This is a genomic window from Euzebya sp., assembly GCF_964222135.1.
GTDB lineage: Bacteria > Actinomycetota > Nitriliruptoria > Euzebyales > Euzebyaceae > Euzebya.
Genome location: NZ_CAXQBR010000075.1, coordinates 1 through 54,871, shown reverse-complemented (window position 1 = coordinate 54,871; position 54,871 = coordinate 1). Strand labels below are relative to the sequence as shown.

Annotated in this window: 55 protein-coding genes, 2 tRNA genes and 3 pseudogenes (1 of these 60 cut by a window edge); 37 read left to right on the top strand and 23 right to left on the bottom strand. The window is 73.7% G+C overall.

From position 1 onward, the window contains the following. Positions 1 to 378: pseudogene (locus ACEQ2X_RS16720) on the top strand (lysoplasmalogenase); its annotated part reaches 288 nt to the left of the window's first position; the annotation flags it as partial. A gap of 31 nt (positions 379 to 409) precedes the next feature. On the opposite strand, the gene ACEQ2X_RS16715 reads toward ACEQ2X_RS16720, so the two are convergent. Further along, positions 410 to 482: transfer RNA gene (locus ACEQ2X_RS16715), tRNA-Thr, on the bottom strand. A gap of 110 nt (positions 483 to 592) precedes the next feature. Here ACEQ2X_RS16715 and ACEQ2X_RS16710 point away from each other — a divergent pair. Both ACEQ2X_RS16710 and ACEQ2X_RS16705 read left to right on the top strand, forming a co-directional pair. Then, positions 593 to 871, top strand: a complete 279-nt coding sequence (locus tag ACEQ2X_RS16710; protein ID WP_370326968.1) for a DUF3263 domain-containing protein — start codon at positions 593 to 595, stop codon at positions 869 to 871. Positions 872 to 881: 10 nt separating this feature from the next. Further along, positions 882 to 1,496 (top strand): LytR C-terminal domain-containing protein, encoded by a 615-nt coding sequence (locus tag ACEQ2X_RS16705; protein WP_370326967.1) that lies wholly within the window; start codon positions 882 to 884, stop codon positions 1,494 to 1,496. Here the strand turns inward: ACEQ2X_RS16705 and ACEQ2X_RS16700 are convergent. Beyond that, entirely contained in the window at positions 1,493 to 2,359 is an 867-nt protein-coding gene (locus ACEQ2X_RS16700) for an HAD family phosphatase (RefSeq protein WP_370326966.1), read from the bottom strand. The two genes, ACEQ2X_RS16705 and ACEQ2X_RS16700, sit on opposite strands and share 4 nt — an antisense overlap. A gap of 125 nt (positions 2,360 to 2,484) precedes the next feature. Between ACEQ2X_RS16700 and ACEQ2X_RS16695 the strand changes: the two genes are divergently transcribed. The 4 genes from ACEQ2X_RS16695 to ACEQ2X_RS16680 all read left to right on the top strand — a co-directional run bounded on the left by ACEQ2X_RS16695 (position 2,485) and on the right by ACEQ2X_RS16680 (position 8,116). Continuing rightward, positions 2,485 to 3,735: an adenosylhomocysteinase gene (locus ACEQ2X_RS16695; RefSeq protein ID WP_370326965.1), complete on the top strand. Its 1,251-nt coding sequence runs from the start codon at positions 2,485 to 2,487 to the stop codon at positions 3,733 to 3,735. A 40-nt stretch (positions 3,736 to 3,775) separates the two neighbouring features. Next, positions 3,776 to 5,179, top strand: a complete 1,404-nt coding sequence (locus tag ACEQ2X_RS16690; RefSeq protein WP_370326964.1) for an AAA family ATPase — start codon at positions 3,776 to 3,778, stop codon at positions 5,177 to 5,179. A 10-nt stretch (positions 5,180 to 5,189) separates the two neighbouring features. Beyond that, entirely contained in the window at positions 5,190 to 6,167 is a 978-nt protein-coding gene (locus ACEQ2X_RS16685) for a hypothetical protein (RefSeq protein WP_370326963.1), read from the top strand. A 68-nt stretch (positions 6,168 to 6,235) separates the two neighbouring features. Continuing rightward, positions 6,236 to 8,116, top strand: coding sequence for a substrate-binding domain-containing protein (locus tag ACEQ2X_RS16680; RefSeq protein ID WP_370326962.1), 1,881 nt, complete (start codon positions 6,236 to 6,238; stop codon positions 8,114 to 8,116). 96 nt (positions 8,117 to 8,212) lie between these two features. Here the strand turns inward: ACEQ2X_RS16680 and ACEQ2X_RS16675 are convergent, their stop codons facing one another. From ACEQ2X_RS16675 to ACEQ2X_RS16665, 3 genes are read right to left on the bottom strand one after another with little or no spacing between them, the layout of a single operon-like run. Further along, complete coding sequence (locus tag ACEQ2X_RS16675) at positions 8,213 to 8,629, bottom strand: hypothetical protein (protein WP_370326961.1); 417 nt, start codon at positions 8,627 to 8,629, stop codon at positions 8,213 to 8,215. Between the two features lie 2 nt (positions 8,630 to 8,631). Next, positions 8,632 to 9,186, bottom strand: a complete 555-nt coding sequence (locus ACEQ2X_RS16670) for a PRC-barrel domain-containing protein (RefSeq protein ID WP_370326960.1) — start codon at positions 9,184 to 9,186, stop codon at positions 8,632 to 8,634. Beyond that, positions 9,183 to 9,329: a hypothetical protein gene (locus ACEQ2X_RS16665; RefSeq protein ID WP_370326959.1), complete on the bottom strand. Its 147-nt coding sequence runs from the start codon at positions 9,327 to 9,329 to the stop codon at positions 9,183 to 9,185. The genes ACEQ2X_RS16670 and ACEQ2X_RS16665 overlap by 4 nt, the downstream gene beginning before the upstream one ends. A gap of 109 nt (positions 9,330 to 9,438) precedes the next feature. On the opposite strand from ACEQ2X_RS16665, the gene ACEQ2X_RS16660 reads away from it, so the two are divergent. The 7 genes and pseudogenes from ACEQ2X_RS16660 to ACEQ2X_RS16630 all read left to right on the top strand — a co-directional run bounded on the left by ACEQ2X_RS16660 (position 9,439) and on the right by ACEQ2X_RS16630 (position 14,618). Then, positions 9,439 to 9,606: a hypothetical protein gene (locus ACEQ2X_RS16660; RefSeq protein ID WP_370326958.1), complete on the top strand. Its 168-nt coding sequence runs from the start codon at positions 9,439 to 9,441 to the stop codon at positions 9,604 to 9,606. Further along, positions 9,603 to 9,916 (top strand): annotated as a pseudogene (locus tag ACEQ2X_RS16655) (organic hydroperoxide resistance protein). Before ACEQ2X_RS16660 ends, ACEQ2X_RS16655 begins: the two are co-directional and overlap by 4 nt. Further along, positions 9,913 to 10,341 carry a hypothetical protein gene (locus ACEQ2X_RS16650; RefSeq protein WP_370326957.1) on the top strand — a complete coding sequence of 143 codons (429 nt, stop codon included), beginning with the start codon at positions 9,913 to 9,915 and terminating at the stop codon, positions 10,339 to 10,341. Before ACEQ2X_RS16655 ends, ACEQ2X_RS16650 begins: the two are co-directional and overlap by 4 nt. Positions 10,342 to 10,474: 133 nt before the next feature. Continuing rightward, a complete protein-coding gene (locus ACEQ2X_RS16645; RefSeq protein WP_370326956.1) occupies positions 10,475 to 11,245 on the top strand; it encodes a hypothetical protein in 771 nt (256 codons plus the stop codon). Then, the gene (locus ACEQ2X_RS16640) at positions 11,242 to 12,042 is read left to right on the top strand and encodes a PspA/IM30 family protein (RefSeq protein WP_370326955.1); all 801 of its coding nucleotides are present in this window, start codon (positions 11,242 to 11,244) and stop codon (positions 12,040 to 12,042) included. The genes ACEQ2X_RS16645 and ACEQ2X_RS16640 overlap by 4 nt, the downstream gene beginning before the upstream one ends. A gap of 226 nt (positions 12,043 to 12,268) precedes the next feature. Beyond that, a complete protein-coding gene (locus ACEQ2X_RS16635; protein WP_370326954.1) occupies positions 12,269 to 14,032 on the top strand; it encodes a cell wall-binding repeat-containing protein in 1,764 nt (587 codons plus the stop codon). 88 nt (positions 14,033 to 14,120) lie between these two features. Then, positions 14,121 to 14,618, top strand: a complete 498-nt coding sequence (locus ACEQ2X_RS16630; protein ID WP_370326953.1) for a Dps family protein — start codon at positions 14,121 to 14,123, stop codon at positions 14,616 to 14,618. 126 nt (positions 14,619 to 14,744) lie between these two features. Here the strand turns inward: ACEQ2X_RS16630 and ACEQ2X_RS16625 are convergent, their stop codons facing one another. Beyond that, positions 14,745 to 15,248 carry a MaoC family dehydratase gene (locus tag ACEQ2X_RS16625; RefSeq protein WP_370326952.1) on the bottom strand — a complete coding sequence of 168 codons (504 nt, stop codon included), beginning with the start codon at positions 15,246 to 15,248 and terminating at the stop codon, positions 14,745 to 14,747. A gap of 76 nt (positions 15,249 to 15,324) precedes the next feature. Beyond that, entirely contained in the window at positions 15,325 to 15,960 is a 636-nt protein-coding gene (locus ACEQ2X_RS16620; RefSeq protein WP_370326951.1) for a maleylpyruvate isomerase family mycothiol-dependent enzyme, read from the bottom strand. 119 nt (positions 15,961 to 16,079) lie between these two features. Here ACEQ2X_RS16620 and ACEQ2X_RS16615 point away from each other — a divergent pair, with 119 nt between their 5' ends. Then, entirely contained in the window at positions 16,080 to 17,711 is a 1,632-nt protein-coding gene (locus ACEQ2X_RS16615; protein WP_370326950.1) for an acyl-CoA dehydrogenase family protein, read from the top strand. Positions 17,712 to 17,813: 102 nt separating this feature from the next. Continuing rightward, on the top strand, positions 17,814 to 19,679 hold the full coding sequence (gene dxs / locus ACEQ2X_RS16610; protein ID WP_370326949.1) for a 1-deoxy-D-xylulose-5-phosphate synthase: 1,866 nt from the start codon (positions 17,814 to 17,816) through the stop codon (positions 19,677 to 19,679). Positions 19,680 to 20,035: 356 nt separating this feature from the next. Here the strand turns inward: dxs and ACEQ2X_RS16605 are convergent, their stop codons facing one another. Next, entirely contained in the window at positions 20,036 to 20,794 is a 759-nt protein-coding gene (locus tag ACEQ2X_RS16605; protein ID WP_370326948.1) for a nitrilase-related carbon-nitrogen hydrolase, read from the bottom strand. A gap of 3 nt (positions 20,795 to 20,797) precedes the next feature. Next, positions 20,798 to 22,012, bottom strand: a complete 1,215-nt coding sequence (locus ACEQ2X_RS16600) for an aminotransferase class I/II-fold pyridoxal phosphate-dependent enzyme (protein WP_370326947.1) — start codon at positions 22,010 to 22,012, stop codon at positions 20,798 to 20,800. A 58-nt stretch (positions 22,013 to 22,070) separates the two neighbouring features. On the opposite strand from ACEQ2X_RS16600, the gene ACEQ2X_RS16595 reads away from it, so the two are divergent. Beyond that, entirely contained in the window at positions 22,071 to 24,554 is a 2,484-nt protein-coding gene (locus tag ACEQ2X_RS16595; protein ID WP_370326946.1) for a cell wall-binding repeat-containing protein, read from the top strand. A 13-nt stretch (positions 24,555 to 24,567) separates the two neighbouring features. Here ACEQ2X_RS16595 and ACEQ2X_RS16590 read toward each other — a convergent pair whose 3' ends face one another. Both ACEQ2X_RS16590 and ilvD read right to left on the bottom strand, forming a co-directional pair. After that, positions 24,568 to 25,449, bottom strand: coding sequence for a CoA ester lyase (locus ACEQ2X_RS16590; protein WP_370327020.1), 882 nt, complete (start codon positions 25,447 to 25,449; stop codon positions 24,568 to 24,570). A 173-nt stretch (positions 25,450 to 25,622) separates the two neighbouring features. Next, positions 25,623 to 27,293 carry a dihydroxy-acid dehydratase gene (ilvD, locus tag ACEQ2X_RS16585; RefSeq protein WP_370326945.1) on the bottom strand — a complete coding sequence of 557 codons (1,671 nt, stop codon included), beginning with the start codon at positions 27,291 to 27,293 and terminating at the stop codon, positions 25,623 to 25,625. A gap of 99 nt (positions 27,294 to 27,392) precedes the next feature. Between ilvD and ACEQ2X_RS16580 the strand changes: the two genes are divergently transcribed. The 3 genes from ACEQ2X_RS16580 to ACEQ2X_RS16570 all read left to right on the top strand — a co-directional run bounded on the left by ACEQ2X_RS16580 (position 27,393) and on the right by ACEQ2X_RS16570 (position 29,298). Next, positions 27,393 to 27,953 carry a hypothetical protein gene (locus ACEQ2X_RS16580; RefSeq protein ID WP_370326944.1) on the top strand — a complete coding sequence of 187 codons (561 nt, stop codon included), beginning with the start codon at positions 27,393 to 27,395 and terminating at the stop codon, positions 27,951 to 27,953. 67 nt (positions 27,954 to 28,020) lie between these two features. Next, a complete protein-coding gene (locus tag ACEQ2X_RS16575; RefSeq protein ID WP_370326943.1) occupies positions 28,021 to 28,617 on the top strand; it encodes a TetR/AcrR family transcriptional regulator in 597 nt (198 codons plus the stop codon). A gap of 3 nt (positions 28,618 to 28,620) precedes the next feature. Further along, positions 28,621 to 29,298 (top strand): MOSC domain-containing protein, encoded by a 678-nt coding sequence (locus ACEQ2X_RS16570; RefSeq protein ID WP_370326942.1) that lies wholly within the window; start codon positions 28,621 to 28,623, stop codon positions 29,296 to 29,298. Positions 29,299 to 29,306: 8 nt separating this feature from the next. On the opposite strand, the gene ACEQ2X_RS16565 is transcribed toward ACEQ2X_RS16570, so the two are convergent. Together ACEQ2X_RS16565 and add are read right to left on the bottom strand one after the other, a co-directional pair. Next, positions 29,307 to 30,329 (bottom strand): LLM class F420-dependent oxidoreductase, encoded by a 1,023-nt coding sequence (locus ACEQ2X_RS16565; RefSeq protein WP_370326941.1) that lies wholly within the window; start codon positions 30,327 to 30,329, stop codon positions 29,307 to 29,309. Between the two features lie 64 nt (positions 30,330 to 30,393). Beyond that, positions 30,394 to 31,350 carry an adenosine deaminase gene (add, locus tag ACEQ2X_RS16560; RefSeq protein WP_370326940.1) on the bottom strand — a complete coding sequence of 319 codons (957 nt, stop codon included), beginning with the start codon at positions 31,348 to 31,350 and terminating at the stop codon, positions 30,394 to 30,396. 88 nt (positions 31,351 to 31,438) lie between these two features. On the opposite strand from add, the gene ACEQ2X_RS16555 reads away from it, so the two are divergent. From ACEQ2X_RS16555 to ACEQ2X_RS16540, 4 genes are all read left to right on the top strand, one after another. Continuing rightward, positions 31,439 to 31,564 (top strand): hypothetical protein, encoded by a 126-nt coding sequence (locus tag ACEQ2X_RS16555; protein WP_372530571.1) that lies wholly within the window; start codon positions 31,439 to 31,441, stop codon positions 31,562 to 31,564. A 54-nt stretch (positions 31,565 to 31,618) separates the two neighbouring features. Then, on the top strand, positions 31,619 to 31,753 hold the full coding sequence (locus ACEQ2X_RS16550; protein ID WP_370326938.1) for a hypothetical protein: 135 nt from the start codon (positions 31,619 to 31,621) through the stop codon (positions 31,751 to 31,753). A gap of 10 nt (positions 31,754 to 31,763) precedes the next feature. After that, positions 31,764 to 32,519: a CDP-alcohol phosphatidyltransferase family protein gene (locus ACEQ2X_RS16545; protein WP_370326937.1), complete on the top strand. Its 756-nt coding sequence runs from the start codon at positions 31,764 to 31,766 to the stop codon at positions 32,517 to 32,519. A gap of 97 nt (positions 32,520 to 32,616) precedes the next feature. Next, positions 32,617 to 34,317, top strand: a complete 1,701-nt coding sequence (locus ACEQ2X_RS16540; RefSeq protein ID WP_370326936.1) for a cell wall-binding repeat-containing protein — start codon at positions 32,617 to 32,619, stop codon at positions 34,315 to 34,317. On the opposite strand, the gene ACEQ2X_RS16535 is transcribed toward ACEQ2X_RS16540, so the two are convergent. Genes ACEQ2X_RS16535 through ACEQ2X_RS16515 form a run of 5 tightly spaced genes read right to left on the bottom strand, consistent with a single transcriptional unit; the run spans position 34,304 to position 40,121 of the window. Next, positions 34,304 to 35,785: a phytoene desaturase family protein gene (locus ACEQ2X_RS16535; protein ID WP_370326935.1), complete on the bottom strand. Its 1,482-nt coding sequence runs from the start codon at positions 35,783 to 35,785 to the stop codon at positions 34,304 to 34,306. The two genes, ACEQ2X_RS16540 and ACEQ2X_RS16535, sit on opposite strands and share 14 nt — an antisense overlap. Beyond that, complete coding sequence (locus ACEQ2X_RS16530; protein ID WP_370326934.1) at positions 35,785 to 36,912, bottom strand: glycosyltransferase family 2 protein; 1,128 nt, start codon at positions 36,910 to 36,912, stop codon at positions 35,785 to 35,787. Before ACEQ2X_RS16530 ends, ACEQ2X_RS16535 begins: the two co-directional genes overlap by 1 nt. Positions 36,913 to 36,932: 20 nt before the next feature. Beyond that, positions 36,933 to 37,772, bottom strand: coding sequence for a carotenoid biosynthesis protein (locus tag ACEQ2X_RS16525; protein WP_370326933.1), 840 nt, complete (start codon positions 37,770 to 37,772; stop codon positions 36,933 to 36,935). After that, positions 37,769 to 39,397, bottom strand: coding sequence for a phytoene desaturase family protein (locus ACEQ2X_RS16520; protein WP_370326932.1), 1,629 nt, complete (start codon positions 39,395 to 39,397; stop codon positions 37,769 to 37,771). Before ACEQ2X_RS16520 ends, ACEQ2X_RS16525 begins: the two co-directional genes overlap by 4 nt. After that, positions 39,390 to 40,121 (bottom strand): monooxygenase, encoded by a 732-nt coding sequence (locus ACEQ2X_RS16515; RefSeq protein ID WP_370326931.1) that lies wholly within the window; start codon positions 40,119 to 40,121, stop codon positions 39,390 to 39,392. The genes ACEQ2X_RS16520 and ACEQ2X_RS16515 overlap by 8 nt, the downstream gene beginning before the upstream one ends. Before the next feature lie 126 nt (positions 40,122 to 40,247). Between ACEQ2X_RS16515 and ACEQ2X_RS16510 the strand changes: the two genes are divergently transcribed. The 5 genes from ACEQ2X_RS16510 (at position 40,248) to ACEQ2X_RS16490 (ending at position 46,342) form a co-directional block, all read left to right on the top strand. After that, positions 40,248 to 41,468 (top strand): sensor histidine kinase, encoded by a 1,221-nt coding sequence (locus ACEQ2X_RS16510; RefSeq protein ID WP_370326930.1) that lies wholly within the window; start codon positions 40,248 to 40,250, stop codon positions 41,466 to 41,468. Further along, entirely contained in the window at positions 41,465 to 42,124 is a 660-nt protein-coding gene (locus tag ACEQ2X_RS16505; RefSeq protein ID WP_370326929.1) for a response regulator, read from the top strand. Before ACEQ2X_RS16510 ends, ACEQ2X_RS16505 begins: the two co-directional genes overlap by 4 nt. A 124-nt stretch (positions 42,125 to 42,248) precedes the next feature. After that, a complete protein-coding gene (locus ACEQ2X_RS16500) occupies positions 42,249 to 43,007 on the top strand; it encodes an ABC transporter ATP-binding protein (RefSeq protein ID WP_370326928.1) in 759 nt (252 codons plus the stop codon). Positions 43,008 to 43,011: 4 nt separating this feature from the next. Continuing rightward, entirely contained in the window at positions 43,012 to 45,531 is a 2,520-nt protein-coding gene (locus ACEQ2X_RS16495; RefSeq protein ID WP_370326927.1) for an ABC transporter permease, read from the top strand. Between the two features lie 31 nt (positions 45,532 to 45,562). Then, positions 45,563 to 46,342 (top strand): crotonase/enoyl-CoA hydratase family protein, encoded by a 780-nt coding sequence (locus tag ACEQ2X_RS16490; protein WP_370326926.1) that lies wholly within the window; start codon positions 45,563 to 45,565, stop codon positions 46,340 to 46,342. Here ACEQ2X_RS16490 and ACEQ2X_RS16485 read toward each other — a convergent pair. The 4 genes from ACEQ2X_RS16485 to ACEQ2X_RS16470 form a co-directional block, all read right to left on the bottom strand. Continuing rightward, positions 46,339 to 47,247: a ribokinase gene (locus ACEQ2X_RS16485; protein ID WP_370326925.1), complete on the bottom strand. Its 909-nt coding sequence runs from the start codon at positions 47,245 to 47,247 to the stop codon at positions 46,339 to 46,341. The two genes, ACEQ2X_RS16490 and ACEQ2X_RS16485, sit on opposite strands and share 4 nt — an antisense overlap. A 66-nt stretch (positions 47,248 to 47,313) precedes the next feature. After that, on the bottom strand, positions 47,314 to 48,513 hold the full coding sequence (locus ACEQ2X_RS16480) for an ABC transporter ATP-binding protein (protein ID WP_370326924.1): 1,200 nt from the start codon (positions 48,511 to 48,513) through the stop codon (positions 47,314 to 47,316). A 128-nt stretch (positions 48,514 to 48,641) separates the two neighbouring features. Then, the gene (locus ACEQ2X_RS16475; protein ID WP_370326923.1) at positions 48,642 to 48,917 is read right to left on the bottom strand and encodes a MoaD/ThiS family protein; all 276 of its coding nucleotides are present in this window, start codon (positions 48,915 to 48,917) and stop codon (positions 48,642 to 48,644) included. A 2-nt stretch (positions 48,918 to 48,919) separates the two neighbouring features. Beyond that, a complete protein-coding gene (locus ACEQ2X_RS16470) occupies positions 48,920 to 49,942 on the bottom strand; it encodes an exo-alpha-sialidase (protein WP_370326922.1) in 1,023 nt (340 codons plus the stop codon). Positions 49,943 to 50,141: 199 nt separating this feature from the next. On the opposite strand from ACEQ2X_RS16470, the gene ACEQ2X_RS16465 reads away from it, so the two are divergent. After that, positions 50,142 to 50,214: transfer RNA gene (locus ACEQ2X_RS16465), tRNA-Arg, on the top strand. A 249-nt stretch (positions 50,215 to 50,463) separates the two neighbouring features. Next, positions 50,464 to 51,507, top strand: a complete 1,044-nt coding sequence (gene xerC, locus ACEQ2X_RS16460) for a tyrosine recombinase XerC (RefSeq protein WP_370326921.1) — start codon at positions 50,464 to 50,466, stop codon at positions 51,505 to 51,507. Here the strand turns inward: xerC and ACEQ2X_RS16455 are convergent. Next, positions 51,461 to 51,778: a helix-turn-helix domain-containing protein gene (locus ACEQ2X_RS16455; protein ID WP_370326920.1), complete on the bottom strand. Its 318-nt coding sequence runs from the start codon at positions 51,776 to 51,778 to the stop codon at positions 51,461 to 51,463. The genes xerC and ACEQ2X_RS16455 overlap by 47 nt on opposite strands. Before the next feature lie 80 nt (positions 51,779 to 51,858). On the opposite strand from ACEQ2X_RS16455, the gene ACEQ2X_RS16450 reads away from it, so the two are divergent. The 6 genes and pseudogenes from ACEQ2X_RS16450 to ACEQ2X_RS16425 all read left to right on the top strand — a co-directional run. After that, complete coding sequence (locus ACEQ2X_RS16450; protein WP_370326919.1) at positions 51,859 to 52,332, top strand: hypothetical protein; 474 nt, start codon at positions 51,859 to 51,861, stop codon at positions 52,330 to 52,332. A gap of 79 nt (positions 52,333 to 52,411) precedes the next feature. Further along, positions 52,412 to 52,858, top strand: a complete 447-nt coding sequence (locus ACEQ2X_RS16445; protein ID WP_370326918.1) for a hypothetical protein — start codon at positions 52,412 to 52,414, stop codon at positions 52,856 to 52,858. Between the two features lie 125 nt (positions 52,859 to 52,983). Continuing rightward, on the top strand, positions 52,984 to 54,081 hold the full coding sequence (locus ACEQ2X_RS16440; RefSeq protein ID WP_370326917.1) for a hypothetical protein: 1,098 nt from the start codon (positions 52,984 to 52,986) through the stop codon (positions 54,079 to 54,081). A 42-nt stretch (positions 54,082 to 54,123) separates the two neighbouring features. Then, a complete protein-coding gene (locus ACEQ2X_RS16435) occupies positions 54,124 to 54,303 on the top strand; it encodes a hypothetical protein (RefSeq protein WP_370326916.1) in 180 nt (59 codons plus the stop codon). 133 nt (positions 54,304 to 54,436) lie between these two features. Continuing rightward, positions 54,437 to 54,658: a ribbon-helix-helix protein, CopG family gene (locus tag ACEQ2X_RS16430; RefSeq protein WP_370326915.1), complete on the top strand. Its 222-nt coding sequence runs from the start codon at positions 54,437 to 54,439 to the stop codon at positions 54,656 to 54,658. Continuing rightward, positions 54,649 to 54,871: pseudogene (locus tag ACEQ2X_RS16425) on the top strand (VapC toxin family PIN domain ribonuclease); the annotation flags it as partial. The gene ACEQ2X_RS16430 and the pseudogene ACEQ2X_RS16425, both read left to right, overlap by 10 nt.

Here is a 54,871-nt window from a genome sequence, read left to right as displayed (position 1 = left end):
GGCGCCCACGTCGGCTACGTCGCGGCCTTCCGGTCCGTCCGCGACCCCGCGGCGTCCTGGCGGGAGCCCGGGCCCGTGGCCGCGGCCGGCACCTGGGTCCTGCTCGCGCCGGCGCTGGCCGCCGCGGCCGGTCGGGACGACCCCGAGCTGCGCCTGCCCGTGGCCGGCTACGCGGGGATCATCTGCACGATGGTGGCCGCCTCGACGGTCCTCGACCGCCACCTGCCCCGGCGGACCCGCGGCGAGATCGTCGCGGGCACCGCCCTGTTCCTGCTCAGCGACTCCCTCATCGGGGTGCAGCGGTTCCTGCGCCGCGCCCCCTCCCCGCTCCTCGAGGGCGCCGTCATGGCGACCTACACCGCAGGCCAGTGGTGCATCGCCGACGGGCTCCGGAGGGTCGCGGACGCGGAGCCGGGACGGGGAATCGAACCCCGGACATTCGCTTTACAAGAGCGACGCTCTGCCAACTGAGCTATCCCGGCGGGTGGCCGTCAGGGTAGCGGCGGGCCGCCCCCGGCGTGCGGCGGTTCCGCGGCCCGGGCGGGGGTGGTGCGTACGATCGCGCCGTCCACCCCCGAGGAGCTGAGGTGCTGTGCCCAGGCGAGAGCTGAGCGACCGCGACCGCGCGGTGCTCGACTTCGAGCGCGACTGGACCGCCCACCAGGGCGGCAAGCTCGCGGCGATCGCCGCGACCTTCGGGTTCTCGCCCACCCGCTACTACCAGGTCCTCGCCGAGTTGGTGGACTCACCCGCCGCCGAGCGCCACGACCCCCTGCTGGTCCGCCGCCTCCGCCGTCGCCGCCGCGCCCGCCACGCGCGGACGACCGCACCCGGACTGACGGACCACCGTGGCCGCGGGCAGACGAAGTAGGGTCACGGCGATGGACTCCTACGAGCAGGACGACTACGGGCCGGCGCCGACGCAGTCGTCGATCGCCGCGCCCCTCATCCGCGCCCTGCTGTTCGCCGCGCTGGCGTTCCTCATCTACTGGATCGTCTTCGGCAGCATGGGCGACGGCGAGGAGGTGACGGCCCTCGACGGCACCGAGACGCCGCAGGACACCACCCCGCTGGTGACCGGGAGCGAGATCCCCCTCGAGACCCTGCCCACCGGCCCGGTCACGGAGGCGCCGGGCCTTCCCGGCGGCACCGAGGGGCCGTCCGCCGCCCCGGCCGGGACCGAGACACCCGGCGCCGCGGGCGGCCAGGTCGGTGCGGGCACGTCGGTGCAGGTGATCGCCGGGGCGAACACCACCGCGGAGCAGTTCGACGCGGCCGTGCAAGCGCTCACCGAGCTCGGCTACGACGTGACCGAGTCCGGCGTCTCGCCGAACCCCTACCCCCAGACCACCGTGTTCCCGAGCCCCGGTCAGGACGCCGCCGCCCAGGCGCTGGTCTCCGCCGACGAGCGCTTCACCACGGTGGGGGAGAACCCCGGCACCCTGACCGAGCAGATCCAGATCCACGTCCTCGTGGGCGAGGACTGGCCCAGCTAGCCACGGCTCCGCAGGTCGGGACGGAGCCGGCGGGCGGCCAGGACCGCGTCGATCGCGTCGGCCACGCCGTCGCCGTTCCGCCCGGGGACGCGCACGCAGCCGGCCCCCTCCTCCCCGTGGCCGTTCGCCACGATGACGTAGGTCCCCACCTCGCCCGCCATCGTCAGGTCCTCGACGGAGTCGCCGACCGCCAGCGCCTGGTCGCGGGTCAGTCGGCGCTCGGCGAGGTCCTCGGCCAGCGCCGCCGCCTTCCCCGTCCCCCGCGCGACGAGGTGGTAGGCGTGCACGTCCGCGCGGCCCTCCCAGCCGCCCGCGCGCCCGTTGTCGAGCACGTGTGCCCAGCCCAGGCCCGCGGCCTCGAGCGCCGCGTCCGCCGCGGCGACGTCGATCCGGCCGTGCAGCAGGTGCCCGCCCTCGCGGCCGGCGTCCCAGGGCTCGAACGGACGGATGTCCCCGTCGAACGCCGCGAGCAGGACGTCGAGCGCCCCCGCGACGCGCAGCGCCTCCCGCGGGGTGTCGGCCAGGTCCCGGGGGCACCCGCCCCAGCGGTGGTGCTGGGCGCCGCCGCGGATGACCACCGTGCCCACCTCCGCGATCGCCCCGTCCAGCCCGAGCAGCCGCGCGTCGTGGCGCAGGTCCGCCGCCCGGCGGCCGCTGACGGCGACGACCGCGATCCCCTCCTCCGCCGCGGCCACCAGCGCGCCCGCCGCCCGCAGGCTCGGCCGGCCGTCCGCGTCGCGCAGCACCGACCCGCCGCGCCCGAGGAGGGTGCCGTCGAGGTCGGTGTAGACCACCTCCACGGGCGGGAGGGCGACCAGGTGGTCGATCAGCGGGTCGACGGCGTCGGAGGCGAGCTCGGGCATGGGGACGAGCGTCGCACACGCGTCCGCACACGTCGGGGCCCGCCCGCACCCGGACCTGCGCGCTGTCGTCGGTGTCCGGCACACTGCCGGTCGCCCGCCCCGACCGCCACCTGACTGGAGCTCCCGTGTCCGACGCCGCCGACCGATCCCGCATCGCCGACCTCGGCCTGGCGCCCGGGGGGCGGCGGGCGATCGAGTGGGCGCGGCGGCACTCACCCGTGGTGGACACCTACCTGCGCGAGCGCCTCGCCGACGGGGCGCTGGACGGCCGTCGGGTCGCGCTGGTGGTCCACCTGGAGGCGAAGACGGCGCTGCTCGCCACGGTCCTCGCGGACGCCGGTGCCGAGGTCGTCGTCGCCGGGTCAAACCCGCTGTCGACCAAGGACGAGGTCGCCGCGGCCCTGGTCGACCGGGGGATCGAGGTCCACTCGACCCGGGCGAGCGGCTACGCGGTGTGGGAGGAGGACCTGCTGGCCGTGGCGGACTCCCGCCCCGAGCTCGTGATCGACGACGGGGCCGAGCTGACCACCCGCATGGCCCGCCACCGCCCGGAGGCCTACGCGGGCCTGGTCGGGGTCACCGAGCAGACGACCACCGGCGTGGCGCGGCTGCGGGCCCTGGCCGACGCCGGTCGGCTCCCGTTCCCGGCGATGGCGGCCAACGACGCGGCCTGCAAGCACCTCTTCGACAACCGCTACGGGACGGGCCAGTCGACGGTGCAGGCGATCATGGGCCTCACCAACATGCTGGTCGCCGGCATGACCGTCGCCGTCGTCGGCTACGGCTGGGTCGGCAGGGGTCTGGCCACCTACCTCCGGGCGCTCGGCGCGACCCCGGTGGTGGTCGAGATCGACCCGGTGAAGGCCCTCGAGGCGTTCATGGACGGCCACAGCGTCGCCACCGCCGTCGAGGCGCTGCCGACCGCCGACCTGGTCATCACCGCCACCGGCGGGCTGCGGGCGATCGGGGCCCGCCACCTCGACCTGCTCGCCGACGGGGTGATCCTCGCCAACGCCGGCCACCACGACCTCGAGGTCGACGTCGAGGCCCTGGCCGGCGCGGCGGTCGAGGTGGTCGAGGTCCGCGAGGGCATCGAGCGCTACGAGCTCCCCGACGGCCGCGGGGTGCACGTCCTCGCCGGCGGGGCGCTGGTGAACATCGCCGGCGGACTGGGCCACCCGATCGAGATCATGGACCTGTCCTTCGCCGTCCAGGGCGTGGGCTGCCACGAGCTCGCACGCGGCGGCTACGAGCCGGGGGTGCACGTGATCTCGCCGGCACTGGACCGCGAGATCGCCGCCGCGAAGCTCGCGGCGCACGGCCTGTCGGTCGACGAGCTGTCCGCGGACCAGCGGGACGTGCCGCACGGGCTGTGACCCCTCACCTCCCCGGCGCGTGGTGCAGACTGGGGCCGCTGTGACCGACACCCTGCGCGCCCCCGTCCGTGAGTTCGTCGCCGGCGTCTCCCCCGCCCTCGAGGAGCTCGGCTCGAAGGACCCCCAGGCCGACGTGGTCGCGGAGGCCTACGAGATCGTCGGCGCCATGATCGACGCCGACGGGGCGCACTCGGACACCGAGCTGTGGGCCCTGATCGGTGCGTTCAGCGGGTTGATGGACACCCACATCCACCACGCCACCCCTGCGGCGCTTCGCGGAATGGGGATGATGGCCGGCAAGCGGGTCTTCATCGACAAGCCGTCGCTGATGTTCGACACGCTGGTCGCAGCGGACCGGGCCAAGCAGACCAACCACGCCTGGACCTACTACGTCCACGCCCTCCGCCTGGCCCACCACGTCGTGGCCCTCGACAGCGTCACCCAGCACGTCGAGCTGCAGGCCATCGAGCGGTTCCGCCGCACCCTCCTCACCGCGATCACGTCCGCCGGGCTGCCCCGCGGCCCGAGGGCGCAGGGACCGCCGCCGAACCCCACCCTCGCCGCGCAGGAGGCGACGGCCGACGCCGACGCCGACGCCGAGGCGGCGCTCGAGGAGCTGCCGCCGCCACGGCCGCTCGAGGAGCTCCTCGCCGAGCTCGACGAGCTGGTCGGCCTCGACCCGGTCAAGTCCGAGGTGCGCCTGGTCACCAACCTGATCCAGGTCCAGAAGCTGCGGGCGGAGAAGGGTCTGAAGGTCTCGGACTCGAGCCGCCACCTGGTCTTCACCGGCAACCCGGGCACCGGGAAGACGACCGTCGCCCGGCTGATCGCCCAGATCTACCGCACCCTCGAGGTCGTGCCGCGCGGGCACCTGGTCGAGACCGACCGCTCGGGTCTGGTCGCGGGCTTCGTCGGGCAGACGGCGACGAACGTGGTCAAGGTCTTCGACGCGGCCCGCGGCGGGGTGCTGCTGATCGACGAGGCCTACTCGCTCGTGCGCGGTGGCGAGAAGGACTTCGGTCGCGAGGCGATCGACGCGATCGTCAAGCTGGTCGAGGACCGCCGGGACGACACGGTCGTGATCATGGCCGGCTACCCCGACGAGATGGTCCAGCTGATGGACTCGAACCCCGGGCTGCGGTCGCGGTTCCCCCAGACGATCCACTTCCCCGACTACACCACCGACGAGCTGGTCGCGATCGCCGACCTGATCGCCGACGGCAACGAGTACCACTTCGACGACGACGCCCGGGCGCGCCTGGCCGAGCTGATCGACGACGTGCCCCGCGACCGGGGCTTCGGCAACGGCCGGCTGGCCCGCAACGTCTTCGAGGCGGCCGTGGCCCGCCACGCCAGCCGGGTGGTCACCCTCGACCAGCCCACCGCGGAGGTCCTGCAGACCCTCACCACCGAGGACCTGCCCGACCGGATCGCGACGTCATGAGGGTCGGCACGTGAGCGCGGTCAAGACGATCCTGGCGCTGGTCCTCGCCGTCGGGCTGGTGGGCGGGGCCCTGTACGTCCGGAGCGAGTTCATCGAGTCCGACGAGCCGGTCGCCGCACCCTCGACGGGTCCCACGGCCGCGACCGGCAGCGGGGGAGGGGAGGGGGACGCCGAGCTCGCGGTCGCGTGCGACGAGGTCCTCGGCCAGGCCTGCCCGGCGGGGTCGGACGCGCTGGACCTCGCCGAGCTGCTCGACGCCTTCACGACCGCCCCGGTCACCTACGACGCCCTGGTGGCGCCGCTCGCCGTCGTCGAGATGATCGAGCAGTCCCAGCGGAGCCGCGCCACCTTCGGTGAGGACCGCGACGTGCTCGCGACCTCGCCGCTGGTCCTGGTGACCGCCGTCGCCCGCGACGAGCTGGTCGCCGACGCCTGCGGAGCCGAGATCACCTGGGCCTGCGCGGCCGAGCTGCTCCGCACCGGGGACCTCCGCGGCGGGTTCGCGAGCTTCGACGGCAGCACCGAGGCGCTCACCGGCCTGGGAGCGCTGGCCGGCGGGTTGTTCGGCGGGTCCGCGTACAGCCTCGCGGACCTGCAGGGGACGGCGTACGTCAGCTGGGTCGACGGGGTGCTGGGCCAGTCGGTGCGCACCGGTGACCCCGTCAGCCAGCTGATCCTCACCGGCGGGGCGCAGAACGACACCGCGGTCGCGCTCGAGGCCACCGCGCTGCCGGCCGTGCGCGGCTCGACCCGCGACAACGCGAACCTGGCCTGGCCGACCCCGGTCGCCCACCTGCCCGTGGTGGCCGTCGGGGTCGACGGGGCTGACGTCGGGGATCTCGGCGAGCGCACCGCGCAGGCCCTCCTCGACGCCGGGTGGCGCGGGCCGGACGGCGCGCCGGTGGCGGACGGCCCGCCCGCCCCGCCGGATGACGACGGGCTGCCGAGCGGCGGCACCCTCTTCGCGCTCCGCGAACGGCTGCCCTGACCCGGCTGGGCCGGGCTGCACTACCCTGTCGCCGAGAGGTCGGATCGGCTGAGGGGTTCGGTGTGGTTGTGGCTCGGTGGCGTGCGCTCGGGGTGCGGGTGGTGCTGGCGCTGGTGGTCGCGGCGTGCACGCCCAGCGCCGACGGCGGGGGGGAGACCCTCGACGGCGGTGACGGTCGAGGGGAGGGGGACCTGACCCAGGGCGGTCTGGCGCAGGCGGACCCCGGGGGGTGCACCACGGTCGACATGGCGGTGTCGAGTGAGAAGATCGACCTGCTCACGGACCTGGCGAACGAGTTCAACGGCTCCGACGAGTCCCAGGACGTCGAGGCGATCGGCGGCGGGTGCATCTTCGTCCGGCCCCAGACCAAGGCGTCGGGCCTGGCGGCCGACCTGCTCGCGACCGGTTGGGACACCGACCTCGAGGGGCCCCTGCCGGTGATCTGGTCGCCGGCCTCCGCCGCGTGGGGGCAGGTGCTGAACCAGCGCCTGATCGACGCCGGCGAGACGCCGTACGTCCCGGAGGACTACGCGCCGTTCATGCTGAGCCCGCTGGTCATCGCCATGCCGCAGCCGATGGCCGAGGCGCTCGGGCACCCCGACGAGCCGATCGGGTGGAACACGATCCTCGAGCTGTCCCGCGACCCGCAGGGCTGGGCGGCCTACGGCCACCCCGAGTGGGGGCCGTTCCGGCTGGGGAAGACGAACCCCAACTTCTCCACCTCCGGCCTGTCGGCGCTGATCGCCCAGTACTACGCGCTGGTCGACAAGACCCAGGACCTCACCGGTGAGGACATCTCGCGGGCCGACGTGCTGGAGGGCGCGGCCAGCATCGAGTCCGCCGTCGTCCACTACGGGGACACGACGCTGACGTTCCTCAACAACTGGTACCGCAACGACCAGCGCGGGACGGCGCTGACCTACGCCTCGGCGGTGGCCGTCGAGGAGGTCAGCCTGATCAACTACAACCGCGGCAACCCCGACGGCGTGCTCGAGCCGGGGGAGGAGGTCGTCGAGCCGCGGACGCCGCTGGTCGCCATCTACCCCGAGGAGGGGACGCTGTTCAGCGACAACCCGTTCTTCATCCTCTCCGACGCCGAGTGGGTCTCTGACGAGCAGGCCGCGGCGGCGCAGATCTTCACCGACTTCGTCCAGCAGCCCGAGAACCAGGAGCGCGTCCTCGAGTTCGGGTTCCGCCCCGGGAACATCGAGGTGCCGATCGCCGACCCGGTGGTGCCGGAGAACGGCGTCGACCCGGCGCAGCCGACCACCACGCTCTCCACGCCCGACTCCGACGTGATGGTGGACCTGATCGCCCAGTGGTCGGAGACCCGCAAGCCGGCGCAGGTGCTGCTGGTCCTCGACGTCTCGGGGTCGATGGCGGACTTCGCGGCGTCGGGCAGCCGGGAGACCAAGCTCGACCTGGCGATCTCGGCGGCCACCACCGCCCTCGATGAGTTCATCGACGCCGACGTGGTGGGTCTGCGGATCTTCTCCACGGACCTGGGTGTCGACCCCGACACGGGGGAGCCGCTCGACCACCTCGACCTGGTCCCCCTCGCGCCGATCGGGCAGAACGAGCAGGCGCTGCGGGATGCCCTCAGCGGGTTGCTGCCGGTGGCGGGCACCCCGCTGTACACCGTCACCCAGGACAGCTTCACCGACATGGCCGAGCAGTTCGACCCGGACAAGATCAACGCCATCGTCCTGTTGAGCGACGGCCAGAACGACGACCCCCGCAACGACGACCGCGCGGCGATGCTCGAGGTGCTGTCCCAGGCCCAGGGCGAGAACGCGACGCAGATCCGCATCTTCCCGATCCGCTACGGCCAGGACGCCGACACGAGCGACCTCGAGCTGATCGCCGAGGCCACCGACGCCGTCGTCTACGACTCCTCCGACCCCCGCTCCATCGACCAGGTCTTCACCGCCGTCATCTCCACCTTCTAGCCGGTGAGCGGGGCGAAGCCCTTCGCTCACCGGAACGGGGATGAGCGCGGCGAAGCCGCACGACGCCCTGCACCCCGGCGCAGCCGGGGAGGGCCGTCAGGCCCTGGAGATGACGACCGCGTAGGAGCCGATGCCGAGGAGGGTCCGGTCGAAGGTCTGGTCGCCGGCGACGACCTGGATGACCCGCCCGTCGTCGTCGATGACCAGGTCGCTGACCGTCCCGTGCTCGCGACCGCCGTCGTCGAGCAGTCGCGCGCCGTAGGCGTCGGCGTCGGTCGGCGCGTCGACGTCCTGCTCGATGACCGTCGCGGCGCGTGGCAGCGTCACCGCGTCCGGGCCGATGCCGATGATCTCGGAGAAGGCGACCACGCCGCTGACGGCGCCCTTGACCTCGAGGGCGATGACCGACGGGCCGCTCGGGTCGATCCTGACGCCGCGGACCCGGCCGATCGTCTCGGCGGTCGCGGTGTCGACGACCTTCCGCTTGCGGAGGGACTTCAGGCTGGTGGCCACGATCAGGCCCCTCTCAGGCGCTCGCGGAACGTGTCGACCGACGCCCCGAAGCCCGACAGGTCGCGTGCCAGGAACTCCATCGCCTCGTCGGGCACGACCAGGCGACCGCCTGTGACCGACAGGGTGTCGGGCAGCGGGATGAACCGTGGTTCGCCGCCGTCAGACGGTTCGACCTCGTAGCCCACGACGTCGAGCACCTCCGGCTCGAGGCGCAGGACGGCGTCGGTCACGGTGCCGACGACGGTGCCCGAGCGGGTGAGGACCTCGTCGCCCACCACGTCACCGTCGACGGGGTCGCGGCCCTCCCGCGTCAGCGCCTCGACGTCGGCGACGATGATCGCGTCCGGTCCGAAGCCGTGGACGCCGGCCCAGGGCAGCCACTCCGCCATCGGCCCGCTGAACAGCCCCCGCCCGGCGAGGGTGAACCCGCGGACGTTGCCGGTGCGGTCGAACAGGACGTCGCGGACCTGCGCCACCGCGTCACCGCCCAGGGTCACGACCGGCATGCCGGTGACGTCCATCGCGTGGATCAGGAGGGCATCGCGCGCGGCGGTCACGTCGCCTCACCGTCGCCAGGCGCCTGCGGGTTCGCGACGACCTTCAGCCCGCCCCGCCGGCGTCGCCGCTGGACCCACAGCACGGCGAGGACCAGCACCAGGACCGCCACGACGACGAGGATCGCGATCGTGGTCACGTCCATCTCCGACCCTCCTCAGGTGTGTGGTGCCGCGCGAGCGATGTGGGTCGACCCTGCCCGGATGGCCACCCCGACGAACCTCGGGCGGGTGTCGCAGGACACCATCTAGATCGTGCACAACATGGTTGTGCGCGCCGACGCACCCGGCGTCCACCGGACGCTCGCGTCCCAGCTCGACACGACGCTCACCCCCGATGAGGCCATGACCCTCCACGCGCTCGCGCGGCGGCTCTCGGGTCTGTCCGCCCCCGACCCCACCACCGAGGAGCACCCCACGTGAAGACCCTGTACACCGCTGAGGCCATCGCCACCGGAGGCGGGCGCGACGGCCACGCCGCGACCCCGGACGGCCGCATCGACCTCGACCTCGCCGTCCCCCAGGCCATGGGCGGCTCCGGTGACGGCGCCAACCCCGAGCAGCTGTTCGCCGCCGGGGACGGTTCGGCCTCGAGGTCGCACTGCACGTCGCGATCCCCCGCCTGGACCGGGAGACGGCCCAGGAGCTGGCCGACCGCGCCCACGAGGTCTGCCCGTACTCGAACGCGATCCACGGGAACGTCGACGTCGTGATCGACGTGGTGGAGGCGTGAGCGCGCGCACAGGCCTCGTGCGGACCCTCGGGCGCCTGGCCCTCGGCGGTGCGCTGCTGGTGGCCGGCACCGGTCACCTGATCGTGGCGCGCGAGGAGTTCCAGGCGCAGGTGCCGTCGTGGATCCCCGTCGACGCCGACGCGGTCGTCGTCGGCTCCGGCGTCGTCGAGCTGGCCCTCGGCACGGCGCTGCTGGCGGCCCCGCGACGTCGCCGGTCGCTGGTCGGCTGGGTCGTGGCGGGGTTCTTCGTGGCGATCTTCCCGGGCAACGTGTCCCAGTACGTGGAGGGCGTCGACGCGTTCGGACTCGAATCCGACCGGGCCAGGCTCGTCCGGCTCTTCTTCCAGCCGGTGCTGGTCGCGTGGGCCCTGTGGTCCACCGGCGCGTGGCGCGACCGCCGCGACGCCACGCGGCACGCGGACTGACCCCGCCGGTCCTCCTCTGATCGTACGGGTCGTCAGGGTCGGCGGCGGCGCGGGGGCCTGGCCATCCCCTAGTGGCAGCGGAGGGTCCCACGGCCCTCGCTGCACCTCCCGGAGCCCGGTAGTCTCCCGGCGGATGACAGCCATCGAGGACCGGTCGTTCCGCGACCGCTTCTTCACCCCGAGGGTCGCGCGGACGATCGCCGCGCCGTCCTCGATCCTGCTGCTCGGCGGCGCTGCCGCCGCCGGGATCCTGGCGGGGGGTCCTCTGGTCGGTGCGGTCCTCGGCCTCGGGGCCTACGCCGCACGCGTCCTCACGGCCGTGCCCCGACGGGGGCGCGCGGATGCCGTCGACCCGATGGCGCTGCGCTCGCCGTGGCGCGACTACGTGCACGAGACCCAGATCGCCGAGAAGCGGTACGCCCAGGTCCTGCGCGGCGCCCAGCCCGGCCCGCTGCGGGATCGCCTCGAGGGGATCGGGGCGCGGATCACCGACGGCGTCCGGGAGGCGTGGCGGATCGCCCAGCGCGGCCAGGCCCTCGAGGACGGCCTGCACCAGCTCGAACCGGCGGAGGCCGAGCGGGCCCTGCCCGCCGCGCAGGCCGAGGCGCAGCGCAACCCGAGCGAGGCGAACCGCCGGCGCGTCGAGGCGCTGCAGGCCCAGGTGGCGACCGCGCGACGCCTCCGGGACGTCACCCAGGACGCCGCGGAGCGGCTGCGCCTCCTCGATGCCCGCCTCGACGAGGCCGTGGCGCGGGCGGTCGAGCTGTCCCTCTCCGGCGACAGCGGCCAGCTGTCGGGCCTGGGATCCCACGTGGACAGCGTGGTCAACGAGATGGAGGCGCTGAGACAGGCGCTGGAAGAGACCGGCGGTGGAACCGCCCAGATGGGAGTGACCGAGCAATGATCAAGCTGATCCGCCGAGCGTGGAACTACCTGGTGGCGCTGCTCACCGGTCGGTTCAACGAGCGCGCCGACCCGAAGGTCCAGCTGGAGCAGGCGATCATGGAGGCCCAGGAGCAGCACCGGCAGCTCAAGGAGAACGCGGCCAACGTCATCGCCAACCAGAAGCAGACCGACATGCGCCTGAACCGGGCGATGGAGGAGATGGAGAAGATCTCCCGCTCCGCCCGCCAGGCCGTGCTGATGGCCGAGGACGCCACCAAGAAGGGCGACGCGAAGAAGGCGGGGGAGTACACCTCCGCCGCGGAGTCCTTCGCCAACCGCCTCATCGCCGTCGAGCACGAGGTCGAGGAGCTGAAGGCGCTGTCGCTGCAGCAGGCGCAGTCCGCCGACCAGGCGAAGGCCGCGGTGCAGCAGAACTCGACGGCCCTGCAGAAGAAGCTGGCCGAGCGCCAGAAGCTGCTGAGCCAGCTGGACCAGGCGAAGATGCAGGAGCAGATGAACGCCGCGATGGCGTCGCTGTCCGAGACCGTCGGACAGGAGACCCCCTCCTTCGACGAGGTGCGGGAGAAGATCGAGGCCCGCTACGCCAAGGCCAAGGGCGCCCAGGAGCTCCAGGGCGAGTCGGTCGAGGGGCGGATGCTCGAGATCGAGCAGGCGGCCCTCAACACCGAGGCCCAGGCCCGGCTGTCCCAGATCCGCTCCGAGCTCGGGCTCGACGGCGGGCCGGCCGAGGCGCCCGCGGAGGCCGCGCCGACCACCGAGACGGCGACCGGGACCGACGCCGGCCAGGCCACCTGACCAGGGGGCCAGGTAACCAGGCGCACAAATCCGCTCCCGCGGTCGCGCGGTGGTCGCGGGACGCAGTACGATCACCTTCCGGCGGCCCGCCGTGCTATCCCCCCCGGCACGGCGGGCCGCTGGTCATCTGGGGGGCCTCGCGGCAGCGGCGGCAGCCGTTACGGCCTCCGACCTGTCAAGGTGACCAGTTGCCCGCCGATCTGGATGACGGACACTCCCGACCCAGATGGATCCCATGCGCCGCCGCTTCCCCCTGCGCCGAACCCTGCCCGTGCTGCTCGTCCTGTCGATGGCCCTCGTGTCGTCGACGGTCCTGGCCACCTCGCCGGTGGTCGCCACGGACGGCATCCCCGACCACGGCGAGGCACCGCTCGACGACCACGGCCACCCGCACGCCCCGCACGGGGACGGGGACTCGTCGTCATACGCCTACGAGGGGGACACCCGCGTCGTCGACCTGACGTTCCCGCTCCCCGAGGGGCAGTACCAACGACCCCTGTACGACAGCTACTACGACGGGCGGTCCGGCGGACGGACGCACCGCGCGATCGACGTCATGGCGGACAAGATGACCCCCGCGCACGCGGTCGTCGGCGGCACGATCTGCTACCTGAAGACCCAGGAGCACGCGTCGGCGGGCTGGTACTTCCGGCTCTGCGGGGACGACGGCCTCAGCTACTTCTACATCCACATGAACGACGACACCCCGGGCACCGATGACGGGATGGGCGGCATGGAGAACGCCTTCGCCCCCGGGATCGAGGAGGGCGCGCGGGTCGAGCGCGGCGACCTCCTCGGATGGGTCGGAGACTCCGGCAACGCCGAGTCGAGCGGGTCGCACCTCCACTTCGAGATCGTCGAGGACACCGACGCCGACATCCGGATCAACCCCTACCCGTCGTTCGAGGCCGCCGAGGCCCGCGGCGACTTCCCCGAGGCCCCGTCGCCGATGCCCGCCCCGACCGGGGGCGACGACCAGGACGACGACGACCAGGGCGACGCCGGCGATGACGACGGAGATGACGACGACGCGCCGGGTGACCGCGGGCCGATCGGGTTCACCCGGCTGGCGGGCGACACCCGCGTCGCGACGGCCGTCGCGATGTCCCGGGCTGCACGCAGCGCCGCCTCGACCGTGGTGGTGGTCCCCGCCGGCAGCTACGTCGAGGCCCTGGTCTCCGCCCCCCTCGCCGGGTTCCTCGACGCTCCCGTCCTGCTCACCGGCAGCACCGGGCTCGATGACGACGTCAGCGACGAGATCCGTCGGCTCGGGGCGCGCAACGCCTACCTCGTCGGCTCGCCGTCGGACCTGCCCGGATCGGTCGAGGACGACCTGCGCGACGCCGGCGTGCGGAACATCGGCCGTCTGACCGGGCAGGACCGGTACGCGCTCAGCGTCGCGGTGGCCGAGGACATCCTGACCTACGGGTCGGCCTCGCCCTACGACGACGTGATCCTCGCCCTCGGCGACGCCGATGCCGGCGACCGCGCGTGGCCGGATGCGCTCTCCGCGAGCGCGCTGGCGGCGAACGCCGTCACGCCCGTGCTGCTGGTGGAGTCCGACCGGCTGCCCGACCCGGTGGCGGACTTCCTGACCACCCATCGGCCGGACGGGGTCACCGTGGTCGGCGGGACCGCCGCGATCAGCGCGCACGTCGCCGAGGAGGCCGCCGCCCTCGCCGGTGGCACGGCCACCCGGCTGGCTGGCGCCACCCGGTACGAGACCAGCGTGGCGATCGCCGACGCGGCGGTCGACCGCGGCCTCGACGCGGCCGAGGTGTGGGTCGCGACCGGCCTCGACTACCCCGACGCCCTCGCCGCGGGGCCGGCGGCAGCCGCCTCCGGATCGCCGCTCGTGCTCGTCGACGGCCGCACCCCCGGCGGTGCGCCGGCCAGCGAGCAGTGGCTGCGCGGGAACGCCGGCCAGCTGCTGGTGGTGGGCGGCGAGCACGCCGTCGCCGACGCGGTCGCCTCGTCCCTCGCCGGCTGACCGGGCGCGTCGGGTTTCCGGGCGGACCTGCGGGGCAAGGACTGGGGCAACCCTCCCGCCCCCGACATGCCCGAGGAGCTGAACGGATATGACCGCCTGGTCCGTACCCGGCCTGGACGACAGCGCCGCCGAGAAGGTCCGCACCCAGCTGCAGGAGCGCCTGGTCGCCCTGATCGACCTCCAGCTGACCCTGAAGCACATCCACTGGAACGTCGTCGGCCCGAACTTCATCGGCGTCCACGAGATGCTGGACCCGCACGTCGAGGCCGTCCGCGAGATGACCGACGCCACCGCAGAGCGCATCGCGACGCTCGGCGGCGAGCCGGTCGGCACGCCCGGCTACGTCGCCACGACCCGTGACTGGGACGAGTACGACCTGAAGCGCGCCAGCGTCGACTCCCACCTCAAGAAGCTCGACGAGGTCTACAACGGCCTGATCGCCGACCACCGCGAGGTGATGCGCGAGTTCGAGGAGCTCGACCTCGTCACCCACGACATGATGGTCGAGCAGACCGAGCAGCTCGAGATGTTCCAGTGGTTCGTCCGCGCCCACCTCGAGAACGCCGCGGGCGAGCTGAAGAAGTAGCACCAGCCCCCACCAACGGGCGCAGCCAGTCCCCCGGCTGACGTCCACTCCCTCACCACGGAGGGCCGCCATCCCGCCGGCGGCCCTCCGTGCTGTTCCCAGGGGATCCGTCCCCCGGGGAGCGTGCTACCCCTCGTCGACCTTCGGCTCCGGCCGCCCCGGGAACGTCTCGGGCCCGTCGCCGCGCTTCGGGATCAGCACCTTGCGGGTGAACTCGCAGACGATCGTCCCGTCCTGGGTGTAGCCGATCGTGCGGACCTTCACGATGCCGCGGTCCGGCTTCGACTTCGACTCGCGGACCTCGAGCACCTCGGTCTCCGAGTAGATCGTGTCGCCGTGGAAGGTGGGGTTGGCGTGCTTCAGCGACTCGATCTCGAGGTTCGCGATCGCGCGACCCGAGACGTCCGGGACGCTCTGGCCGAGCACGATGGAGTACACGAGGTTGCCCACGACCATCGCCTTGCCGTGCGGCGTGGCCGCCGCCGCGTAGTTGTCGTCGGAGTGCAGCGGGTGCTGGTTCTGGGTGATGGCGCAGAAGAGGATGTCCTCGGCCTGGGTGATCGTCTTGCCGGGCCAGTGCTTGTACACGTCACCGACCTGGAACTCCTCGAGGTACCGACCGAACTGCATGCGTGGCCTCCTTGGCTCGTGCGGGATCGGGCCGGAGGCTACGCACTGCCCGGATGGCGCGCCGAATCGCCGTCCCTCAGGCGATGACCGGCAGGCGCGGGTCGGGGTGCGCCTCCCGTCCCGTCGCCGCCAGGACGAACGAGGCGGTGTCGAGGGTCTCCGGCGGGTCGCCGTCGAGGAGCCCGACGAGGATCCCCTCGGTGACCGACAGCGCGGCCGGTGTCGTGGCCGGGCGTCGGCCGAGGGCACGGCACAGGTCGAGGTGGTGGACCACCAGCTCGAGGACCCTGGTGGCGGCGTACTCCTCGAGCGCCATCGGACCGCGGAAGGTCTGGATCGACCGGGCGGGGTCCGCGGCGGCGAGGAGGTCGGCCGTCGACCGCCAGGCCTCCGCGAACGCGGCGGGCAGCCCGTCCGAGCCGACGCGCCGGGCGTCCTGCCGTGAGCGGTCGGCCACACCCGGGGCCGCCGCGGCGTGGTCGAAGTCGAAGTACGACACGCGGTCGCACACCGGGCCCTCCCCCTCCACCTCCTCGTCGGCGTAGGCCGCGATCCGGTCCGCGGCGCGCACCAGGTGCGCGACCAGCTCGGCCACGGACCACTCGCCGAGCGCCGGCCGGTCCCAGTCCCCGTCGGTGATCGTCGCGATCGTCGCCTCCACCGCCTCCGCCTCGGCGGTGAAGGCGGCGGTGATGTCCACGTGGTCCTCCATGGCCACAGCGTGCCAGCGGACACCGGGCCGATGTTGGGTCCAGTGCTACTGGCGGGTAACAATGCGGGCGCCCGCCGGACCGGAGGTCCGGTCGCCCCGTGCCGAGAACCGAGGTCCAGATGCCAACCGACGCTGCCCGCACCATCGTCGCCGCCGCCCGCGAGGTCGTCGACGGCGCCCTCGCCCGCCTGGCCGCGGACGCCGTGACCGACGGTCGGATCGACCTCGACGTGGTCGACCGCGAGCAGCAGCTGGCCTACGACCTCGCGAGCGCCGCGTCGCGCGTCGCGGCTGCGGAGGAGGTGCTGGCCTACGGCGAGCGAGGCGATCTGGAGGCCCGCCTCACCCTCGCCTTCGCCGGCGAGGTCGCCGCCGACCTGGCTGCGCGGATGGTGGGGCGCGAGGGCGACTGGGGGCTGGCCGCCGACGCCGCGTGGCGCTCAGACGACGTCGCCGAGGCGCTGGCGGAGGCGCGGTCCACCGAGCTGCTCGAGTCCCTGGGCGAGGCGGTGCTGGCCAACCCCGATCTGCCCCGCCACCTGTCGGAGGAGATGGAGCTGGTCCGGGGCACGTTCAAGGACTTCGCCGAGTCCCGCGTGCGCCCCGTCGCCGAGGAGGTCCACCGCCAGGACGCCGACATCCCCGACGAGATCATCGCCGAGCTCGGGGAGATGGGCTGCTTCGGGCTGTCGATCCCCGAGGCGCACGGCGGCTTCGCGGAGGGGGAGTCCGAGGACGACTTCATGTCCATGGTCGTGGTGACCGAGGAGCTGTCCCGCGGCTCCCTCGGCGTCGCGGGATCGCTGATCACCCGGCCGGAGATCATCTCGAAGGCCATCGCCGCCGGGGGGACCGAGGAGCAGAAGGCGGAGTGGCTGCCGCGGATCGCATCGGGCGAGCTCATGTGCGGCGTGGCCGTCACCGAGCCGGACTTCGGCTCCGACGTCGCCGGGATCAAGACCTCCGCGACGCGGGACGGCGACGAGTTCGTGCTCAACGGCGTGAAGACCTGGTGCACGTTCGGCGGCAAGGCCAACCTCCTGCTGGTGCTGGCCCGCACCGACCCCGACCGGAGCCTGAAGCACAAGGGCCTCAGCATGTTCGTCGTGGAGAAGCCGTCCTTCGGCGGCCACGAGTGGTCCCACACCTCCGAGCTCGGCGGCCGCATGGAGGCGAAGGCCATCCCCACGATCGGCTACCGGGGGATGCACAGCTTCGAGATCAGCTTCGACGACTACCGGATCCCGGCCTCCAGCCTCGTCGGCGGGGAGGACGCCCTCGGCAGGGGCTTCTACCTGCAGATGACCGCCTTCGCGAACGGCCGCCTGCAGACCGCGGCGCGGGCGACCGGCGTCATGCAGGCCGCCTTCGAGGCGGCGGTCACCTACGCCCGCGAGCGCCACGTCTTCGACGTCCCCCTCGGGGACTACGGGCTGACGCGCACCAAGCTCGGTCGGATGGCAGCCGTCATCGCCGCCAGCCGCGCCTTCAGCTACCGGTCCGCCCAGTTGCTCGGGGCCGGCGCGGGGCAGGTGGAGGCGGCGATGGTCAAGTCCTTCAGCTGCCTCGCCGCGGAGTGGCTCACCCGGGAGGCCATGCAGATCCACGGCGGCTACGGCTACGCCGAGGAGTACGCGGTCAGCCGGTACTTCGTGGACGCCCGCGTCCTCAGCATCTTCGAGGGCGCCGACGAGGTGCTCGCGCTGCGCGTGATCATCCGCCAGCTCCTCGCCGACGCCTCCGGCGCGTAGCGGCGCCGCCCAGCGGGCAGAACGTCCACGAACGCGCCCAGCCTCTGATCGATCTAGCATCGGACGACGACCGCGGCGCCCCCGACGACAGGACCCACCTCGATGGTGCTCGACCGCATCAACGGACCAGCCGACCTCAAGGCCCTCGACGCCGACGAGCTGCCCGCTCTGGCCGACGAGATCCGCGAGTTCATCGTGGCCGCGGTGGCGAAGACCGGCGGGCACCTCGGCTCCAACCTGGGCGCGGTCGAGCTGACCCTCGCCCTCCACCGCGTCTTCGAGTCCCCCCGCGACACGATCCTGTGGGACACCGGGCACCAGGCCTACGTCCACAAGATCGTGACCGGCCGTCGGGACCACTTCGACCAGCTGCGCCAGGCGGGTGGGCTGTCGGGCTACCCCAGCCGCACCGAGTCCGAGCACGACGTCATCGAGAACAGCCACGCGTCCACGTCGCTGTCCTGGGCGTTCGGTCTGGCCAACGCCCGGCGCGGGCGGAACGGCGCCGGACGGGTCGTGGCGGTCATCGGCGACGGCGCGCTGACCGGCGGGATGGCCTACGAGGCGCTGAACACGATCGGCCACCTCCAGGTCCCCGTCGTGATCGTGCTGAACGACAACGGGCGGTCCTACGACAAGACGGTCTCCCGGCTGGCGAACGAGGTCAGCAAGGTCCGGTTCTCGAGCCAGTACCGGCGTGCCCGACGCACCGTCGACCCGCTGATCGACCGGTTCCCGTACGCCTCGCGCCTGGCCGACGCCGGCCTGACCGCCGTCAAGGCCGTGGTCAGCGACGACCCCGCGCTGCAGGGCTTCGTCGAGGCGCTGGGGATCCGCTACCTCGGCCCCGTGGACGGTCACGACCACGCCGACCTCGAGCGCGCCCTCGGCATCGCGGCGGCGCAGGACGGTCCGGTGCTGGTGCACGCCCTCACCCAGAAGGGCAAGGGGTACACCCCGGCGGAGACCGACCGCGAGAAGAAGCTGCACGACACCTCCGCCTTCGACGTCGTGACCGGGCAGGGGCTCAAGTCCAAGGGGCGCAGCTGGACCCAGGCCTTCGCCGACGCCGCCCTCGAGCTGGCCGCCCGCCACCCCGAGCTGATCGCGATGACCGCGGCGATGCCCGGCTCGACGGGCCTCCTGCCCGTGATGGCCCGCTACCCCGAGCGCGTCATCGACGTGGGGATCGCCGAGCAGCACATGGTCACCTCGGCGGCAGGTCTGGCGCGCGGCGGGAAGCTGCCGCTCGTGGCGGTCTACTCGACGTTCTTCAGCCGGGCGTTCGACCAGACCAACCTCGACGTCGGGCTGCACGACGAGCACGTGATCTTCTGCTTCGACCGCGCCGGGATCACCGGCGACGACGGGCCCAGCCACCACGGCGTCCTCGACATGAGCCTGTGCCTGCGGATCCCGGCGATGACGGTCTTCGCGCCGTCCTCGGAGCAGGAGCTGGTCACGATGCTCGACACCGCCGTCGGCCTCGAGGGACCGGTGTCGCTGCGGTTCCCGAAGACCGCGGCGATCCAGCGCGAGCACCCGGGGTCGGGCCTGGCCGCCAACCGCCTGCGGGAGGGGTCGGACCTGGCCATCGTCGCGGTCGGCGACCGCGTGGAGGCCTGCCTCCAGGCCGCGGAGCTGCTGGCCGCCGACGGCATCGAGGCGGCGGTGTGGGACCCCAGGGTCATCCGACCGGTGGACGCGACCATGATCGACGACCTCGCCGGCCACCGCGTCGTCGTGACCGTGGAGAACGGCGTGGTCAACGGCGGCGCCGGTGCGTACATCGCCGACCGCCTGGTCGAGCGGACCGGGGTCATGGAGGCCCCGCCCGTCCTCCGTCTCGGCGTCCCCGACGCCTACATCCCCCACGCGAAGCCCGACCGGATCCTCGCCGAGCTCGGCCTCGACGCGGCGGGCATCGACGCGTCGATCCGCAAGGCCATGGGCATCGAGCGCACCTGAACGCCGTCGCGGACGCGTTGCGCGCCCCGGCACCCTCGGCCGGCAGCTGAGGGACGGGTGGACCAGGGGTGCAGTACGCTGCGCCACGCGCGCCCTGGATCCTGCGCACCGCACGTGCGGGAGGGTGAGATGCATGCCGATCACGTCCGGTTGGTGCAGACCTCGTGGGCCCAGGTCGTCCCCGTCACGCCCCTGGCCGCCACGCACTTCTACGAGCGGCTGTTCGAGATCGCGCCGGAGCTGCGCCCCCTGTTCAGCGGCGACGTCGTCGAGCAGGGCCGGAAGCTGATGACGATGCTCAACACGGCGGTCACGCGCATGGACCGGCTGGACGAGCTGCTGCCGGCCCCCGCACCTCAGCGGCGGTCGGCCATGAACGGGAACCGCTTGCGGACCCGCTCGACCTCCTCGGGGTCGACGTCGGCGAGGAGCATCGCCTCCCCCTCGCTCGCCGTCGCCAGCAGGTTGCCCGACGGATCGATGATCATCGAGTCGCCGGCGTAGTCGAGGTCGTTGCCGTCGGTGCCCACCCGGTTGACGGCGGCCACGTAGGCCTGGTTCTCGATCGCGCGGGCCCGCAGCAGCACCTGCCAGTGCTCGCGGCGGGCCCGCGGCCAGTTGGCGACCACCACGTACAGGTCGGTGTCGGCCGCGGTCGCCCAGAACTCGTCGGCGAACCGCAGGTCGTAGCAGACGAAGCAGGTCGTGCGGAGGCCGCCGACGTCGACGGTCAGGAAGTCGGCGCCGCGCCCGTAGTGTCGGTCCTCGCCGGAGTAGCTGAACGGGTGGATCTTGTCGTAGGACCCGAGCACCCCGTCGGGCCCCGCGACCACGAGCCGGTTCGTGGGCAGCGGTCCCGCCGACGACGTCGCCATCGACCCGGCCAGCACCAGCCCGTGCGTCGACGCCTGGTCCACCATCCAGCGGACGGTGTCGCCGTCGGCTGGCTCGGCGATCCGCTCGGCATCCATCGAGAAGCCGGTCGGGAACATCTCGGGCAGCAGCACCAGTCCGGCGCCGGCGCCGGCGGCGGCCCACAGCTTCTCCGCGAACCGGCGGCGGTTGGTCTCGTGGTCCTCCCAGACCAGCTCGGACTGCAGAGCGGCGATGCGCATGGGTCAGGTCCTCCCGGGGGGCAGCGAGCGTGACATCCCGTGCAACCGGTCCTGCAGCCGCGCGATGCCGACGTCCAGCAGTTCGTCGGTCTTGCAGAAGGCGAAGCGGACGTACCCCCGGCCGTCGGCCGGGTCGTCGAAGAACACCGACACGGGGATGGCGGCCACCCCCACCTCGAGCGGCAGGCGGGCGCAGAAGTCGACGTCGTCGGCGAAGCCGAGCGGCCGCACGTCGACGGTCACGAAGTACGTCCCGTCGGTCCGGTGCACCGCGAACCCCAGATCCGCGAGCGCGCCCGACAGCCGTGCCGCCCGCGCGGCGAAGCTCGTGGCGAGCGGCGCGGTGTAGGTCTCGCCCCACGTCAGCGCGTCGGCCACCGCGTGCTGGAAGGGGGTGCCGGAGGTGAAGGTCACCCACTGCTTGGCGGCCCGGATCGCCTGGGTGAGCGGCGCGGGCGCGCAGACCCACCCCACCTTCCACCCGGTCACGCTGAACGTCTTGCCGGCCGAGGAGATCCGCACGGTCCGCTGGTGCATCCCCGGCAGGGACGCGATCGGGACGTGGACGGCGTCGCCGTAGACCAGGTGCTCGTACACCTCGTCGGTGATGACGACCACGTCCGCGGCGGTCGCGACGTCGGCGATCACCTCGAGCTCGTCGCGGTCGTAGACCTTCCCGCAGGGGTTGTGGGGGCTGTTGAGCACGATCGCGCGGGTCCGGGGGCCCACCGCCCGCCGCAGCGCCTCGGGGTCGAAGCGCCACACGCCGTCGGCGTCCGGTCCGAGGGGCACCCCGCGGGCCCGCCCGCCCGCCATGGCCACCGCGGCCGGGTACACGTCGTAGGCCGGCTCGAAGAGCACGACCTCGTCCCCGACGTCGACCAGCGCCTGGATCGTGGCGAACATCGCCTCGGTCGCGCCGGTGGTGACGGTGACCTCGTGGTCGGGGTCGTAGCTGAGCCCGAAGTGGCGGGTGGCGTGGCCGGCCACGGCGGCGCGGAGGGTCGGGATGCCCGGACCGGGTGCGTACTGGTTGTGGCCGTCGGCGATGGCCCGCCGGGCGGCGTCGGCCAGGTCCGCGGGCGGGTCGAAGTCGGGGAAGCCCTGGCCGAGGTTGACCGCGCCGCTGCGGAGCGCCAGCGCCGACACCTCGGTGAAGATCGTCGTGCCGATGCCCTGCAGTCGGGCGGTCAGGTGGGGGGTCCGTCCGGTGTCCATCGCCTCGCCGCGCACTGTAGGCGTTCACGGCGCCGGCTGCGTGGTCTAGGGTCGGACCATGCGACGCGTCACGATTGCGGGCGTCGTGGCCGTGCTGGTGGGCGTGGCGGCCCTGCCGGTGGCGGCTGACGGCGTGACCGAGACCAGCGACACCCTGTCGATCGTCAAGGAGGGGACCGATCCCTCCAACGCCCAGATCGCCGTGGACCTCCTGACCGAGACCCCGCTCACGCCCGACCGCGTGCTCATCGGCCGTGACGACGTCTTCGTCGACTCGATGGCGGCCGGCGTCCTGCAGGACGAGAGCCCCCTGCTGCTCGTCCCGCCGGCGGGGCCGGTTCCCGCCGAGGTCATGGCCGCGCTGGAGGGGACCGGCGCTAGCCGGGTCACCCTCCTCGGCGGCGAGAGCGCGGTGCAGGCCCCGGTCGCCGACGAGCTGGCCGCCGCGGGCTACGCCGTCGACCGCCGCGCCGGGGACTCGCGCTTCGAGACCGCGGTGGCGATCGCCCGCGACGCGGGTCCGTCGGACACGGCGATCCTCGTCCGCGCCTTCGAGGCGCCGGGGGCGACGGACCCGACGCAGGCCTTCGCCGACTCCCTCGCGGCGGGCTACATGGCCGCGGAGAACGGGTGGCCCATCCTGCTGACCCAGACCGACGTGCTGAGCGGCCCGACCCGCGACTTCCTGGCCGAGCAGGCCTTCGACCGGGTCCTCATCCTCGGCGGCACCGCACCGGTGTCCGACGCGGTCGCGGGCGAGGTGGCCGCGTTGGCCGGCACCGTCGACCGGATCGCCGGTCCCGACCGGTTCACCACCGGCGTGGAGATCGCGAAGGAGACCGGCGCGGAGTCGGCCGCCGACGTCGCCCGGGTCACCCTGGTGGAGGGCCAGGGCGCGGACGCGTGGGCGGGCGGGTTCGCCGCGGCCGCCCACGCGGCCCACTTCGACGCCCCGATCGTGTTGACCACCGGCGAGTCCGTGCCCGGTCCGACCGAGGCCTGGCTGGCGGGCGGCGGGTTCGCCCAGGTGGGCGGGGGCGTGCGGGTGACGTGCGTCACGCCCTTCGCCGCCTGCGCGGAGGGTCGCCAGGCGCTGGACCTGCCGCCGCTCGCAGACGTCACCTTCGACCCGCCGACCGGTGCGACGGTCGCCACCGGCAGCGCGGTGGCGGTCAGCGGGGCGCCGTCGACGGCGTCGGTCTCCGGGTCCTGCGTCGGCGACGGCGGCTCGCTCGGTGACGGGCAGGTCACGATCACCGCCGGCGGTCCGACCTGCGACCTGGTCGTGACCTTCCCCCTCGACGGCGGCGCCACCCAGACCGAGACGGCCACCTACGCGGTGGGGGGCGGCGGAGCGGTCGAGCTGATCTCCGCCGGACCGGACGGCACCGCGGTCGGGGGGCGCTATGCCGACGCGAGCGACGACGGCCTGGTCGTCGCGTTCCTCTCCGACGGCGACCCGACCGGTGCCGGCACCAGCGGGGTGCACGTGTACGCCCTCGACGAGGCCGGGGAGGTCCACCTGGTCGACGCACGGCCCGACGGCACCGCCGGCGGGGGGATCATCCCGTCGGGCGACACCGCACCCCAGGTCATCGGCGAGGGCCGCTACTCGGTGGTGTTCGCGGCGCCCGACCCCGGGCTGGACACCGGCGGAGCGGTCGGGTCATCGACCGGCACGAACGTCTACGTCCGCGACCTGACGTCGGGTGACGTGCGGCTCCTGTCCGTCGACGGGGCCGGTGAGCCGGTCGCCGACGCGGTCTTCGGCGCCGCCAGCGCCGACGGGCGCACGTACACCTTCACGGGGACCGGTGCGGCTGCGGACGGGGCGAACCCGAGCCGCCACATCTTCATCCACCGCCAGTTCAACGGCACCACCGACGTCGTGCGGGACCACACCGGCGCGCCGTTCGCGAACGCCGACCCCGGCGACGTGGTGATCTCCGCGGACGGGTCGACGCTCGCGTTCTCGAGCGAACGGGCGGAGCTGGTGGCCGGTGACACCAACGCCCGCCCCGACGTCTACGCCTACGACGTCGCCGCCCAGGCGATCGAGCGGGTGAACGTCACTGCCGACGGCGCCGAGGCGACCGGAGGAGGGGCGGCGCTCGCATCCCACCTCGGGATCACCGCCGACGGCGACCGGGTGATCTTCACCACGACCGCCACCAACCTCGGCCCCGGCGCCGGCCAGCAGGTCGTCCTCCGCGAACGGGGTGCCGGGCGCACCGCGCCGATCGTCGTGGGCGCCGGCGAGCAGCTCGCCCCGTCGATCTCGGCCGACGGCTCGCTGATCGCGCTCGTCTCGACCGAGTCACCTCCTGGCAGCGGCGACCAGGGCTGCGGGGTGTACCTCCTCGACGTGGAGACCGCCGAACCCCTCCGCCTGCACGGCGACACGCCCGGCAACCTGTGCCCGACCACGGGCACGTCGGTCGGCGCCGGCGGCGAGGTGGTGTTCGACTCCTCGACGGCGCTGGTCGGGGCCGATCAGAACACCGTCCCGGACATCTACCGCGCCGTCGTCCCCGGCGGCTGACCTGCCGCGCGCGTCAGCTCCGCTGTGACTCCGGGCGGGCGGTCATGCCCGCCGCCTCGCCGCGCTGCAGGATCCGCTCGGCCATCTTCCGCGACGCCTCGTCGATCATCACGTCGCCGAACATCACCGCACCGGTGGCGTCCTCCTCCGTCGCCCGGCGGTAGGCGGCGAGCAGGTCGCTCGCGTGCTCGAACTCCTCCTGGGTCGGGCTGAAGACCGCGTTGACGACGTCGACCTGGGCGGGGTGGAGCACCCACTTGCCGTCGAACCCGAGCGCCCGGGCCATCCCCGCCACCTCGCGCAGCCCGTCGGCGTCCTTGATCTTCGCATACGGCCCGTCGATCGCCTGCACGCCGGCGTTCCGGGCGGCGATCAGGATCCGCATCAGCACGTGGTGCCACAGGTCGCCGGGGTAGCTGGCCGACCGCTCCCCGAGGGTGGTGCCCGGCATCCCCAGCGCCGCGGCCATGTCGCCCGGGCCGAGGATCAGCGTCTCGACCCGGTCCGAGGCGAAGGCGATGTCGTCGATGTTCGTGAGCCCGGCGGCGTCCTCGATCTGGGCCTCGAGGCCGATGCGGTGCTCGAGCCCGATCTCGGCCTCCACCATCCGCAGCAGGTGGTCGACGAACTCGATCTGGCCGGGGTCCTGCACCTTCGGGATCATCACGCAGTCGATGTGCTGGCCGGCCGCGCCGACGACCTCGATCACATCGCGGTGGCAGAAGTGGGTGTCGACGGCGTTCACGCGCACGACGACCGTCTTCTCGCCGAAGTCCTGCTCCTCGAGGGCGCTGACGACGTTGGTCCTCGCCTGGGCCTTCTCCCCGGCGGCGACGGAGTCCTCGAGGTCGAGGAACACCTGGTCGACGGCCATGCCCGGCGCCTTCGCGAGCATCTTCGGGCTCGAGCCGGGGACGGCCAGGCAGGTGCGGCGGGCGCGGGCGGGCGCGGCGGAGGACACGGTCGGGCTCCCTGGGCTCGGGGACGGGACGGGCGCGGGACTGACCCGCAGCGGGCCAGGAGCCTATCGGCGCACCGGCCGAGCCACGCAACCGGGCGGGCCCGGGGTCAGCCGGTGACCGCGCCCCGCTCGGCGCCGCTCACGAGCCTGGCGTACTTCGCCAGCACACCGGCGGTGTAGCGCGGCTCGGGGTGGCGGACCGCCGCGCGACGGCGGTCGAGCTCCGCGTCGTCGACCAGCAGGTCGAGCCGACGTGCCGCGATGTCGAGCAGGATGCGGTCACCGTCGGCGACGAGCCCGATCGGCCCGCCGTCGACCGCCTCGGGGGCGCAGTGCCCGACCGACAGCCCGTGGGTGGCGCCGGAGAACCGTCCGTCGGTGACCAGTCCGACGTCGCCGCCCCTGCCGACGCCCTTCACGGCGGCGGTGACGCCGAGCATCTCCCGCATGCCCGGCCCGCCCTTCGGGCCCTCGTAGCGGATCACGATGAAGTCGCCGGGCTGCAACCCGCCGCCGAGCACGAACGCCATCGCGTCCTGCTCGCCGTCGAACACCCGGGCGGTCCCCTCGAACACCATCTCGTCCACTCCCGCGACCTTGACGACGGCGCCGTCGGGCGCGAGCGACCCACGCAGGATCGCCAGCCCGCCGTCGGCGTTGATCGGGTCGTCCAGGTCGCGGATGACGTCGCCGTCCGGGTCGGGGACGTCACCCAGGTCCGACAGGTTCTCCTGGACCGTCCGGCCGGTGACGGTCAGGCACGACCCGTCGATCAGGTCGCGCTCCAGCAGCATGCGCATCACCGTCGGGATCCCGCCGACCTCGTCGATGTCGCGCATGAGGAACCGCCCGTGGGGGCGGGAGTCGACGACGTGCGGCACCCGCCGGCCGATGCGGTCGAAGTCCTCGAGGTCGAGCGCCACACCGGCTTCGTGGGCGATGGCCAGCAGGTGCAGGACGGCGTTCGTCGACCCGCCGACGGCCATCACCACCGCGATCGCGTTCTCGATCGACGCGCGCGTGATGATCTGGCGGGCGGTGATCCCCCGGTCGAGCAACCCCGTGACGGCCCGTCCCGACCGGACGGCGAGGTCGGCCCGCCGCGGGTCGATCGCCGGGGGTGACGCCGAGCCGGGCAGCGACAGGCCCATCGCCTCGAGCGCGCTCGCCATGGTGTTCGCGGTGTACATCCCGCCGCAGGACCCCTCACCGGGGCAGGCGTTCGCCTCCACCGCGTGCAAGTGGTCGTCGTCGATCGTCCCCGCGGCGTGGGCGCCCACGGCCTCGAACACGTCCTTGATGTCGATGTCCCGGCCGTCGAGCGTCCCCGGCATGATCGTGCCGCCGTAGAGGACCACGGCGGCGAGGTCCATGCGCGCCGCCGCCATCGCCATCGCGGGGATCGACTTGTCGCACCCCGCGAACAGGACCATGCCGTCCAGGCGCTCGGCGTGCATGACCGTCTCGACGGAGTCGCAGATCACCTCGCGGCTCACCAGCGACGCCCGCATGCCCTCGGTCCCCATCGAGATCCCGTCGGAGACCGCGATCGTCGTGAACTCGATCGGGAACCCCCCGCCGGCGCGCACCCCGTCCTTCGACGCCTCGGCCAGGCGCTTCAACGGCAGGTTGCAGGGCGTGACCTCGTTCCAGGACGACCCCACCCCGACCTGCGGCTTGGTGAAGTCCTCCTCGGACATGCCGACCGCCCGCAGCATGGCCCGGGCGGGGGCCTTGGTCGGCCCCTCGGTGACGTCGGTGCTGCGCGGGCGTTGCATGGCTCCTCCTCGGACGGGGTGCACACGATAGTTGTCCTGGTGACCATGGCGGGCGGAGGGGCGGCGTTTGCCCCCCGGGCGCCCGGGAACAGTCGCGGCATGGATTGGCGCCGACGACCAGGGACCGATCCGGCGGATCCACACGGGGTCGCCGACCTGCTCGCGCGCGCCTGCGAGCTGGTGTCGACGTCCGCCGTCGAGGGCACCCGGTTCCTGTTCACCACCGGCGAGATGCTGCGCGTCAGCCGCGAGATCGAGCAGACCTCCATGGTCAGCGCCGACGTCCCGCTGTACGTCGGCGTCCAGCACGGGCACCGACTCGACGTCCAGCGCGACGTGTACCGCAGCCTCCTCGCCGCCGGCGTCGAGGTGATCGCGTACGGCTGCGACGGCGGGCCGTCGCTCCGCGGCATCTCCTGGGTGCGGGTGCCCGAGGACCCGTATGCGCTCACCGCCTCCTGGTTCCTCGTCCGCGGCGGCGAGGCCCCCCACGCCCTGGTCGGCTTCGAGCTGACGGGCGGTGGCGAGCGCCGGCGCTGGGAGGGGTTCGAGACCCGCGACGGCCGGCTGATCGAGGCCGTGGTGGACCACCTGGCCGCGACGGCGGAGGGCATCTCGCTCGACCGCGCCGAGGAGCGGTCGGGCTCCCACCACGGGTGATGCCACGGCGCGCCCAGGCGCGCGTCCGGGAGTGGCGGGATCCCGCGCTCTGAACTACGTTCACCCGATGGCAGAACCGCAGGTCACGGGGAAGGGCGCCCAGACGAGGGCGAAGCTGCTCAAGGCCGCGGCGGCGGAGCTGGTCGAGTCCGAGGGGCAGCTCGAGGTCGCGGCCGTGGCCCGCCGCGCCGGCACCTCCATCGGCCTGACGTACCGCTACTTCCAGAACAAGGGCGCGCTCGCGGCCGCCGTCGTGGAGGACTTCTTCGACCGCCAGGACAACGCGGTGCTGATGGCCGAGATCGAGGCCGACGACTGGCGGGCCCGGGAACGCCGGCGCATCGAGCTGATGGTCGCGTTCCACTACGCCGAGCCGATGGCCCGCGTGGCCCTCGGCGGCCTGGCCCGCGAACCCGAGGTCGCGGCGGTCATGGTCGACCGCCAGGCCCGCCAGGCCGCGATCGTGGCCGCGATGCTGGCCCGCGGGCAGGACCTCGGGAAGGTGGACACCGAGCTCGACCCCTCGATCGCCGGGCCGATGATCCTGGGGGCGATCCGGGAGGCCCTGCGGGTGGGCCTGGCCGCCGGGGACGCGCTGGGCGCCGGCGACCTGACCAACCAGATCCTCCACCTCGTGGACTCCGCCACCCGCGTCAGGAGCTGAGCCGTGGACCGCCACCCGACGGATCACCCCGCCATCGTCGCGGTCTGCCGCACCCGTGCGCTGCAACCCCGCACCGCGTCGAGCCGCCACCTGTCCGGCATCGACAAGGGCGGGGTCGACGCCGTCGTGGTCACCCCGACCGGGGTCGAGGGGGACGAGGTCCGCGACGTCGAGCACCCCGGCGGCATCGACAAGGCCGTGTACGCCTACGCCGACGAGGACGCCGCCTGGTGGGCGGCCGAGCTCGGCGAGGACATCTGGCCCGGCCGCTTCGGGGAGAACCTCCGCACCCGCGGCGTCGACCTGGTCGGCGCGGTGATCGGGGAGCGGTGGCGCATCGGCGCGGACGTCCTCGTGGAGGTCTCCGAGCCACGCGTGCCGTGCGCCCCCTTCCAGCACCACATGGGGGACCGCCCCGGCTGGGTCAAGCGCTTCGCCGACGTCGGCCGGACCGGGACGTACCTGCGGGTGCTGGCCGGAGGCCCGGTCGCGCCGGGCGATGCCGTGGAGGTGCTGTCACGTCCCGCGCACGGGGTGACGATCGGCCGCTGGTTCACCGCCAACGACCCGGCCGACGCGAAGGCCCTGCTGGACGCGGAGTCCGACGACTGGCAGGTGCCGGCGGCGCTCCGCGGCTACATCGTCCACGTGCTGGCCCGCGCCGGCGCGGGCACGACCTGACCCGGGCGCTACAGCGCGGCCACCAGCGGTTCGAGCACCTCCGCCTGGTAGGTGCCCAGGATCATCGTGCCGACCCGCGACGCCTTCCACGCCTCGAGGCGGTCGAGGATCCGGTCCATCGGCCCCACGAGGGCGCACTCGTCGACCAGTGCGTCCGGCACCAGCGCCGTCGCCTCGCCCTTCTTGCCGTCGAGGTAGAGGTCCTGGATGCGGGTCGCCGCCTCCTCGAAGCCGTAGCGGCACGCGAGGTTGAAGTAGAAGTTCCGGCCCTTCGCGCCCATGCCCCCGATGTACAGCGCGAACATCGGCCTGAGCGCGTCCCGGCAGGCGTCCAGGTCGTCGCCGGTCACGACGGACACCGTCGGGGCGATGTCGAAGTCGCTGCCGTCGCGGCCCGCGGCCGCGAGGCCCTCGTCGAGGTCGGCGTTGAAGATGTCCTCGCGCTCGGGGGAGTAGAAGATCGGCAGCCAGCCGTCGGCGATCTCGGCGGTCAGCTGGACGTTCTTCGGCCCGATGGCCGCCAGGTAGATCGGGATGTGCGGACGGACCGGGTGCAGGATCGACTTGAGCGCCTTCCCGAGCCCGGTCGCGTCGGCACCGCTGTAGGGGACGTCGTACTCCTCGCCGTGGAACTCGACCGGCTGCTCGCGGGCGATCGCCATGCGGACGATCTCGACGTACTCCCGGGTGCGCGTGAGCGGCTTGCCGTAGGGCACCCCGTGCCACCCCTCCACCACCTGCGGGCCCGACAGGCCCAGGCCGAGGAGCATCCGCCCGCCGCTCAGCGCGTCGAGGGTCATGGCGGTCATGGCGGTGTTCGCGGGGGTCCGGGCCGGCATCTGGAAGATCGCCGAGCCCAGCTTGATCCGCTCGGTCCGGCCGGCGAGGTAGCCGAGCACGGTCGCGGCGTCGGAGCCGTACGCCTCCGCGGTCCACACCGAGTCGATGCCGACCGCGTCGGCGTGGGCGACCAGCGGCATCACGTCGCCGATCGCGGATCCGGAGTAGCCGATGTTCAGGCCGAGGCGCATTGGGGCTCCTGCACCGGCTGAGCGAAGGCCGGTGGGGTGGGAGGTCGGACGGCTCCGGCGGGTTCTACCAGCCGACCATCTCGGCGACCAACGCCGGCTCGGCCGCGCACGTCCGCAGGGCGTCCGCCCACAGCCGCTCCGGGGTGATGCCGTGCGCGGCGGCGATGGCGTGCTCCCGCCCGAGGTCGGTGCCGAACATCGCCGGGTCGTCGGTGCCGATGCTGACGGCGACGCCGGCGTCGGCCAGCACAGCCAGCGGGACCGCGTCGACGTCCCCGACCGCGCCGGTGCGGACGTTCGACGTCGGGCAGATGTCGAGGCCGATGCCGCGGGCTCGCAACTCCCCGACGAGCGCGGGGTCGCCGGCGGCGCCGATCCCGTGGCGGATCCGCCGCGGGTGGAGCACCTCGACCACCTCGCGGACGAGCGCCGGGCCCGTCACCTCGCCGGCGTGGGGCACCACGGCCAGGCCGCCCTCGCGCGCGATCGCGAACGCCCGGGCGTACGCCGAGGGGTCGGCGCGCGCCTCGTCCCCGCCGATGCCCAGCCCCACGATCCCCCGGTCGGCGTAGCGGACCGCCCACCGGGCGGTCTCCTCGGCGAGGTCGGGGTCGGCGGTCCAGAACAGGTCCGGGGTGAGCCTGACCGCCACGCCGTGCGCATCGAGTGCCTCGGCGGCGCCGGTGCAGTACCCCTCGAACAGGTCCTCGAACGGGACGCCGCGGATCACCCGCTCCGCCGGGCTGAAGATCGCCTCCACGTACCTCGCGCCGTGCCCGGCGGCCTGGGCCGCGTAGTCGAGCGTGATCTCGCGGAAGTCCTCAGCGGTCCGGAGGCAGTTCGTCGTGAGGTTCCAGACGTCGAGGAAGTGGGAGAAGTCGGTGAACGTGTAGAGGGCGGCGATCCCCTCGACGGTGTCAGCCGGGAGGGTCTGGCCGTTGCGGCGCGCGAGCCGCAGGAGCCGGGACGGCAGCACCGTCCCCTCGAGGTGGACGTGGAGCTCTGCGTGGGGGGTCGCCATGGCGCGCAGATGGTACGTGCGCCGCAGGGCGGCGCCGCCAGGCCACCCTCAGCGACGTCCCTTGCGCCCGACGACACCGCTGCGCCGCTTGGCGGCCCCCCCGCTGCGCCGCCGGGGGGTGCTCCGCCGTGCCGACGCGCGGCTGCGCGACCGCGAGGTGCGCGACCGGGAGCTGCGCGACCGCGAGGCGCTCGAGCGCCGCCGGGACCGGTAGCCGGTGCTGTGGGACGACGTCCCCCGACCGCTGCTGCGGGAGACGAGGATGACGATGAGCGCCACCACGACCAGTGCCACGACGAACCCCATCTGGGACCTCCTCGACCACGTCGGCGGCGGCACCGCCGATCCCGCCGGACTCTACGCCCGTCAGCGGGGTCCGCGGGAGGGGCGTCGCGGCCCGTAACCTCTGGGTCATGTCCGGGCTGGTGGCGCTCGCGGTCGTGGCGGTGCTCGGCGTCGCCCTCGTCGTCCTGGCGATCTCGACGGCACGCCCGCCCCGCGACCCCGTCCCGGACACCGAGGGGTACCTGGATCGCTGGCGTCCCCTGCACGGCGGCGTGGACCCGCGTGCCTCGGCACCGCTGCGGCGGTGGCTGGTGCTCGGGTACGCGGTCGCCCGTCCCCTGGCGCGTCGCGGCGTGCGGCCGGACGTGCTGACGCTGACCGGGGCGTGGCTGGCGTGCGCCGCGCTCGCCGCGGCGGCCGAGGGAGGCGCCTGGCAGGTCCTCGGGGGCGTACTGGTCGTGGTCAGCGGGCTGGCCGACACCCTCGACGGCGCGGTCGCCGCCGCCACCGACCGGACGAGCGCCTGGGGCTACGTGGTCGACTCGGTCACCGATCGGGTGACCGACGTGGTGCTGCTCCTGGCCCTCTGGGTGGTGGGTGCCCCGCCCTGGCTGGTCCTGCTCGCCGGCGTCACCGGCTGGCTGATCGAGTACGCGCGAGCGCGGGGTCGCAACGCCGGCGGCACCGAGGTGGGGACGATCACCGTCGGGGAGCGGGCCGTCCGGGTGATCGCCGTGGCCGTCGGGGTGCTGTTCGGGGCGGTCCTCCCCCCGTTGGAGGACCTCATCACGGCCGCTGCGGCTGCGGTGCTCGCCGTCGCCGGCGTCGTCGGCGTCGTCCAGGTGCTGGTCGCGATCCACCGCGACCTGTCGACGGCCCCCTGACGCACACGGGTTGTCCACACCCCCCGGTCGCGCGGTCTGCTGGGCGCTGCCTATCGTCTGCTGACACCGATCGACGTGGGTTGTGGAGGTACGAGAGATGAGATCGCTGTTGATCACGCTGCTGGTCCTGGCTGGCGTCCTGGCCGGCACCCCGGTCGCGGCACGGTCCCAGAGCGCCGACCTGACCGTCGACCTCACCGTCGTCGACGACGGATCCGACCCCCAGGTGGTGCGGGCCCGACTGACCAACCGCGGTCCTGACGACGCCGAGCACCCCATCCTGCGGGTGGCCGTCGAGCGCGGCGCGATCACCGCCCACACCGGCGATCCCCAGCCCGGGTCGCTCGCCGACGGGGTCGGGTGCGCGGCTGACGAGGCGCAGGTGTCGTGCAGCGTCGAGCACCTCGCCGCCAACACGTCGATGTCGATGGACGTCGCCGTGTCGGTCCGCGCCGGGACGTCCGTCCGGGCGGTCGCCGAGGCCGCCGGCACGCCGGATCCGCACCCCGGCGACGGGAACAGCGCGGAGGTCGCCCTCAGACCGCCGGCGGCCGACCTGGCCATCACCGACGTCGTCCTCCGGGACCCCGACGGCGGTGGTGACGTGGCTCTCGCGGCCGCGCGCGTCGTCGAGCTGCGGGCGACGGTCGTCCACCGCGGCGGCCGCGAGGCCGACGTCGATCTGGTGGTGGTGGGCGTCGACCGCCTCGACCACGACGGCTGCCATCCCGACGGGGCCGGCTGGCGCTGCCCGCTCGGCCGCGCCGCACCGGGGACGCAGCGCACGGTCGCGCTCCCGCTCGAGCGCCCGGAGCCCGGCGAGGACGCGCGCGCGGTGACCCTCACGGCGGTCGCGCAGGACCTCACCGACCCCGATCCGGCCGCCGCGACGACCACCGTCGACCTCGCGCCGCGCACCCCGGTCGCGGGGGAGGTCGTCCGCCACGCAGGCGGCGAGCGGATCGCCACGGCCGTCGCCGTCAGCCGGGCCCGCTTCGAGGCGGGCCCGGCCCGCGCGGTCGTGCTCGCCCGCGCCGACGCGCCCGCCGATGCGCTGGCGGGTGGACCCCTCGCCGCCGAGCTGTCCGCGCCGATCCTGCTGACCAGCCCCGGGGACCTGCCACCCGCCACGCTGGCCGAGATCGACCGGGTGCTCGATCGCGGCCGCACCGTGCACCTCCTCGGGGGCACCGCCGCGATCGGGGAGGCCGTGGCCGCCGCCCTCGAGGACGCCGGCTACGCCACGACCCGCGTGATGGGACCCAACCGGTACGCGACCGCCGTCGCGATCTACGAGGCCCTCGGACGTCCCCCCACCGTCGCCGCAGCCGACGGGGACGCCCACGCCGACGCGGTCGTGGCCGGCGCGGCCATGGCGGCGGCCGGGGGCGCGCTCGTGCTCACCGCCGGCGACCGGGTCCCGGACGAGCTCGCACCCCTCACCAGCCGCATCGACTGGGCGATCGGCGCGTCAGCGGCGGCGGCGCTGCCCGGCACGGCGGCCTTGTCGGGCTCGACGCCCGCGGGGACCAGCGTCGCGGTCGCCCGGGCGTTCGGCGCCGCACCGCGGGTCGTGGGGCTCGCGACGGCGGAGGCGTTCCCCGACGCCCTCGCCGGCGGACCGCTCGTGGCCGGTCTGGGTGCGCCGCTGCTGCTCAGCGACACCGACCGCCTCTCCGAAGCGGTGGCCGACTACCTGGCCGACACCACCACGGTCACCGCCGCCCACCTGCTGGGCGGGACGTCGGCGCTGTCCGCCGCCGTCGAGGACGCGGTCGCCGCACTCATCGCGCGCTGACCACCGCCCGCGCGACGATCTCGGCGCTGAGCAGCACCAGCGGCAGCCCCCCGCCCGGGTGGCTCGATCCGCCCACCAGGTGCAGGTCCTCCACCGGGCCGGCGTTCGGTGGCCTGAGGAACGCCGCCAGCGGCCCGTTGGACGACGAGCCGTAGATCGCCCCGCCGGGGGCGGCCGCCTCGCGGGCCAGCACCGACGGCGGCCGCTCCTCGGCGAGGACCACGCCGGGTCGGACGTCGATGCCGCGTGCGGCCATCAGCTCGAGGACGCGGTCGGCGTACCCGGCCGGGGGGGAGGCGACCTGGTCGGTCCGGGGGGCGTTCACCAGGACGAACCACGACTGGTGGCCGGGCGGCGCGACGGACGGGTCGTCGGGGACCGCGACGTAGATCGTCGGATCGGTCGCGTAGGCCGGGTGCCGTCCGAACAGCGCGTCGAACTCGGCGTCGTAGTCGCCACCGAACAGCACCGTGTGCCCGGGCATGGCGGCGGCACGTCCGCTGAGCCGGTCGGTCCGGACGCCGAGCAGGAGCACCCACCCGGCGAGGGAGCGGGGCGCGACCCGCAGGCGGCGGCGCAGCGGCCGGCCGACCGCCCGGGGCAGCAGGACATCGGCGACGACCGCGGCGTCGGCGTTCGCCACCACCGCGTCGGCGGGCCACTCCCGGCCGTCTGCGGTGACCACCCCGGTCGCGCGGCCCCCCCGCACGGTGATCGAGCTCACCGGCGTCGACGTGGCGATGTGCCCGCCGTGCGCCCGGACCCGGTCGGCCAGGACGTCGGCGATCCGACGGAGGCCGCCGGTGACGTACCACCCGCCCCACCGCCGCTCGGCGTAGGGGACGGTCACCAGGGCCGCCGGCGCACGCCGGGGGTCCGAGCCCGAGTAGGTCGCGTACCGGTCGAGCAGCACCCGGAGGCGCGGGTCGCTCAGGTACTCCCGGCCGAGGGAGCGGACGGTGCGGTGGGGCGCGACGGCCGCCAGGTCGCGCGGGTCGGCGGCGAGCGGCAGCAGGTCCCGCACGCCCCGCAGCGGCGAGCGGAGCACGGGATCGGCCGAGGCCCCCCAGACGTGGGCGGCGCGGGCCATCAGCGCCGCCCACTGGACGGCGGCACCGACCCCGATCACGGCGTCGAGCTCGGCGGCGAACCGGTCGTCGTCGGCGTGGGCGTCCAGCCACGTGCCGTCGGCGAAGCGGTACCGGGCGATCGGGTCCAGCCGGCGGAGGTCCAGCGCATCGACGGCCCCCGTGTCGCCGAGGACGTCCCGCACCGTCCACGGGAGGGTCACGAGGGAGGGTCCGGTGTCGAACCGGAACCCGTCGACCTCGCGGATGCCGAGCTTCCCGCCGACGACCGGCGCCTGCTCGAGCACCGCCACGTCCCACCCGGTCGCGGCCAGCCGCGCCGCGCACGCCAACCAGCCCACCCCCGCGCCGACCACCACGACCCGTGACCGCCCCGCCATCAGGGAACCGGCCTGCCCTTCCAGGACAGGGCCCCGAGGCGCTTGCGGCGCCACGACTCGCGGGTCAGGTGGGCGAGCACCAGGACGCTGACCGGGTGGGTCGGCGCGTCCCGCACGTGCCCACCGGTGCGCCACGCCGCGTGGGCCCGGCCGAGCACGGCGCCGACGTACCCGACGCCGCCGGCCAGCGCCAGATCCCGCCGGCGCGCGGCCAGCCCCACGACCAGGGCGAGGGGCGGCACCACGTACAGCAGCACCAGGCAGGCCAGCACCGCCACCGCGCCGGTCCGGCTGCCGAACGCCCGCCACAGCGACTTGGCGTACCCCTCACGCAGCTCGGCCCAGCCGTCGTACATCCGGCACGTCGCGTGCGGCGTCCCGTCCGCCATCCCCACGCGCAGTCCCGCCCGCTTGAAGGCGCGGGCCAGCGCGACGTCCTCGATCACCTCGCCGCGGACCCGGCCGTGCCCCCCCGCGGCGCGGTACGCGTCGGCGCGGCAGAGGATCAGCTGGCCGTTCCCCGCCGTCATCGACTCGTGCCGGCTGCGCTCGGCCAGGCGGAGCGGGAGGAACGTCAACCAGGACCACTGCAGGAGCGGCTGGACCAGGCGCTCGGCGGTCCCCTCGACGACCTGGCGCGGGTAGGGGCTCAGCAGGTCGACCTCCCCCTGGACCAGCATGTCGACGCAGGCGGCGAGCGCGCCGGGCTCCAGGCGCACGTCGGCGTCGAGGAAGACCAGCACCTCTCCGGTCGCCTCCGCCGCCAGCTGGGCGCAGGCGTGCGGCTTGCCGAGCCACCCGCGGGGGAGGGGGCGACCGGTGACCAGTCGGAAGCGGCGGTCGCCGTCGGCCACGCTGCGGGCGGTCACCGCCGTGTCGTCGGTCGACCCGTCGTCGAGGACGATCACCTCGAGGGCCACGCCTGCCTGGTCGAGCACCGACTCGAGCGTCGGGCCCAACCGGTCGCTCTCGTCCCGCGCGGGGATCAGCACCGAGACCGACGGCCGCAGCGCCTCAGGCGTCGCCGTGGCCGGGGTCTTGCGCAGCAGCCGCCAGTTCAGGACCGAGTGGACCGACAGCGCGGTCGCCGCGACGCCGGCGACCGCCACGACCGCGGTGGCCGGCACGACGGACCTCCGCGCAGCCGTCACGTCCCGTCCGGCCGGGTGCGGGTCCGCACCAGCGCGGCCACGACCACGACCCCCATCCCGACGCCGCCGTAGAGCGCCGACTGCGGCAGGTCGAAGAAGGCCGCGTGCGCCAGCGCCGACCCCGCCCAGGTCCACACGTACAGCGCGACCGGGACGCGGAGGTCGACCCGGTCGGGGGTCCACGCGCCCGTCAGGTGCCATGACGCCATCATCATGAGCCACGCCGTCCCCAGCCAGGCCGCGTAGTTCGTCGCGGGGATCCCGTCGAGCAGGTGCGGTCCCGCCGAGGACCACCGCCAGTACCCCTCGGCCACCATCTGCGGATCGAGGAACAGGTCCCAGGCCGCCAGCGCGATCGCGCCCACCGCGGTCCCGACCAGCCGGGACGACGCGGTCAGCCGCGCGACCACCAGCGCCGGGTAGCCGAGCATCGTCCAGGCCAGCGGGATCACCAGGGGGACCTCGCCGACGGTCGGGCCGAGGCGGGACTGGTCGTAGGCGTAGTCCCCGAACGGGAACCCCGTGGCGACGCCGAGCAGCTCGACGGCCAACCCGCCGCCCGCGAAGACCGCCCCGATGGCGACGCCGACCCTCCAGCCGTGGTGGACCACCGCGTGCGACAGCGACGCGGCGGAGAAGGCCACGACGGTCGCGATCGTCACCGCGTCCCGCGCCTGACCGCCGACGAGCGGGTAGACGACCTGGGCGGTGATCGCCGCGGCGGCCAGCACGACCGGCACCGCCCGCGCGGCCGGCCGGCCGCGTTCGGCGCGACCGTCGAGGACACGGGCGCGCACGGCGACCGGCGCGGTCGAGGGCCCGGTGCTGGCGGTCACGTGCGCCCCCCGACACGGCGGCGCACCGCCGACGCCGCGCGCCGCCAGGGCCTGGCCGCCCTCGCGCGGTCGCGGACCACGACCCTGGCGGCCGTCCGGCCGCTGGCGCCGAAGACGCCGCCGCCCGGGTGCGTGGACGCGCCGGTCAGGTACAACCCGTCGACCGGCATCCGGTAGCCCGACAGCTCCGGCATCGGCCGCCACGCGAACATCTGGTCGAGCGACATGTCCACGTGCATCACCTGCCCGTCCACCAGGCCGAGCTCGCGCTCGAGGTCGAGGGGGGTCTGGACGTAGGCGTGCTCGACCGTGCGGGCGAAGCCCGGGGCGGCGGCGTCGACGGCGTCGATGAGCTTCTGGCCCTCACGCTCGCGGATGGCGTCCCACGACTCGCCGGTCGACAGGCGGTAGGGGTGCCACTGGCCCCACACGGTCACGTTGTGCCGGCCCTCGGGGGCGATCGACGGATCGATCGCGGAGAACGCCATCGCCAGGGCGGCCGGCCGGGACGGCGGGCGTCCGGCGACGAAGTCCCCGTGCGCCTCGCGCAGGAACCGGCGTGAGGGGGCGAGGAGCTGCAGCGCGTGGTGCTCGGCGCCGCCGAGCGACCCCGGGTAGGACGGCAGGGCGGTGGTGCCGAGCCGCACCACCATCCCGATGCCGTTCCCCGTCCGGATCGTGCGGCGGGCCCGGTCGGCGAAGCCGTGCGGCAGCGCCTCGTCGCCGACGAGCCCCAGCGTGGTCAGGACGTGGCAGCCCGCCACGACGACGTCGGCGGCGATCCGCTCGCCGGACTCGGTCACCACCCCCCGCACCCGGCCGTCGCGCGCCACGATGCGCGCCGCGCCGTCGCCGAGACGGACGGTGCCGCCCAGCCGGCGGAGCCGCTCGGCGAGCGCGGTGCTGAGGGATCCCGACCCGCCGATGGCCCGTCCGGGCGCCAGGCGGTGCATGACCATGTTCCAGCCGACCAGGTCGGCGGTCGCGGGCTCGTGCGTCGGCGGTCCCGACTGCGCGCCCAGCCAGGCGAGCGCGGTCTTCAGCCGCTCGTCGCCGAAGTGCTCGTCGAGCAGGGCGTCGCCCGAGGTGAGGAACTGCCGGGACAGCTCCAGCCCGTCGAGGCCGGTCGCGCGCCCGACGCCGGCCATCCGCCGGCCGACGTTGCCGAGGGTGGGCGCCTCGCAGAACAGCTCGAAGATCCTGGCGTTGCGCTCGCCCCAGTCGGTCGCGAACGCGTGGTAGGCCGTGGCGTCGGCGTCGCCGCAGACCGCCGCGATCGAGTCGCAGGTGGCGTCGAGGTCCAGGTGGAACGCGATCGCCTGCGTCGCCGGACCGTCGGCGTCGGGGGACTCGGCGACCGGCGCGAAGCCCCAGGGGTCGAGGTCGACGTAGGCGAGTCCGCAGTCGGCCAGGTCGAGGTCCTCGATGATGCCGGTGTGCCGGACCATGATGTGGGCGCTCGACCCGACGTCCATCCGGTAGCCGTCGAAGCGGTCGACGGTCGACACCGCGCCGCCCACCACGTCGCGGCGCTCGACGACCTCGACGTCGAGTCCCTCGGCCGCCAGGTAGCAGGCGGCCACCAGGGCGTTGTGGCCGGCGCCGACCACCACGACATCACGCACGCAGATCTCCTCGTCCGGGGGCGGTCCCGACCGGGGAGGTGGTGGAGACCTGCGACACGGTTCCCCGCACCCCCAGCAGCGCGAACCTGGCGAACAGCTCCTCGCCGTACCAGTCCAGACGGGTGGTGTCGGCGATGGCCCGGCGGTGGGGGCCGCGCCGGTACGCGAACGCCTCGAGGTCGGCGGCAGCGCGCCACAGCGTGAGCGTGCCCTGCACCCCGATCGGGGCCTCGCCGATGCCGACGCGGAGCAGGGGCTGGGGGCCGGCCTCGAGGTCGGCGACCACCGGCGGCACGGCCCGCCAGAACGTCGCGGCCGTGCGGGGTCGCAACCGTGCGCGCGTCAGCGACACGACCGGGCCGTCCCAGCCCCGGAGGTCCTCACGAGCGGTGAACGGCTCCCGCCCGCTCCACCGCCCCCGCGTCCGCTGGCACGCGAGGTCGGCGCGCCACTCCTCCTCGGCGATGCGTCGCCACCCACGCGGCGTGCGGTGGGCCTCGAAGGCCACCGCGTCCTCCGCCCGCTGCCAGGCCGCCACCAGCCCCCAGGTGCGCGGGTCGGCGTCCCGCGGGCTCAACGTCCGCCCGTCCCCGGTGCCGAGCAGCTTGGAGAACGTCAGGCCGGGTGTGCCGCGCAGCAGCCAGCGGTCCGCGGCCATCCGCGCGACGGCGAGGGGCACCGCCGCGGTGGGGACGCGCCAGAGGTGCACCGTCACGTGGGACATCGCCCCGACGGTAGACGGCGGGGGGAGGGGCGGCCGACGTCGGCGGCATCCTCCTCGGGGATGACCGCGCACCCGCCGGCGGGAGGACGCCGGCCGGCCGGGGCAGGGGTACCGTCATCGTCGACCATGACCGACCGGGCATCCGCCGCACTCGACCGGATCCGCAGCTCGCCCCCCTGGCTGCAGGACCTCGTCCTCGCGATCGCGGTCAGCCAGGCCGACCTCGTGGCGGTGCTGTTCGGCAACCGGAGCCCCGGCCCGTGGGGCACGGCCCCGACCCCGGTGGCCATCGTGGCCGTGCTGCTCATCTCCCTGCCGCTGGTCTTCCGGCGCCAGAACCCGGATCTCACCATCATGCTGACGGGGTTCGGCGCCGGTCTCGCCGGGGCGTTCGGCATCCCCATCCAGGCCCTCGCCCCGCTGGTGGCGCTGTACACGGTGGCGGCGTACACGCCCCTCGCCGACACCGTGGTGGCCACCGGGATCTTCTTCGCCGTCACGACCGGCCTGGCGCTCAGCCAGGGGGGCATCGCGCTCCTCTACGCCAACACCCTGATCGTGCTGGGCGTGGCCATCATCGGCCGGATCGTCCAGGCCTACCGAGAGCAGACCGAGGAGCTCGCCGCCCACGCCGCGGAGCTCGAGCGCTCACGCGAGGAGCGGGCCTCCCTGGCCGTCCGCGCCGAGCGGAGCCGGATCGCGCGGGAGATGCACGACGTGCTCGCCCACTCCACCTCCGTCATGGTCGTGCAGGCCACCGGCGCGCGGCGCATGCTGCCCGCCAAGCCGGACCAGGCGGCGGCCGCGCTGCAGGTGATCGAGGACACCGGCCGGCAGTCCCTCGGCGAGCTCCGGCGGATGCTCGGCCTCCTCCGCGACGACGACGAGGTGGTGCCGCCCACACGCCCCCAGCCCGGCCTCGAGGACGTGACCGGGCTCGTCGAGGAGTTCCGGCTGGCCGGCCTGCAGGTCGAGCTGCGGGTGGTCGGCCACCTGCCGGCGGTCGACGTCGCGATCTCCCTCTCCGGCTACCGGATCGTGCAGGAGGCCCTGACCAACGTGCTCAAGCACGCCGCGGCGACCCGGACGATCGTCGAGCTGCGAGCTCGCGACGGCGCCCTCCACCTCGAGGTCCTCGACGACGGTGGCCGCGACCGGGGGCACCAGCCGGGTGGGCAGGGCGTCCGGATGGAGTCGGGTGGGTTCGGGCTGGTCGGAATGCGCGAGCGCGCTGCGCTGGTCGGCGGGCGGCTCGAGGCCGGTCCCCGGCCGGGCGGCGGCTACCGCGTCGCGGCGGTGCTGCCCCTGGACGACCACCCGAGCCCGGTCCCCGAGGTCGCGTCGTGATCCGGGTGCTCCTCGCCGACGACCAGGCGCTGATGCGCACCGGGTTCCGGATGATCCTCGACGGCGAGGACGACATCGAGGTGGTCGGCGAGGCCGGGGACGGGGAGGAGGCGGTGGCCGAGGCCCACAGGCTCCGGCCCGACGTGGTGCTGATGGACATCCGCATGCCGCGGCTCGACGGCGTCGCCGCGACCGAGCGCCTGGCCGGGCCGGACGTGACCGACCCGATCAGCGTCCTGATCCTCACGACGTTCGACCTGGACGAGTACGTCTACGGCGCCCTGCGCGCCGGTGCGAGCGGGTTCCTCCTGAAGGACGCCCCGCCCGAGGAGCTGGTCCACGCCATCCGGGTCTGCGCCGGCGGCGATGCGCTGCTCGCGCCCGCGGTCACCAAGCGGCTCATCGGCGAGTTCGCCGCCCGCCCGGAGACCCGTGAGCCGACCGGCGACGCCGCCCGCCTCACCGCCCGCGAGCGCGAGGTGCTGATCCTGATCGCGCGGGGGCTCAGCAACGGCGAGATCGCCGAGGAGCTGTTCGTCTCCGAGACCACCGTCAAGACCCACGTGGGTCGGGTGCTGTCGAAGCTGGGGCTGCGCGACCGCGTGCAGGCAGTCGTCTTCGCCTACGAGCAACGGCTGGTCCTGCCGGGGGAGTAAGGGGTCTCCCCCACGGGTCCTCCGCGGGGAGGAGACCGAGATCACGACCCCGGCGGATGTGCCCGGCCCCCCCGCCCGGCAAGGTTGACCCCCGACACCGATCAGCCCACGACAGGCACCGACGATGAGCTCCTCCACCCCAAGCAGCGCAACCACGACCGCGACGCGCCTCGCCGCGCGCGCGGTCGGCCTCGAGAAGGTCTACGGCCGCGGGGACACCGCGGTGCGCGCGCTCGACGGCGTGTCGGTCGACTTCGCCGCTGCGGAGTTCACCGCGGTCATGGGCCCGTCGGGCTCGGGGAAGTCGACGCTGATGCACTGCCTCGCGGCGCTGGACCAGCCCACCGCCGGGCAGGTCTTCGTCGGTGACACCGATCTGACCGGTCTGAGCGACCGGCAGCTCACCGTGCTCCGGCGCGAGCGGATCGGCTTCGTCTTCCAGGCCTTCAACCTGCTGCCGCAGCTGGACGCCCGGGAGAACATGCTCCTGCCCCTGCGGCTCGCGGGCGCGAAGCCGGACGACGCGTGGTTCGACACCGTGGTGACCACCGTGGGGCTGGGCGACCGCCTGGACCACCGGCCTGGCGAGCTGTCCGGCGGGCAGCAGCAGCGCGTCGCCGTGGCGCGGGCGCTGATCAGCCGCCCGGACATCGTCTTCGCCGACGAGCCGACCGGCAACCTCGACTCGACCAGCGGCGCGGAGGTCCTCGGCTTCATGCGCCGCAGCGTCGACGAGCACGGCCAGTCCATCGTCATGGTCACCCACGACCCGATGGCGGCCGGGTACGCCGACCGGATCGTGTTCCTGGCCGACGGCCACGTCGTCGACGAGATGCGGGAGCCCACCGCCGAGCGCGTGCTCGACCGCATGAAGGGGCTGTAGGCCCGTGTTCCGCACCACGCTGCGCAGCATCGCGGCGCACAAGCTGCGCCTCGCCGCCACCTCCCTCGCGATCATCGTCGGCGTCGCGTTCGTCACCGGCACCCTGATCCTCTCCGACACCCTCAACGCCACCTTCGACGAGCTGTTCGGGCAGACGACCGCCGGCATCGACATCGCCGTGCAGGGCCCGGAGGACACCACCGATCCGCTGACGGGCCTCCGCGACCCCCTGCCGGTCGAGGTCGCCGACGAGATCGCCGCCGTGGACGGGGTCTCGGCCGTCTCGCCGGAGGTCAGCGGCTTCGCGCAGCTGATCGGCGACGACGGCGAGCCCATCGGCGGGTTCGGCCCCCCGACCCTCGCCTTCAACGTCCCGCTGTCACCCGAGCTCGACACCGCCACCATCCGCGACGGTGCGTACCCCACCGGACCGGACGAGATCGCCATCGACGCCGGCACCGCGGCCACCAACGACTTCGCGGTCGGTGACACCGTCGGGCTGGTGGTCGAAGGCCCGGTCCAGCAGTACACGATCACCGGGACGTTCGGCTTCGGCGAGCTCGACAGCCTCGCCGGCGCCACCGCCGTCGTGTTCGACCCCGACACCGCCTTCTCCCTGTACGGCGACGGCGGCTACCACACCGTCTACGCCGCGGCTGAGGGCGGCGTGGACCCCGACGACCTGGCCGACGACATCGCCGCGGCCCTCGGCGACGGCGTCGACGTGCTGACCGGCGAGGAACTCGCCGACGACCAGGCCTCCGACATCTCCGAGGGGCTCGGCTTCTTCACCACCGGCCTGCTGGTCTTCGCCGGCGTGTCGCTGTTCGTGGGCGCGTTCCTGATCGCGAACACCTTCTCGATCATCCTCGCCCAGCGCACCCGCGAGCTCGCGCTGCTCCGCGCCGTCGGGGCATCCCGGCGCCAGATCCTCGGCTCGGTCCTCGGCGAGGCGCTCGCCACCGGGCTGGTCGGCTCCGTGCTCGGGTTCGGCCTCGGCGCCGCGCTCGCCGTCGGGCTCTTCGCGCTGCTCGACGCCTTCGGCATCGCCCTCCCCCAGGGTGACCTCGTCATCGCGCCGGCCACCTTCGTGGTCGCGATCCTCCTCGGCACGGTGCTGACCGCGGTCGTCGCGGTCGTCCCCGCCGCCCGCGCGACCCGCATCCCCCCGGTCGCCGCGCTGCAGGCCGTCGCCGCCCCGCCGCCCAAGCGCTACAGCGTCCTGCGCTACGCCGCCGGCGGCGTGGTCTTCGCCCTCGGCGTGGCCGGACTGGCCCTCACCCTGACCCAGGGCACCGGCATCCTCGCCGTCGGTGTCGCCGCGGTCATCACCCTCCTCGGGGCGGCATCCCTCGCGCCCCTGGTCACCAAGCCGCTCCTCGGCATCCTCGGCGTGCCCCTGTCCGCCCGGGGGATCCAGGGGCAGCTCGCGACCGAGAACGCCCGCCGCAACCCGCGGCGCACCGCCGCCACCGCGTCGGCGCTGATGATCGGCCTGGCGCTGGTCGCCTTCATGGCGATCCTGGCGGAGTCCTTCACCCGGTCCGCCACCGCGTCCATCGAGGAGTCGTTCGCCGGCGACTTCCAGGTCAACCCCGCCGGCTTCTTCACCGGTCAGGGCGGGCCCGGCCCGCAGCTCGAGGAGGACGTCGCAGCCGTCGCCGGGGTCCAGACCGTCGCCGTCCAGCAGTTCGGGCAGGTCGAGATCGACGGCGAGGACACGTTCGTCGCCGGCTTCGACCCCGAGGAGATCGACGAGGTCCTGACCCTCGACGTGCTCGAGGGAGGGGCGGACGGCCTCCTCGCCACCGGCCTGGCCGTGTCGGACGACGTGGCCGACCGCGAGGACGTGGCCGTCGGCGACACCATCGAGATCATCGTCGACGGCGAGGCGGTGGCCCTCGAGCTGGGTGCGGTCTACGAGACGTCGCCGGTGGCCAGCGGCTGGGTGGTCGACGCCAGCCAGGTCCCCGGTCTCGCCTTCGGCGCGATGATGGTCGAGCTGGATGACGACGCCGACGCGACGGCCGTCCGCCCCGAGGTCGAGGCCGTGCTGGAGGCCTACCCGACCCTCGAGCTCCGCGACGTGACGGAGGTCCAGGAGCTCATCACCGGCCAGATCAACCAGCTGCTCGGGGTGGTGAGCGCGCTCCTCGCCCTCAGCGTGATCGTCGCGCTGTTCGGGATCGTCAACACCCTCGGCCTCAGCGTCTTCGAGCGCACCCGCGAGCTGGGCCTGCTCCGCGCCGTCGGGGCGACCCGCAGCCAGGTCCGGTCGATGATCCGCTGGGAGTCGGTCTTGATCGCGCTGCTGGGCGCCATCTTCGGCCTGGTCCTGGGCGTGCTGTTCGCCTGGCTGGTCGTGACCGCGCTGGCGGACGAGGCGCCCCTCGACCTCGCGTTCCCGCTGGGGTGGCTGGTCACCGGTCTGATCGCCTCCGCGATCGCCGGGGTGCTGGCGGCGATCCTGCCAGCCCGCCGAGCCTCCCGGGTCGACGTCCTGCGGGCGATCGAGGCGACGTAGGAGGGGGGCGGCGGAGGTAGCCTGCCGCCCCATGATCAACGTCGACATCGACGGCCCCATCACGATCGTGGAGATCGACCGGCCGGAGAGCCGGAACGCGATCGACGGGCCGACCGCGGATGCCCTGCGGCAGGCGTTCGCCACCTTCGACGCCGACGAGCGGCAGCTCGTGGCGGTGCACACCGGAGCCGGTGAGCACTTCTGCGCCGGTGCCGATCTGGCGGCCTTCGCCGAGGGCGGGGACCGCGCCCTGACCATCCAGGCGCCCCCCGCCCCGGGGCCGCTCGGGATCAGCCGCATGCGGCTCTCCAAGCCGGTCATCGCCGCCGTGGAGGGCTACGCGGTGGCCGGCGGGCTGGAGCTCGCCATCTGGGCCGACCTCCGCGTCGCCGCCGAGTCCGCGGTCTTCGGCGTGTTCTGCCGCCGCTTCGGCGTCCCCCTCGTGGATCTGGGGGCGGTCAGGCTGCCGCGGCTCGTCGGCCACTCACACGCCATGGACATGATCCTGACCGGACGGCCCGTCGACGCCGAGGAGGCCAAGGCGATGGGGCTCGCCAACCGCGTGGTGCCCGACGGCCAGGCCCGCGGCGCCGCCGTGGAGCTGGCCCGGACCATCGCGTCGTTCCCGCAGCGCACCATGCGGTCGGACCGGCAGGTCGCGATCGAGCAGTGGGACCTCGACGACGAGCGCTGGCACATGCGCGAGTACCTCCTCGGCCGCAACGTGCTCCTGTCGGGAGAGGCGGACGAGGGCGCCAGCCGCTTCGTCGCCGGCGCCGGCCGGCACGGGCACTTCGAGGAGACCGACTAGTCGGACCCCGCCGCGTCGAGCAGGGCCTCGACGTCCGCGCGGGTCGGCAGCGCCGGCTCCGCCCCTCTGATCGTCGTCGCGTGCGCGCCTGCGGCGGTCGCGAACCGCAGCGCGTCGGCGTACCCCTGCCCCTCCGCCAGGGCGATGGCGAGCGCGGCGTTGAACGAGTCGCCGGCTGCGGTGGCGTCGATCGCCTCCACGCCCGGCGGGGCGACCGCACCGGACCGCGACCCGTCGGCCCACGCCGCCCCGCGAGCGCCGAGGGTGACGACGGCGGCGCGCTGGTCGGTGACCAGCGCGCGGGCAGCCGCCTCGCCGTCGAGGTCCGCCGCGTCGCGGCCGAGCAGCGCGGCGGCCTCCACCTCGTTGGGGGTGATGACCGTCGCGGTGGTCGCCAGCTCGTCGGAGATGTCGTGCACCGGCGCGGGGTTCAGGACGACCCGCCCGCCCCTCGACCGGACCGCCCGTGCCGCGGCCAGGCTGACCGGCGCCTGGATCTCACCCTGCAGCAGCAGCGCGTCGCAGTCGGGCAGGTCGGCGGCGACCGCCGCGTCGAGCTGGCGGTTCGCGCCCTGGTACTGCACGAACCCGACGTCGCCGTCGGGGGTGACCAGCGGGACCGCCACCGCGGTGGCGACGCCGTCGAGGACCACCACGCGGGAGGCGTCGACCCCCTCGGCGTCGAGGGCCGTGAGGAACGCGCGGCCGAAGTCGTCGTCCCCGACCGCGCCGACCATGACCACCTCCGCCCCCATGCGCGCCGCGGCGACGGCCTGGTTGTAGCCCTTGCCGCCCCGGTAGCGGCCGAACGCCGTGGCCAGGATCACCTCCCCCGGCCCGGGCACCGCCGGCACGTCGAAGGCCAGGTCCATCACGAGCGAGCCGACCACCAGGATCCGGGTCATGTGGGCCTCCTCATGCGCGCGCCGACCCGGTGCGGGTCGGCGCGTCGCGGGATGAGACGGTGCGGGTCAGCGCAGCGCGGCGCCCGTCTCGAGGTCGAAGAAGTGCATCGACTCGGTCTTGAAGCCGACGTCGACGGTCTCGTGGATCGCCGGCGGCTTGCCGGGCTCGAAGCGCGCGACGATGGTCGCGCCGCCGGCCGCGGCCTGCTCCTGCAGCGCCTCGAACGCCTCGTCGTCGTCGACGGCCTCGCGGACGTCGTCGCTGATGACGTGGCGCGCGTCGGTCTTCAGGTGCACCAGCATCTCGGCGCCCAGCATCTCGACCAGCTCCACGCGCAGCTGGCGCCACACCATGTCGTCGGGCACGTCGCCGCTGGCCTGGATGAAGTGCTCGGGCCGCATGCCGATCGCGACGCGCTTGCCGGCGTAGTCGCGGACGCGCGGGTAGGCGTCGATCGCGGCGTCGTGGATCTTCATGCGGTTCGCGGGGTCGATCTGGACGTACAGCGTCCCGCCCTCGTCGACGACCTCCGCGTCCGCGATGTTCATCGACGGCGAGCCGATGAAGCCGGCGACGAACAGGTTGTCCGGGTGGTCGTAGAGCTTCTGCGGCGCGTCGGCCTGCTGCAGCACCCCGCGCTTGAGGACGGCCACGCGGTCGCCCATCGTCATGGCCTCGACCTGGTCGTGGGTCACGTAGAGCGTGGTGACGCCCAGGCGGTTCTGCAGCGCGGCGATCTCGGCGCGCATCTGGACGCGCAGCTTGGCGTCGAGGTTCGACAGCGGCTCGTCCATCAGGAAGGCCTTGGGGGACCGGACGATCGCGCGGCCCATGGCGACGCGCTGGCGCTGGCCGCCGGAGAGGGCCTTCGGCTTGCGGTGCAGGTACTCGGTCAGGCCGAGGACCTCGGCGGCGTCCTTGACCCGCTTGTCGATCTCGTCCTGGGGGACCTTCGACAGCTTGAGGGCGAAGCCCATGTTGTCCGCGACGCTCATGTGCGGGTACAGCGCGTAGGACTGGAACACCATCGCGATGTCCCGCTCCTTCGGGGACAGGTCGTTGACGACCTGGTCACCGATGATCATCTGGCCGCTGGTGATGGACTCGAGGCCCGCGACCATGCGGAGGGCGGTCGACTTCCCGCAGCCGGACGGGCCGACGAGGATGACGAACTCGCCGTCCTCGATCTCGAGGGAGAGGTCGAAGATGGCCTGGAAGCCGTCCGGGTAGACCTTGTTGACGTTGTCGAACACCACTCGTGCCATCTGGGGTTCACCCTCCGGTCGCTGACCCTGCAGTGGCGTGCATGGTCGCTGACCGGGTGGCGGTGCGCAACCACTTTGGCTGCAAGCGCTTACATGCGGTGGTGGCGGTGTGGGTGGCGGGCGCCCGGTCAACCCCCGGACACGGCGGGCATGATGACCAGCTCGTCGTCCTCGGCGAACGCGGCGTCCATCGCCGCCTCACCGACCGGCTCGTCGTGGTGGACGCACAGCACGTGGCGGCGCCAGCGGCCGGCGGAGTCGAACAGGTGCACCATGAGCGCCGGGTGCTGCCGGCACAGGTCGGTGAGGGCCTCGCGGATCGTCGCGCCGTCGACGTCGACGCGCCGGACGCCGCCGATCGCCGGGGTGAGGACCGACGGGAGCAGCACCGCGCCGCGGGCCACCGCTACAGCACCGCCACGGCGTCGATGCGCGGGAAGGTGCCGGGCAGGCGGGTCCAGTGGTCGCCGGCGTCCTCGGTCGCCCAGATCTGCCCGCCGGTTGTGCCGATGACGACCCCGCCGTCGCCGTCGGTGGCCATCGCGCCGCGGAGCACCGAGTCGTACGTGGCGGCCTCGGGCCAGCCCTCGCCCGACCGGTGCCAGGTGTCCCCGGCGTCGGTGGAGCGCCAGACCGCGAAGTCGCCATCCACGGGGGTGCGGTCGACGTCGGCGTCCAGGGGGACGATGAAGAGCGACCCCGACGCCGCGTCCCTGCCGATGGGGAAGCCGAAGTTGGCGGGCAGGCCCTGCTCGATCCGCTCCCAGGAGTCCGCGCCGTCGGTCGAGCGGAACACGCCCATGTGGTTCTGCATCCACAGCAGGTCGGGGTTGCCCGGGTCGGCCACCAGCGCGTGGACGCACGACCCCACCTCCGGCGCCTCGCCGCCGGGGACCGCGATCCCGAGCCCGGTGTTGCGCGGGATGAACGTCGCACCGGCGTCGTCGGAGCGGAACACGCCGACGGCGGAGGCGGCCGCCCACACGCGGTCGCCGTCGAGCAGGATCCGGTGGGTGCACAGGCCGCCGGCGCCCGGCTCCCACCGCGGTCGGGTCGGGTGGCCGTTGAAGGCCTCGACGGGCTGCCAGGACCGCCCGTGGTCGTCGGAGGTGAACAGGCCGGCCTGCGCCACCCCGCACCACACCCGGCCGTCGGGTGCAGTCGTGAAGGTCCAGATCTGCTCGAGGTCCGGGCCGTCCTCGGGGTAGGCGGGCCCGTCGACGACCTGGGTCCACTCGACGAGGTCCGGGCTCGTGTGGACCGACGGGCCGAACCAGCCGCTCGCCGCGCCGGCGAGGTAGGTCCCGTCCGCGGCCTTGCCGAACGCGGTCACCCGCCAGCCGGGGAACAGCTGCTCCACGGACCACGCCCCGCCGTCGTCGGTGAGCAGGTAGGCGCCCTTCTCGGTGCCGATCGCCAGGGTCGTCATCGTCCCGCCTCATCGTGGGATGTCGAACGGGCGCACGCTACCGCGGCGGGGGAGGGGCGGGGATCGGGTTCGTGCATCGCTGCTCCTGTACGTCGGGTCACGCCGTTGGGACGTGGCGGGTCCGCAGATGTCATCGGCTCGCTCGGCCCCACCCCCCGGCGCCGCCTACGATGTCGACCCCGCCGCACCACGCGGCCGAGCCCCCGTAGCTCAGGGGATAGAGCGTCGGTTTCCTAAACCGTGCGTCGCAGGTTCGAATCCTGCCGGGGGCGCTCGCGACGGGCCTCCGGCCCGTGGGTCAGTCGCGCTGCGCGCTCCTTCCAACTCGCGAGCGCCTGCGGCGCTGTTCTCCCCAATGGGGGCTCCGCCCCCCTTTCGAACCCCCCTCCATTGCGCCTGGGGACCGGGAGGGGCCCGACCGGGTCGCCACGATCGATCTCAGTCCGGATCCCGCGACAGGCAAGCGCCGTCGTCGCACGCGCGTCGCCGACACCCGGGCGGAGGCGCGCCGGAAGCTAAAGGTGCTGCAGGCCGAGCTGGAGGCGCACGGCGAGCGACTGGCCGAGCCGGACCTGACGTTGGCGGCGTACCTGGAGCAGACGTGGCTGCCGCGGCTGGAGGCCCGAGCCGCGCGCGGGGAGATCCGGCCGCAGACCGCCGACCTGTACGCCCAGCGGGCGCGGACCTGGGTCATCCCGACCATCGGGCAGGTGAAGCTGCGCGACCTGCGTCCCCGGCACGTCGAGATGCTGCTGGACGCGGTGACGCGCGCGGGCCGCAAGCCGGGCACGGCCAACCGGAGCAAGGCCGTCCTGTCCCTCGCGCTCGGCGACGCCCGCCGCGCGGGGTTCCCGGTCACCAACGTCGCCGCGGACGTGCGGTCCCTACCCGAGCGGAGAGGTGAGCCGGTCGTGGCCACGCCCGAGCGGGCCCGTCACCTGCTGGACCTGGTCGCCGACGACCAGTTCGGCATCGCGGTCGTGCTGATGGCCGTCCTCGGCCTGCGGGTGGGAGAGGCGCTGGGTCTGGCGTGGTCCGACGTGGACCTCGACGGCCCGACGGTGCGCATCCGTCGCCAGGCGCGCCGCTACGGGGGGAGGATGACGTTCCCGGACGTGAAGTCCGCGGCCAGCCGGCGGATGATCGTGCTCCCCGAGGTCGTGGTCGAGGCGCTCGTGGCCCATCGTGGGCGGCAGGCGGCGGCGCGGGCGACCGCACCGGTGTGGACCGACCCCGAACCGGGGCCGCTGGTGGTCACGTCCGCGGTTGGGACGGCGGTGGAGGTGGGGAACCTTCGACGGTGGTGGGTCGATGTCCGTGAGGGGGCCGCCCTGCCGGGAATGCGGCTGCACGACCTGCGGCACTCCGCGGCCACCTTCGCCCTCGCGGCTGGCGCGTCGGTGCGTGAGGTCGCCGACCTGCTGGGGCATGCGGATGGCGGCGCGTTGGTGCTGTCGCGCTACGGCCATGTGCTGGACGAGCGGCGCCGGCTGAACGCGGCCAGGCTGAACCGGGTGTTCACGCAGGAGGGCGGGGCTGGTGGAGCGGTGCCGTCTGAGACCTGACCCAGTCGTCGAGGGCGGACTCGGGGACCCGGATGGCCGAGCCGAGCCGGATCACCGGGAACTCACCCCGCTGGATCATCCCGTACACCGTCGACTCCGCACACGACAGCCGCTCGGCGACCTCGGACACCTTCAAGCCGCGCTGGGTCGTCGATGCGTGGAGCACCTGTTCGGCGGCGCGGGCAGATGCCTCGGCGACCAGCACTTCGAGCTCGTCGGTGCTGAGGACCGCCACGCGTGTGACGGGTTCGCTGCCGGCCGGGACGTCCATGCAGGGTTGGACGGGGGAGGAGGCGAGGTTGTGTCAACGAAGTTGGAACGGACGCGCCCCGATGGGCGTCGGAGGTGGTGATGGGCATCCCCCGGCAGCTGATCGGTCTCGTCGTCGCGCTGGCGATCGCCGGCGCAGGCTGCGCTGATCCATCGGGCGGCGGGACGGTCGTCGACGCCGCAGCGGATGGCCGCTTCGAGTTCGTGGAGCTCGACGAGGTGCAGATCTGGCGGAGCGCCCAACCGAGCACGGCTGGCCTCGACGCGCTGGTGCGGGGGACGGTGGAGTACGACGAGGCGTGCGGGGCCGTGCTCCACGACGAGGAGGTCGACGTGCGCTACCCGGTGGTGTGGCCCCACGGCACCGGGCTCGTCGGGACGGACCCGTTGACGCTGGAGCTGTCGGACGGGAGGACCGTGACGGTGGGTGACGTGGTGTCCGGGGGTGGCGGGTACCACCCGGACCTGGCCCTCGTGGACGACGCCTGCGCCCCCACGGGGGAGACGGCGGTCTTCAACGCGTCCGGAGCGGTCGAGGTGACGATGACTGGGTGACGCGTCGGGCTGCGCGTTCCTACGGCGCGGGCGGAGACGTCGCGTGGCCTGCGCACCGGTGGTCCAGGCTGTGGGCATCGTGGGTGCCAGCATCGAGATCTTCCACCCCGGCTGGATGATCGGTGACGGTGAACCCGTCCCGACGCCAGGCGAGGTGTGGACCGCCATGGTCGAGGTGCAACGACGCGGGGCCACCACCCCGAGCGACTGGCACCCTCACGTCGAGGCCGCGTCGGTCGACGGCGAGGCGGAGTTCGAGGCTGTGCCGCCGTGGTCGGCGACGTACCGGTTCACGTGCTCCGCGGTGGCCGTGGTCCGTCACTGGACGATCTTGGACTGCGACGGCTTGCACCTCGCCATCCCCGGTTCCTTCCCCGGCGGGGTCACCGGCACGGGTCGCTTCGTCCACGACACCTACTTCGTCACACCGGACGTGCGCGACGTCCTCCGTTCCCCGTTCCTCGTGGACCGGGTCCGGACCGAAGGAGAGAACCTGATCGTCACTGGACAGCCGGTGATGCGCTGACGTCCACCAGAGATGTCGTCCTTGGAGCGCTGCAACCGCTCCCGCAGCGCGTCCCGAGCGCGGATCAGCTCCCCTCGGGATGGATGCCATCTGGCATGATCCGTGGCGGCGGCGAGGTGGGAGGGATGTCCATGGAGGGTTGGACTCGAGCGCGGCTGATCCCGGTGAAGGGGATCGGATCGGACCGTGAGGCAGAGGAACGTGCGACGTCGGCGTTGCTCGCCGTGGTCGGTGTCGTCCGACCGCTCTCCGTCGAGCTGTTCAGTCCCATGGGGGCGTCGCGGGCTGCACGTGCCCAGGTCGACACCTTCACCGAGGTGATCTTCGACCACGACGGCCGCAAGATCCGCCCCGACGGGCTCGTGCAGATCAGCTACGCCAAGAACACCTGGACCGCGCTGATCGAGGTCAAGACCGGCACGAACGCTCTCGAGGCCGAGCAGATCCAGACCTACATCAAGCTCGCCCGCGCCAACCGCTTCAACGCCGTCGTGACCATCTCCAACGAGATCGCCCCCGCCCCGGGCATCCATCCCACCCCCGGCGCCCAGCCGCGGTCGAACTCCACCGTCGCGCTGCACCACATCTCCTGGACCCAGCTGATCGCCACAGCGGTCCGGCTCAAGGAGCACACCGGCGTCGAGGACGTCGAGCAGCGCTGGATCCTCGAGGAGCTCATCCGCTACCTCGAGCACCGGTCATCGGGCGCGCTGTCGTTCAACGACATGGGCGGCTCCTGGGTCGCAGTCCGCAGCGCGGCACGGGACGGGACCCTGGCCCGCCAGAGCGGCGATGTCGCCGAGGTCTGCAGCCGCTGGGACCAGCTCATCCGCTACGTCGCCCTGACCATGGGGGCGGAGATCGGGCACGACGTCCACCAGGTCCTCGCGGCGAGCCACCGGAGCGACGCCAAGGCACGCGCCGACGCGCTCAGTCGGACCCTCATCGACCACGGCACGCTGGATGCGGCGCTGCGTATCCCGAACACCACCGGTGATCTCGAGATCCATGCCGACCTGAAGGCCCGGCAGCTGACGTGCACGACCACGATCAAGGCGGCGGAGGACAAGGGGGCGCGCGGCCGGGTGGGCTGGGTCACTCGCCAGCTCAAGGACGCGCCCGATCAGCTGTGCATCGAATCTCGCGCACATCGTGCCAAGTCCGGACCCATGACCACCCTGGCGGAAGCGCGCGAGGACTCGGCGCGCCTGGTCGATGATTAGAAGCGCGAGCCCGCCCAGTTCATCCTGATCCAGAGGTACCCGATGGGTGCGGGCCGCAAGGCCGGCGGCACCGCCAAGCAGCAGGGCTTCATCGACAGCGTCGAGCACGCCATCACCCACTTCTACGACACCGTGCTCTCCCGGCTCACCGCCTGGCAGCCCAAGCCCTCGCCCCGCACGTCGGTGCCGGAACCTCCAGACGATCAGGACTTCAACGTCTGAGATCAGCCGCTCTCGGAGGTCTGGGAACCGGGTAGCCACCAGCCGGTGCGTCCACCCCATCCTGATCGACGATGGACTTCTTCACCCTGGCGCGTGACGCGATATCATGCGCTATCGACGAGGGGGCCATCGGATGTCAGACGTGCTGATCAGGGACGTGCCCGACGAGGTCGTCTCCGCCATCGATGCCCGCGCGAAGCGGATGGGGATCTCGCGGACCGAGTACCTCCGGCGAGCCCTCATCCGTGACGCCCGGGTCACCGTCGGAGCCGTCAGCGTCGATGACCTCCGCGCGTTCAGCGAGCGCCACAGGGACCTTGATGATCCCGACATCATGCGGTCTGCCTGGTCGTGACCGAATGGCTCGCCGACAAGTCCGCACTCGTGCGCCTCGGTGAGAGTCCGGACGCCCAGGCGTGGGCTGACCGCATCCAGCGTGGTCTGGTGCACGTGACCACGATCACCCGCCTGGAGGTCGGCTTCTCCGCCCGCTCCGGCGCGGACCTGCGCACCGGGTGGCGGACCCCGCCGCTGGCTGCCATGTCAGTGCAGTTCCTGACCCCGGCCA

Bases quoted from the DNA above. Each gene is read 5' to 3' on its own strand.
- ACEQ2X_RS16635 (WP_370326954.1), top strand. From the start codon at position 12,269: ATGGATCCCATGCGCCGCCGCTTCCCCCTGCGCCGAACCCTGCCCGTG.
- ACEQ2X_RS16625 (WP_370326952.1), bottom strand. From the start codon at position 15,248: ATGCAGTTCGGTCGGTACCTCGAGGAGTTCCAGGTCGGTGACGTGTAC.
- ACEQ2X_RS16705 (WP_370326967.1), top strand. From the start codon at position 882: ATGGACTCCTACGAGCAGGACGACTACGGGCCGGCGCCGACGCAGTCG.
- ACEQ2X_RS16540 (WP_370326936.1), top strand. From the start codon at position 32,617: ATGAGATCGCTGTTGATCACGCTGCTGGTCCTGGCTGGCGTCCTGGCC.
- ACEQ2X_RS16545 (WP_370326937.1), top strand. From the start codon at position 31,764: ATGTCCGGGCTGGTGGCGCTCGCGGTCGTGGCGGTGCTCGGCGTCGCC.
- ACEQ2X_RS16535 (WP_370326935.1), bottom strand. From the start codon at position 35,785: ATGGCGGGGCGGTCACGGGTCGTGGTGGTCGGCGCGGGGGTGGGCTGG.
- ACEQ2X_RS16605 (WP_370326948.1), bottom strand. From the start codon at position 20,794: ATGCGCATCGCCGCTCTGCAGTCCGAGCTGGTCTGGGAGGACCACGAG.
- ACEQ2X_RS16430 (WP_370326915.1), top strand. From the start codon at position 54,437: ATGTCAGACGTGCTGATCAGGGACGTGCCCGACGAGGTCGTCTCCGCC.
- ilvD (WP_370326945.1), bottom strand. From the start codon at position 27,293: ATGCAACGCCCGCGCAGCACCGACGTCACCGAGGGGCCGACCAAGGCC.
- ACEQ2X_RS16485 (WP_370326925.1), bottom strand. From the start codon at position 47,247: ATGACCCGGATCCTGGTGGTCGGCTCGCTCGTGATGGACCTGGCCTTC.
- dxs (WP_370326949.1), top strand. From the start codon at position 17,814: ATGGTGCTCGACCGCATCAACGGACCAGCCGACCTCAAGGCCCTCGAC.
- ACEQ2X_RS16550 (WP_370326938.1), top strand. From the start codon at position 31,619: ATGAGCGCCACCACGACCAGTGCCACGACGAACCCCATCTGGGACCTC.
- ACEQ2X_RS16455 (WP_370326920.1), bottom strand. From the start codon at position 51,778: ATGGACGTCCCGGCCGGCAGCGAACCCGTCACACGCGTGGCGGTCCTC.
- ACEQ2X_RS16620 (WP_370326951.1), bottom strand. From the start codon at position 15,960: ATGGAGGACCACGTGGACATCACCGCCGCCTTCACCGCCGAGGCGGAG.
- ACEQ2X_RS16450 (WP_370326919.1), top strand. From the start codon at position 51,859: ATGGGCATCCCCCGGCAGCTGATCGGTCTCGTCGTCGCGCTGGCGATC.
- ACEQ2X_RS16565 (WP_370326941.1), bottom strand. From the start codon at position 30,329: ATGCGCCTCGGCCTGAACATCGGCTACTCCGGATCCGCGATCGGCGAC.
- ACEQ2X_RS16600 (WP_370326947.1), bottom strand. From the start codon at position 22,012: ATGGACACCGGACGGACCCCCCACCTGACCGCCCGACTGCAGGGCATC.
- ACEQ2X_RS16575 (WP_370326943.1), top strand. From the start codon at position 28,021: ATGGCAGAACCGCAGGTCACGGGGAAGGGCGCCCAGACGAGGGCGAAG.
- ACEQ2X_RS16590 (WP_370327020.1), bottom strand. From the start codon at position 25,449: ATGCTCGCGAAGGCGCCGGGCATGGCCGTCGACCAGGTGTTCCTCGAC.
- ACEQ2X_RS16480 (WP_370326924.1), bottom strand. From the start codon at position 48,513: ATGGCACGAGTGGTGTTCGACAACGTCAACAAGGTCTACCCGGACGGC.
- ACEQ2X_RS16580 (WP_370326944.1), top strand. From the start codon at position 27,393: ATGGATTGGCGCCGACGACCAGGGACCGATCCGGCGGATCCACACGGG.
- ACEQ2X_RS16515 (WP_370326931.1), bottom strand. From the start codon at position 40,121: ATGTCCCACGTGACGGTGCACCTCTGGCGCGTCCCCACCGCGGCGGTG.
- ACEQ2X_RS16665 (WP_370326959.1), bottom strand. From the start codon at position 9,329: ATGGACGTGACCACGATCGCGATCCTCGTCGTCGTGGCGGTCCTGGTG.
- ACEQ2X_RS16440 (WP_370326917.1), top strand. From the start codon at position 52,984: ATGTCCATGGAGGGTTGGACTCGAGCGCGGCTGATCCCGGTGAAGGGG.
- ACEQ2X_RS16640 (WP_370326955.1), top strand. From the start codon at position 11,242: ATGATCAAGCTGATCCGCCGAGCGTGGAACTACCTGGTGGCGCTGCTC.
- add (WP_370326940.1), bottom strand. From the start codon at position 31,350: ATGGCGACCCCCCACGCAGAGCTCCACGTCCACCTCGAGGGGACGGTG.
- ACEQ2X_RS16700 (WP_370326966.1), bottom strand. From the start codon at position 2,359: ATGCCCGAGCTCGCCTCCGACGCCGTCGACCCGCTGATCGACCACCTG.
- ACEQ2X_RS16510 (WP_370326930.1), top strand. From the start codon at position 40,248: ATGACCGACCGGGCATCCGCCGCACTCGACCGGATCCGCAGCTCGCCC.
- ACEQ2X_RS16615 (WP_370326950.1), top strand. From the start codon at position 16,080: ATGCCAACCGACGCTGCCCGCACCATCGTCGCCGCCGCCCGCGAGGTC.
- ACEQ2X_RS16595 (WP_370326946.1), top strand. From the start codon at position 22,071: ATGCGACGCGTCACGATTGCGGGCGTCGTGGCCGTGCTGGTGGGCGTG.
- ACEQ2X_RS16630 (WP_370326953.1), top strand. From the start codon at position 14,121: ATGACCGCCTGGTCCGTACCCGGCCTGGACGACAGCGCCGCCGAGAAG.
- ACEQ2X_RS16500 (WP_370326928.1), top strand. From the start codon at position 42,249: ATGAGCTCCTCCACCCCAAGCAGCGCAACCACGACCGCGACGCGCCTC.
- ACEQ2X_RS16435 (WP_370326916.1), top strand. From the start codon at position 54,124: ATGGGTGCGGGCCGCAAGGCCGGCGGCACCGCCAAGCAGCAGGGCTTC.
- ACEQ2X_RS16470 (WP_370326922.1), bottom strand. From the start codon at position 49,942: ATGACGACCCTGGCGATCGGCACCGAGAAGGGCGCCTACCTGCTCACC.
- ACEQ2X_RS16645 (WP_370326956.1), top strand. From the start codon at position 10,475: ATGACAGCCATCGAGGACCGGTCGTTCCGCGACCGCTTCTTCACCCCG.
- ACEQ2X_RS16490 (WP_370326926.1), top strand. From the start codon at position 45,563: ATGATCAACGTCGACATCGACGGCCCCATCACGATCGTGGAGATCGAC.